A 45,737-nucleotide genomic window follows, 5' to 3' on the forward strand; every position below is an offset into this window, starting at 1 on the left:
ACTTCGATTTCTTTTACAAGCTGTCTTTCAGAACGAATACCGTATAGATAGCCAATAAAAATCATCTTAAAAAGAACAACAGGATCAATACCAGGTCGACCATTATTATGGCAGTACATATCTCTAGTAAGATCATAAATAAAGGAAAAATCAATGTATTGGTCAATCTTGCGTAACAGATGGTTTTGAGGTACCAGCTGATCTATATATACAAGTTCCATAGCCTGTTGAGTGTTATTGCGATAGTTAATCATAGGGGGGCTCCTTATCTCGTTAGATTTAGTCTCTCTTAGTATTTGCAGAAAAACAAAAATAAACCGCTGACAATAACTTTGTCAGCGGTCTGAAAAAGACGTAGCTATTCTACGTCTTTTATTTTAGAATTTTTATTATTATGATTTCTTCTTAAAATCTACTGTAGCTAATGTAACACCTACTACTGTTAAAAGAATACCAATACCATTTGTAAGTGTTGGATATGTACCATAAAGCACAACACCTAGTACTGCTGTAATAATTGGTCCTGCATTTAAGAATAAAGAACTTGTTGTTGCACCGATTCTTGGAAGTGCAAAGTTGTAAAGTACAAAGCATAATCCTGAACAAACAAGTGCGAGGTAAATTAAGTTAAACCATTGAACACCAGTCATCGCTGACCAGTTATTATTTTCTAAGAAAAATGATGGTGACATTACAAGTGTACCAATAGCAAATTGATATACATTCAGTGTAATAGGAGAGTATTTTTCATTCAGTGGCTGTTGTAACACTGTATATCCACACCACATACATGTGCTTATAAACATTAAGATATAACCTACAAAGCTACCGCCTTGGCCGTCTATTACACCTACTGTTAATAAAGCCCCTACAACACTAAGGATAACAGCTATTGCATTTTTCTTTGTAATCGCTACTTTAATAACAACTGCCTCTAATATAATAATAATAATAGGTTGAATTGCTGAAAGTACTGATCCTGCAGATGCTGGAATTAAGTTGATTGCATACATACTCAATGGATAGTAAATTGCAATTCCAATTAATGCATTAATAAAAACTTTTTTTCTATCTTCTTTTGCAATCTTTTTATCTTGTTTTGAAACAAAAAGAATAACTATAAAAGCTAATGTTGCAATCCCAAAACGAGCAGTTGCTAACGTAAAGGGACCAATTGTAGTTCCAATTTCTTGAATACTATAAAATGATAATCCCCAGAAAAGTGCAACTAATGCCATAGATATAATACCCAGTATTTTTTGATTTTTCATAGTGCCTCCTTAAAATTCATGTATCTACATTGTTATTTTTTTAACTTCATCATTATAACAATATACCTATTATCATTCAGTCATTTAGGATAAACACTTAAATATTAAATACTAAATCTAAAATTATTATACCTTTTATTATTTTAAATAATATGATCTCTTAACCTTATCCTGCACAAAAAGCTGATTCATACTAAATAAAAAGGATTTACTTGAATACCTTCATAGTAGGTAAAATAAGTAAACCCTTTTTTCTTATACTTTTCTTTTTATAACATTACATCTGCATCCCTACACTCCAAAAGCATATCGCTGCAACTAAAGATAATGGCGTCATTACATAGCGTTCCTTTTTGCTTTTTGAAGATAAATTCATAAGCGTATTCAAAGATAAATAGACTGCATAAAAAATACAAATCAACTGGGTTACTTTAGCTGATAACCATAAGTCCATATAACCACCTGCTTGTAACACAATGATAATGGCAAAAACTTGAATCACTAAAGAAACGACCGCCATTATTCTTAAAGCCTTTGGCAAAACTTTATATTGTCCTCCCATAGTAAACTCACCTAATGGTGCACCACATGCTACCAATACTGTCATGATCATAATTACTCCAAATAAAATAGCGCCTGTTATTGCCAACATCCATTCCCCTCCTTAGTTTTCTTTTTCTTTCTGAAGAATTCTTTCATAAAACACAATATCCTGTTCAAGACGTGCCAGCCCATATTCTAAACTATACATCTGATAATCATAAATATTTTGTACTGCCTGATGAAGGGAATCTTGCTTAGAAGTCATTAACAAATGATGTGTTAACTGCTCATCTTCTTTTATACGCTCTACGTTGACTTCAATCCCATGCGCTTTGTTCTCTTCTACATATGCTTGTATGGTACAAAGCTTCTCTTTTTCTTTTACCAAACTTTGAATATATCCCTCTAGAGATTGTATACGTACTTCTTTAGGTACCATCCCTAAGAAAAAAAATTTACCTTCCTCCATATTTTTAACTTTCTCAAGGTTCATAGGCACTTCTATCCATTCTCTAAACTGTTGTGTCCCCTTATCCGTTATAGAATACTCCTTTTTCAGTAAGTTATTTTCAATATACTCTCTAACCTCTACACACTCTTTACTTAATAGCTTCTTAATCGCAGTCTGTATACTTCCTAAACTATCACTACATACTGTGGTCAAATTTTGCCCAATAAACATTTTGATTTCATATACAGTCATACTTTTTATTAAGAGTAAACTCAAAATAATGTTCTCCATAAGTTTTCCTCACTTTCACAGTATATTTATACACCTAATAGTAATATTACTATTAGGTATATCTTTTGTCAATTTTACTACTAGTTACTTTTAGATGCTTGTTGGATAATAACCCATTAGAGCGAGTTTTCAATTCCTACTAGCAATAATAGGTCTGGTAAACTCTATTAAGGAGACGCACAGATAAAAATAGCCCCTTAATTAAAGGGGCTATTTCCAGTAATAGGATTATATTCTACTTATAACGTGAAGTCACTTACCTATTTTGTTCACATACTTTTTCAAATCTAAAGAAATAATCCCCTTCATCAGCCGGCATTCCTCCAACAGCTTCTGGTGAATTAGGATCTCTATGGAGTGGATTGTAGAATTCTACAATATGGAATTGACATTTATTAACGTAGAAATGAATATTCCTTTTTTCAAAATAAGGGGTACATGTTTCCCATATTTTTGTTTCAGGGTGCAGTTTTTCTATTGCATTCCAAATGGCTTGCCCAACACCTTTGCTTTGACATCCTATCTTAACAAAGAGGAGGTCTAAATGGTTATGGTATGTTGTGTTATCTATGACGATTACCGTACCGCCCACAACCTCACCGTTGACCAGTGCCTGATATGCCTCTGCTCCCTTTGCGTTAAGTGAACTGTCAATGTCTTTTTCCGGAAGAATTATTTCATCGCTTGCACCACATTCTATCTCATATCCATATTGAAATGCCTCTTGAATATCTGTTTTAAATGCTTTTATGTTTTCATTGGTAAGAGGAACTAAGCTTAGAATCATCATTATTACCTCACTATAAAATTTTAGTTTGTATATCCTTATAGGCTCTATAAATAATCTCAATCTAATAAATAACTACATCTAAGTTTATATTAAAATCAAAAATATTACAATGACGATTCACCAAGCTAAATATAGCCCCCTTTTTTGATTAGTTAATTTGAATAGTTGTACATCCTTTTGCTTGACAATAAGCAAGCCACTTTTGTTTTTCCACTTCAGTTGGCTCTCTAAAAGTTTCTTGGTTCATCCCTACTTGTAGCGCCTTAGATACCCCTAATTTATGATAAGGTAGAAGCTCTATATGCTCAATATTAGGATAGTGCTGTGCTATGTATAGAATCCCATCAAGGTGTTCTTCTGTATCGTTAATCTCTGGAATGATGGGGCATCTTAGGATCACCTTTTTACCTTTTTTCCTAAGGAAGTTCATATTTTCATGAATCAGTTTCGGTGAGACACCTGTGTAAGCTAAATGGGATGCTTCACCTGTTATTTTGTAGTCTAATAAGAACAGGTCTACTTGATCTACAATACGTGCAAGATTTTCCCTTTTTCCAAATCCACTTGTTTCTACACATCTATGGATCCCTGCTTGGCCACAAGCTTCTAGTATTTCAAGGACAAAATCTGGATGGGACAGGGGTTCTCCACCTGAAAGGGTCATACCGCCTTTAGATTTTTTGTAAAAAGGTAAGTCCTCCTTAACAATCTTCATGACTTCTTCTACAGTCATGACTTTTCCAACCTGCTCTAACGCTCCAGTCGGACAAGCCTTGATGCATGCACCACACTGGATACACTGCCCATGTTCCACTTTATGTTGAAGCTTTCCATCTTGGCTTATAAACTGATGAACCCCTTGTGTACAGACAAGAGCACACTGTCTACAGTCTATACATTTTGCCTCCATATAACGGAGCTCAGGTAAGAAGCTTTGAGATTCTGGATTATGACACCACTTACACTTTAAGGGGCATCCTTTCAAAAAGATGCTTGTTCTAAGACCTGGTCCATCATAAATGCTACAACGATTGATGTCGAGTATATAACTTGTCATAGTCCCTCCTAGTAAGCTGTTCGTGCTAAGATTTCTTGTTGTGTCTCTGGATCTAAGGTAATAAATCTCGCTGAGAATCCACCTACACGTACCATAAGATTTTGATACTTTTCTGGTTCTATAAGTGCCTGTTGCAAGTCTTGTTGGTTTACTACAGAAATATTACCTTGTTGCCCGCCCAGTTCAAGGTAGGTTTCTAATAGGCATTTAAACTTTTCCCTTTCACCGTTAAACAATGCATTAGAGAATTTAAGATTGGTATTGGCACCTGCATGAATAGAAGTATCTAGTTTTACTAAGGATTGCATTAACGCTGTAATCCCTTCTTTATCCATACCTGAGTACGCTGCATTTCCATTGGAAAGATAAACACCACGCTTACGCCCATCTGGTGTAGCACCCACCCGTTTACCCAGTAAGACATTCATATTATTATTAATCATGACCACAAGTAAAGAGTCTAGATTGGTCTTAAAGCGTTGATTGCGAATACTATGACAGACATGCTCATGGACTTCAACAGCTATCTCATCAGCTAAATCACTATTATTACCATACTTAGGTGCCGCTACAAGAAGCTGTCTTTCCTTTTCATATCCTTCAAAGTTTACTTGTATCATTTTTACAAGGTCTTTCATACTAAAGGCTTGATCTTCGTAGACCACCTTTTTGATTGCGGTTAAGGAGTCTGAAACCGTAATATTGCCATAAGTCTCTACAGTCCCTCCTAAGTGGTATAATCCTCCATTGAAAAGTCCTTTCCCACGTTTGATACAGTCATCATGTAAAATACTTAGGAGTAAGAAGTTACTTTGTTCACCACATTTGTTATAAACAAGCTCTTGGACCTTCCCACAGTAGTCTGTAAAGAAATCTATCTGTGCTTTATAGCGGTCCATAATTTCTTCAAAAGTAGTCGTCTCAGTAATCGGTGGCATCTTTAGCCCTATTTGCTTACCACTTACTGGGTCCACACCCTCATTCAATACAAGTTCAAGTGCTTTTGGCATATTTAAACAGGTATTCGGTGTACCAATACTCTTATTGGCAAGCATATATTCACCACATCCAAAGAAAGCATATTGCTCAGCTACTTTTCTTGGAACATCCATAGCACGCATCGTACTTGCAATATTCAAATCATCATTGTACAGAATAGGGAATGTATTGCCTTTACCCAGTACATCTAAAGCTTTATTATAGACCGCTTCATTCATCCCTTTATAATATCTTAAGCTCACTTGAGGATATAAAATTTGTCTACCATCAATAGCCTCTAAAATAGCCAGTGCTAGTTGGTCAGCTGCCTCTTCATCTTCTCTGCCATAGCCTCCAATAATACAACGGGTATCACGTTGGAAGCTTTCTTCATAAATTGCAAAATAGTTGATGATATAGGCTTTTGCTTCTTCTTTCGTTAAGATACCTTTTTTTAAATCGTTTACATAGAATGTCCCTAAATAGTCATCCATACGTGCAATTTCTGTTGTACCTGCACAAATACCATAAAGCAAACAAAGTTGCATGGCTTGATGGAAGGAATGAGGTTGTTTTTCACTAATATGTTCTAAGGAGTGAATAATCAGTGTTAAACGTTCTTTTTCTGTCTCATCACTTTGTAGAAGTTCTTGTTTGAGTAAATGAGCACGGGATTTAGCTAGTTGTTGCATGGCTTTTAAAACCTTTATCATACCTTCATATAACGCTAATGCCTCTTCATCTTTGGTACTCACTTTTGCCTTTTCAACTTCATCAATAAGTCCTTGCAAACCAAGTTGAGTAAGCTTTTTAAAATCTAAGTGTGCCCCTGCTATACGATACAGTGGATAAACAGCGCCAATTGCGGTCATATAAGTATCTTCTGTTAAATGTTGGTGCCAGTCCTTAGGAAAAGCTTCTTTAATATGATGATAGGTTTCTTCTTGCTCCCAAAAGCGAATGGCATCTAATGCTTCTTGTATCTCTATTTCACTATATTCATTGGACGCTTTCATTTGTTCAACAATGGCATAAGAACCTTTAACATCACAACAATAGCATAATTTATCAAAGCCATCTGCAACACCTTGCCCAATGACAAGGGGATAAAAGCCTATGCGATTCCCTTTAAATCTTCCTCCAAAATAGTCCCCTTCTTTACGTGCCCCTAAAGTATAAGGCATTTGTACTTCCATACAAGCAGCCTCTCTTAATGCTTTAGGTGCTGCCTGATACTTTTGATACGCTTTTGTAAAAGCTAATTCAGCTTCAAATAGTCTTTCTTTTTGCATAGCTCTACTCCTTTTATTATGTAATCACCTCTGAATGACTGTCTTTATTATAGCTATAAAAAAAAGACATATCTCCCTCTTGGTTGATATGCCTTATACTATATTGATATTTCTTTAATAAAATGTTTTTCTATAACGTTCCCTGTATTGGGTAGGGGTAGAACCATATTTTTCTTTAAATCGCTTATTAAAATAGGCCACACTATTAAAACCACATTGATAAGCAATCTGGACAATAGATTCCTTAGTGGTCGTCAAAAGTGTACAACTGTATTTAAGCCTATGGGCGTTGATCAGCTCTGTAGGCGTCATCTGGTAATACTGTTTAACCACACGGGTTACATGCTCTTGAGTTTTCCCACAACTTGTAAGAAAAGCTTGAAGGCCTTCTTCCATAAGCTGTCCTTCTTCTAACTTCTTACAGGCTGCTTGTAGCCAACTTGGACCTTTTCTCTCTTCATCGCCCTCATAAAGTTTTTCAAGTAAAAGGTCCATCAGTAGACTCTCAACAACATAAGTGGCAAACTCCGCTTCATAATGTTGAATCAACTTTTGGCTTTTATTTTCAAATTGTTCAAAAGCTCCTGTACCTAACTCATCTATCTCCCACATTTTCGTACCTATGAGTTTGGCAACAGGCTGAATAAGAGACTCAAAGTACTGCTTTTCTATAGCTATATTACGTAACCTATTGGGGGCCGTCTCAAGAGCATAAACACGGTGAAAACATTGTGGCTTTAATACTTGATACATTCCCTTACTCATTTGCTGCCTTTGCCCATCCCATTCATGGACAAATACACCTTCAAGAATGACAAAAAACTCATAAAAATCATGGTGATGTCCTAAAGTATAATCATGTGCTTCTAACACCAAATCGGCAATATGAATCTTACTACAATCTAGGCAAAAATCCTTGAAATATAATTGCATATTTACGTTCCTCAGTTTAAGATATTGTTTCATTTTTATATGAATACTTATTTATACACTTTAGCATGTTAAGTACTGGTTCATCAATAATAAACTCCAACTAAAAAAGATCTACTTAAATACCTACCAAACTAGGCAATATGAGTAGATCCCTTATAAATTATTGAAGCCTTATGCGTTAATGGGCTCAGCCTCCAATTAAGAAGTCTAAGATATTCCATCCATCGCTAGACTCGGCTTTGTAAAGCTCGGTATACCCACATCTGCTACAACTGATTGTGATGAATTTCTTATTTTGTACATCAAAAATCTTTGCAAAGTTACCACCTGTTGCTTGAAACTGATCAGATTCATAATGTTCATTCCCACACTTTGGACATATGTATTGCTTATTTTCCATATGTTTCCCTCCTTTCTTAATAGATACAGTACATCACATGAAATACTTACATCTTTTAATAGCACCATATTCTATTTTATTTAATCTTATTATACTCTATTTACACAATTTATTAAGTCCTTAATTTTTGCTTGATCACATACATCATAGGATTTTTCCATGGCTTCTAAGGCTTTTTGATCTGCTTCGGACTTATTCTTTTGCTTCTTAAGTATGGTCACAAAACATTTCATCATAAGCTTATCTTTAAAGCCCATTTTTTCATAGTTCAATCCACTTCTAAAATAGAAGAAAGGTATGTCTTGGTTTTGTGATAAGTTACTTGACTTTACACGTTCCACTTCTTCAGTCCGTTCTGGTCCTGCACCTGTTGCAAAAACAATGAACTTTTTATTAGACCATTTGGCAAGGTACTTTTGCATCTTCTTTAGTCCATTGATCCTCCCCGCATAAATCCCACCACCAAATACAATCACCTCTGCTTGATCTATAGCTGCTTGATCTACCTTATCTAGTGATATAGCCTGGCACTTTAGTCCCTTTGCAATCCACTCAGCATATTTTTTAGTAAAACCTGTTTTTGATGCATATAAAACAACTGTCCCCATTAGAATCATCTCCTTCTTGAGTAGTATATGCCCTATAATACCCTCTTTACCATTAAAATCTAGTTCTATAACTTATACTTCTTTTACTCTTCCTACAATGCCGCTCTCTAGCATTACCTTGATACCATGATGGTGTTCAGGAGAATTTGTAAGAATTCTCTTCACTATACCTTCTGTCAGTTTCCCTGTACGTTGATCTTGCTTTTGAACAACTTGAACTGTTGCACCTATTTTAATATGACTTCTTTTTGTACCATCCATGTTATTGACCTCTCTTCTTTTACTTCAATATATTATTAAGTTGTAGTTTACTCCTACTCACTATACAATACATCTAATACATGTAAAATAACAATCCCCATTACAATCCTTTCGTTTAGTAATTTGTATTCACCCTATATATAAATTACAGTTATAGCTTTCGTATAAGCCTACTAAAAAAGACCTACTTAGATGTCTATTACTTAACAAATAAGTTGGTCCTCATTAGCTATAAGTATTTACGAAGATCTTTGCCTAACTTTTCTTCTATAGAAGCTAGTTGTATGCAAATATCCTGAGCTTTCTGATCAGCTGCTTTATACTGATTGAGATATTTATATAAGGATTTCACCCCCATATTGCATCCATCTGTAATAAGGTCTGCAACAGTAGCATCACTATTATCCATACTCATTTTCATGTTAGTTTTAATCCATGACATTCCCTTTGCAATACTATTAGGCTCTTTTTCTTGTCCTTTCTGTTTTGCCAATAATAGATGAATTTCATAATCTATCTTTTCATGATGGGCTTTACTTTCACTTAATAAGTGTTTCATCTGAGTATCTGTAACTTTCTCTAATATCTCATCAATTGAAGCAACTGCCATTTTAGTACCTGCATCACATTCTTGAAGTAGTTTTATTGTATCTAAATTTTCCATAGTCATTCTCCTTAATATTTTATTTCCACTTATAGGCTCTATTCTACTCGAACTAAAACATACCCCTACCATCAAACCTATCTATTCTGAATAAGTCTAAGTCATCATCCTTTTCACCTTTATAGAGCTTAGAGAGCATGAGCCCACCTAATATAGCAAATAAGATACCATTTGCTCCATATCCTAAGCAGTACCAAAGATGCTGATGTTTTGTATCTGGACCTATAAAACCTAAGTTGTCTTGAGTAGATGCAAATGCACCACAATAGGTATACTCTTTTTCAATATCCGGTATATTAGGGAACATCTCCTTTATCTTCTGTTCTAATCGATCATAACGTTCATCTGCTGCTTGTTCATCAAATATACCAGGATTAAAAGGTATATCCTCACCACCTGCTAAGATTCTATGATCTTGTGTGGTGCGATAATAGTGATAAGGATCATTATTATCTCGAATGAGTACCTTATTCATCCATCCCTCTAAGGTACTTACTGGTTTTGTTGCTATATTGTACGTTACTGTCTTCGTACCAAAATTTCTATTACTAAACCTACCTGTATCATATCCTGTGGCTAAGATAACCTTCTTAGCTTTAACCTTGTGTCCATAAACTGTTTCTAGTTCCACCCCTTCTGCTAAATAGCTGATTTTAATAACCTCTGTGTTTTCATAAACCTTTAATCCTTTTTGAGTACTTACTTCTAGTAGTTGATGTGTATATTGATAGGGATCTAGCTGAGCCCCTCCTTCATGTGAATAAACACCTCCCTTTAATTCAAAACTAAAAGGATTATTTTCACTACCTATAAAATCTACTGGTAATCCAGCCTCCTTTCTCACCTTATACTCTTCTTCCATTTGTGCACTTTCTGCTTGTTTGTTGGTGTAAAGAAGTGTATCTCTTTTTGCATACTCACACTGATTCCCATAAACCTGAATAAAGTTATCAATCTCTTTTAGTGCTTTTAAGCCTAACTTATAAGAACGAACAACATTTTGTAGAGATGTATATTGTTCTAGCTCTCTTGCATTACTATCTAACTCGTATTGCAACAAAGAAGTTGTAATACTGGTGCTTCCATGAGCAATACGTGATTTTTCTAACAACGTACATCTAATACCTGCTTCACTCATATAGTAGCTTACAATCGCACCTGTTACCCCGCCACCTATAACTACAACTTCTGTTTCTATATCTTCTGTTAGATAAGGATATTGCCGAGGTACTTGATTTACTTTTGTAAAAATAGCCTCTCCTTGTGCATAATGTAAGTCCATTATTATACGCCCTCTCTTTATATGATTGGTTTTATTTCTAAATCTATTATTTGTAAATGTTATATCTGTATGCTGTATAATAAAGGTAAAACTTTATAGTTTTTAAATAAAAACACCTCCAAGTTATCCATATACTTGGAGGTATTTCTATTATTATTTGTTAGGTAAAATAACTGCATCAATGACATGAATAATACCATTACTTGCCATAATATCTGTTGTAATAATTTGCGCATTGTCTATAAAAACTTTGCCATCTTTCACTTGTATCTTGGCTGGCTTTCCATTTACCATTTTAATTTCTTGGCCATTGAGTTTAGCTACTTGTTTGCTATCTATCTTGCCTGGTGTTACATGATAAGTTAAGATATCTACTAACATTTGTTTATTTTCAGGTTTTAACAAGGTATCTAATGTCCCTGCTGGTAACTTACTAAAAGCGTCATTAGTTGGTGCAAATACTGTAAATGGTCCAGCCCCTTGAAGTGTATCTACTAATCCAGCTGCCTGCAATGCTGTGACTAATGTACTAAATTGTTTGTCTGAAGATGCTATTTGTACAATATTGCTCTGTGGCTTTGCCCATGTAGCCCCTTGAATGGTTGCAAATAACATAACGATAGTAAACAAAATACTTATTTTTCTTCTCATGTATATACTCCTTTTGAAAGATTTATTTAGTATAAGTATTTGTAACTATCGCATTATTATACATCTATTTGTAGTTGCCAATAGCTCCAAAATCGTAGGTTTTATCATACATTGGGTCATTAGAAATAAAATGAATCAATACCGGAGTACTATCAAGATTGGGGTCTATCTCAAATAAAAAGCGATCTGCCCGCCATAGAGCCTGTAATGCTGTGGGCATTTCATTATAGAAGATTTTATTTCTAATGGCAGCATTTCCTTTTACACCATCACCAGATACTAATACAGATCCTATTAAAGTAAATCCCTCCCTATTCTTATTCCAAGCAATTCTTACCTCGTCACGCATGGAGGTGATTTGATCTTCTGCATAGTTTTCAGCTACAAAGACAAAAAGTTCGGCGGTAGTATCTGAGTGGGTAATCGTATACTTTCTATTTATAATAGGTTCATAGGGGCGTATAGTATCTCTATATTGTACAAATACCTTCTGAGGATTCAGTTTATCCACTTTTCATCACTCCTCTAAAATAATTACTTCTATTCTATTCGAGGAACGAAAAGGGTTATGCTACTATATAATATATTTAATTTGACCCTCTTTAAAAATATGCCCAATCTCCTCATTGAAAAATTCCTGGATCATCTTCATTTCATCTTTAGGATAAATCCATTTTCCATATCCAAATTGCCCATATTTAAATTTTCTTTCTTCATCATTCATAGGAAGAGTCGTTTCAGGGAATATCTCCAAAATGCGATTTTTAGCTGTTGTTGTATAACGATGAGAAATAATTTCAAAGGTAATGGGATAGTCTAATGTATTAGGCAATTTTTCTTTTAAAGTGTGTAAGACTTCTCTATACTCTTCTTGCCAGTTAGGATAAATAAAAACAGGGGCTATTAAAAAACCTACAGGATACCCTGATGCCATCATTTTGATACTTGCCTCTATGCGCTTATCCCATGAGGCAGTAAAATGTTCATATCCCTTAATAATGGTATCCGTATTAATACTAAACCTTACTTCTGTATGTCCATGATGCTCTAAATTGCAAAGGCTATCTACATCTGTATACTTGGTTACAAATCGAAATCTGTTATGCTCTTGCTCACCAAAATACTTTATGCACTCTGCTAAGGCGCCTGTATAGGGTTCCACAGGAATAGGATCTGAGGTGGCGGACCCTTCAAAAATAGTTATCTCGGGTAAACGCTCTACCGTATACTTCTTAGCTTGCTCCAAAATTTCTTCTATATTGACATGAACTTTTATAAAGGGTTTATCTCCTAATTGTGTATTCAAATAACAATATTCACACTGCCCCATACATCCTGATACCAAGGGTAATTGATAGTGGGCAGAAGGTTTACAAGTTTGAAATTTAAGACTCTTCTTTACACCTACTACCAAAGTCTTTTTACCACTTCGATATTGTTCATGTAGCGTATCTCCAGGAATATAAGATTTAATTTTGTTATTGCTCATTTCTACAATCTCTATTTTAGGACTACTTTGAAAATAATCTTTAATCTTGTTCGCTCTTTCATACTCTAAAACACCTTTTTCAAAAATAATGCGTTCTGGCTTAAACATAATTTATAGAACTCCTCTAATCATACAGTTATTCGTGTTATAAATAGCTTTAGCCCAACATCTCTTTACTATTCTAAAAAACACAAAAAACTACTTATTTACCCATGATCAGGTAAATAAGTAGTTTTTTATCTAGCATTCATAAATTCTATAATGGCTTCTACTGCAATATCTTGTTGTTCTTCACTTGTTATGGTTGCTACAGGGTCGCCTTTTTGCTGTCCGTAATTTCCAAATTGTGCATGGTTTCCCCCTTCAATTTCTACGATGTTTTCTGTATAATCTATATATTTTTCTAAATCTGAGTTATATGTACCATAGATCGTAAGGGTTTGATCTGGTGGGTAATCCCCATAAATATAAGCACCCAGTAATACCAAGCCTTTAACTTTATCTCTATTTTTTGAAGCATAATCACTTGCCATTGCGCCACCCATAGAATGACCACCTATATACCAGTTTTTGATTTCTGGTAGCTTATCAAATACTTCTTCAGCAGCATCTGCATCAAATATTGCCATATTAAGAGGCATTTTAACTAAAACACAGGTGATTCCATTTTCAGTTAATTTCTCTAATAGTGGCAAATAGGCTATATTCTCTACTTTTGCACCTGGATAGAAAATAAATCCCACATCACTTTTTTCTGGTGGTGATACAATGGTTAGGTTCTCATAAATTTCAACTCGGTCTTGCTGCTGCATGATTTGAATAGCGATTTCATCAGCTGGATAATAATCTGATGCGTAGATTAAAAAGCCTCCTATTGATAGTAAAATACCCATTACTAAAATGATTAAAATCGTTATTATATATTTTGTTTCTCTAGATTTGGTTTTTATCATATATTCTCCTTATAATATTCATTTATTAGGTACTTCTTTTAAATAAGATATATGATCATTGCTAAACTAAACATGATCATAAATCCAGCTATCATCAAGCTGAGCTTCTTAGAATAACCATATGGTGTTATTTTCCCCTTTTTGTCCAATCCTCTAATAATGGGGTAGAGTTTCCAATAAAATGAACCAATAGATAGTATTAGAGCCACTACACTCAGTATCTTGGTGAGTGAACTTCCCGTAAATAATATGACAAGAAGTAACACAATAAAGATTAGCTTTGTCCCTGCTACCCAATAGACTAAATATTTAACAAACTCATGCATATCTTTATCCTTTTTAGATTCCTCCCATCCATTAAATACAGCAACTCCATTGCCGAGTTTTGAGTCTGGCTTGAAATATAAAATGATTATATTGGATGTTTCTAATAGAATAAATACAATCATTACCAGTGATAAAATATCCATTTAATTTCTTCCCTTCATACCTATTTTTCGTTACACTTGTTCCTAATTTGACTGTATTATATAATTTAAAATAGCTGCAATCAATACTTTAAAGACTTGTGGTACAGGAGGATATAATATGTATCAGAAAAAGAGAGATAAACGGTCTATCCAGTCTAGTGATTGGATTTATGAAGCCTTAAAACAGCTTATGACTGAAAAAGACTACTCACAAATTACGATTACTGAAATTGTTAATACAGCTAATATTGGTAGAACCACCTTTTATCGAAACTTTGATTCCATAGACGATGTTTTAAGGCTCCGATGTCTAGATGCTTTTAGCCATTTCCGCGCTTACTGTATTGATTACTATCTTTTAAACCCTTTGGAGAGTAGAACTTTTCTTAAGCCTTTTCTCCGATACTGGTATGAGCATTCAGAGATTATAGAGCTCCTTGTAAAAGCCCATCGTGAAAACATCATTAAGGAATGCTTAGCTGCAGAAGTTGATTTTTTCATTCAATCTTCTACGATTAAAGAAAATGAAATTATTTGTACCCATCTCAATTATTTTATTGAAATGCGTATAGCAAATTGTATGAGTATTTTAACCGAGTGGATTAAAAACGGGAAAGATATTCCTCCTGATACATTAGCTGAAATCATTGAGTTACAAGTAAAAGAATCTTATAAATTCACCTTGTTTATATAATCTTTCTGATTTTTAATATTAGGTCTGTGTTCTAAACTTTTCTTATTGTGTTAGACAATTTTCAACTTTATATCTCCTTATAAATTGTCTAACACAATAAGGACCTTCTACTGTATATATCCTGTAATATATCCAATAGAAGGTCCTTATTAAAGTTGTATTTAAATTGACACCTATAGGATACCTAAAGGAATCCCTCTATGATACTTTCGTTCTCACTATAGGTAAATAGATATTTCTTAATAGTTCCCCTTGATTAAATACATTAAAAAAGGCATGTTCTACAAAATAAACTTTATCTGCAAACTCATACTCTTTTTCATATTGTTCCCATATACTTTTAACGATCGTTGGTAACTTATCTAATGACTCTAAAGTAGTTATAAGAAGTGCTTGAGGTAATGTACATGTAGATACATCTTCCGTGGTATCGTTTTCGTCACACAAATGGCCTATAATCATATCTGATAGATCTTCTCTATTTGTTAGAATCCAATTCTTACCTACTATCTTTAATTTTGAAATATGGTAAGTTCCTATTGTAGCATTTTTAGAGGCTGCCATTTTTTCTATATCACCCTTTTCATAATCAAATTGCCCTTTATGAAATTTGAATTTAACATCTTTAACAAGTGTAACTGCATTAGGATCTTGTTTATAATCCTCTAAAGCTTTTTGGAAATAACTAAGGAGCGTTTTTATATATGTCCAATAATTAATTCTTTGTGTTACTTTCTCAATTTGTTCATCTAGAAGTTCCCCATAAGAATCCCTATCTTTGCATTGTAGAAATCTTGGAATTTCTTGAATAGGTACCTCTATTGCTCGTAAAAATAAAGTAACATTTAAAATTTCAAGATCAGCAATAGAATAATATTTATAACCATTATGTTCATTTCTTTTGGGCACTAGAATGCCACTACTTTCATAATATCTCAAAGCATCTTTAGTCGTACCTAAAGCCTTGCAAACCTCTCCTATTTTATATCTAGGTTTAAAAAAGTATTCCTCTCTATCTAAAACCATCTACTATCCTTCCCTTCAGCATCTACTTTTCTCGCTCTAGGTCTAAACCCTACTTCTTGTAATTTCAATGGATAGTTATTGATAAACCTCTGCTTGACTTTTACATATATAAAAGTGATAAATATCACTTATTAATGCTCTAGATTCATCTAATTTGACTTCTATTTGATTATCTTCTAAGATTTGATTATTCATCAGAAGTTTATCTTCAATCATTGAAGTGATAATGAGTAGATTTTTGATACTATATTTACTCGCTTGCCCTTCCATTAAGAATTGGGCTTCTTTTTTCATTTCGTCAATTGTCGCTTGATACATATGAATAAGGTAATTATTATTATCTTCTAGGTTATAATGTAAAATCAGCTTATTAATAAGTGTTGCCATGACTAATCCTACAATAACAAAGATGATTCTATTTATGGTAAGCACCTGTATTTCTCCTGCTAAAGACGCCGCCCCAATAGCTAACGTTGTATACAAAATGCTTGTATATCTATATCTTGTAAAGTACATATTAATATATCCCACAAGTAATAGTAGTATAACCTTAGTCAAAGTATCTGTAAAAATACTAAATAGAATAAGTGCCAAAATACCGCCTGTAATTGTTGCAATGACTCTATCTTTAGATTTTTGTTTAGACACTTCATAAATAGGAACAACTAATGCAAGGATGGTAAATACCATCCATTTACCTTGCGCTAAATTAAAATACTGACTCATAAAGGTTGTCAGCGTGATTCCAATAGCTAAACGTGTAGCAAATGAAAACTTGACTGTATCTATCTTGATATATTTTTTGTTAAATAAGCACTGGTATCTTGTAGAAACCTCTTCCACATTCTTGACCAAGTTATATTTATCTTTATCTAACATATGCAGTTCTTGTAACGAGTCATTTAAAAAGGCTATGTTATAGCCCATCTCTACTGCAACCTGATCAGATACTTTTTCTTTATCATATTTACTTACTAAGTTTTTACCCAAATGATTGATTTGTTCTATTTTAGTTTTATCTTTAAAGACATCTTTTGCTAAATCTAAAAACTGATAGACATCTTCTACACATTCTTTTTGTAAATCTATATAATCCATCTTTTCTAAACTAAGAGCTATTTTTTCTAAGGCAACAGATAAACTAAGCTTAATTCTTGCTTCTTCTGTCAGATGCAGTTCATCTTTCCTTCTATCAGATATCATTTTTCTAAGCTCTCGCAATAATCCTGCGATTTCATCTTCGCTATCTGATATCCCCTTTCTCATATCTTCAATTTTCTTCATAAGGCTTTGAATAACTTGTTCTATGAGTTTATCCCCTGCTTGAGTTAATTTATTTCTATTTACAAGGATCTGTACAAGCATAATAATTAATGCACCTACAACAAGAGCAAGTAATCTCTTTGGTAATTGATTAAGAGTGATAGGTGTAAATAAAATAAATAAATACTGTAATATAAAAGGCATATATATTGGTTTTTTCAAATCATAAAGTAATGAATGTCCCAGTATAAAAATGAGTACTAAATTAATCGGTATCGCTAACCACAAATTGCTTGTAGCAATAAATGCAGCAATTCCCATTACTAGATTAAGTCCTACTAACTGTAAAGTATGTTTAACAGGATGTACGGTCAAGTCCCTTTCTAAAAGCATCAACATTAACGCAACAGACATGACACCAATTAATAGATTTTCATCTCCAAAGATCCCATTAAAGAGCATAATAGGGATGACGATTCCAATAAATGTTATTGTTTTGGATATAATATATTTTATATTCAAATCTATGCACTCCTTTTCTATTATTTCTATATTTTTCACATTAAACACCATCATACACCAGGGTGTTCCCCCCTAGTCAATTCATATTTAAATTTTCTATTTATTTTAAAATAATACAGATTAACTCGGATTAGTCATTCTTTCATTTTCTCTATTGACAATTAATTTTTATAAGAGTAGTATGTCTCACTGATAAACGACGTTGCTTATACACTTACAAAATTTACTTGAATTATAGAAATTAGAAAGGGATTCTCATGAAAGATCGTGCAAAAAATTTAATTCATTCTGAAGTATTTCCTGGTGTGCTACTTATCTTGGCAACATTGGTATCATTAGTATTAGCTAATGGTCCTTTAGCTATTCCGTATGAGCATCTACTTAGCGAGATAAAATTATTCAATCACTTTGACCTACATATGTTCGTTAATGATTTTTTAATGGCCATATTCTTTTTGTTTGTAGGACTTGAAATAAAAGAAGAAATCTTATATGGACACTTATCTAGTCTGAAAAAAGCTTCTTTTCCTGTAATTGCAGCTCTTGGCGGTGTTATTGTGCCTGCTATTATATTTATGGTATTTAATATAGGAACACCTTTTGAACGTGGTATTGGCGTGCCTATATCAACAGATATCGCTTTTGCTATTGGTGTATTTATGTTGTTACAAAACAAATTAAATCCTTCACTCAAAATATTCTTATTATCATTAGCAGTCGTTGATGATTTAATCTCTATATTCGTAATAGGTATTGTCTATTCTTCAACCATTCATTATAGCTTTTTCTTTGCAGCACTTATTCTTGTAGGTCTATTATTTATAATGAATCATATCTTTAAAGTTAATAAAATTACACCTTATTTATTAATAGGATTAGTCATATGGTTCTTAATCTATGCCAGTGGCGTGCACGCTACAATAAGCGGGGTACTATTAGCTATGACTATTCCTACACATATATTAAAAAAAGAAAAAGAATCCATGTCCCATAAGTTAGAACATATTCTTAACCCTATGTGTAATCTATTGATACTACCCCTATTTGCATTAGTTAATACAGCTATACGATTAAGCAGCAATCTTGATTTTAATTCTGCTGGTACATTAGCACTCGGTACAATTGTAGCCTTATCAGTGGGTAAGCCTCTGGGTATTATGTTGTTTACTTTTGTTGCTTCTAAGCTAGGCCTAACAGAAAAACCACAAGGTTCTACTTGGACGTCTATATTCTCAGTTTCTTTACTTGCAGGTATAGGATTCACTATGGCCATATTCGTAGCTGAAATAGCATTTCGCTCTACACCACAATTTATTAATATAGCCAAGATATCTATCCTTATAGCTTCTATTCTCTCTATCTTCACCACTTATATAGTTGCTACGTTTACCAGCAAGAAGGAATATAGCAGCAAGAAAAACCTGCTTACTCAAACCTCTCTTTTGGAATCTAATGAAGCAGCATAATATCTTGAACCACAAAAAAACGTATAGCACTAGATCAACGCTCTAATGCTATACGTTTTTTGTCTCTCTCTATCAGCTCATCGTATCATGAGCTACCTTTTTATCTTTGTACATATTATCATCAGCCTTTTTTAATAGTTCTCGCAGTGTACATCCTGGATAATCTATATCTAAGGCATATCCACTTGCATAACTTATAGCTACTCTAGAATCTTTTTCATTATATTTTGCTACAGCTTGCGCAATATCATGTAAGGCTTGATCTATAGATTGCTTATTTTCCTCTTTGATAACAGCAATAAATTCATCTCCACCATACCGGCCTACAAAATTTCGACTGGCTATATTGCTTCTTACTATATGAGCAAATTCTGCAATTAATAGATCACCTGTTTCGTGTCCGAATAGATCATTGGCTTGCTTGAGTCCATTCAAGTCAAACATAATAATTCCAAGTGGCCCTTGTATCACTTCATTTTCTTCTAGTATCTCATTACAACGACTTTTATTAGATAGCCCTGTATGCATATCTATATTGGCTTTTTGATTGATTTCATTAATGGAGATATAACCCATAGTAATAATATAAATCAAAACTGCTATAAGTGCACATAAAATGCCAGAGGAATTTCCCTGAATATAATAAACTAACAGATCTAGAATTGCACCTACTGCACATAGTAAAAGACATGCATAGAGTATTTTTGCTTTTTTAGTTATACGTACTTTTTTCCCTTCATAGATAGCCGCTCCCACAATGGTTACCACAATCACCCCAACGACTATATGGGTAATCCATAGTGTTTCTCGCAAATCTGCAATATTTGTCATTTGCAGTATCATAATAATCAGTGCCGCTGTACATGCAAGTACACTAATCCATTCTAATAAACTATAAGATTTCTTTAAAAATTGCTTTTTGATACTTAGCATCCAGGGTGCCACACCCACGGCGAGCATGCTTATAGAAATATAAGATAACACCAGAGGATTTTGAGGAAACATGAGTGAGGCAAAACGTATATCTGTCAGCTTCCAAAGTCCTATAGCAAAAGAAAAGATACCCAAATAAGTCAAGTTTGCATTCTCTTTCCCTCTATGTTTATGAAACATGGAAATAATAATAAAAACACTTCCTATTCCTATTGCAAGCAGACTTAATACAATCTGTGGGAGATCATTTTTCAACTGATCAAAATATATCCTAAATTTAGAGCCTACATAAAAGTTTACCGATCTATTGCGAACAACCTCATAAGCCGGCGTAATTGTTACACATATTTCTTTTCCCTCATCCTCTGGATAAAGCGGTATCATAATCCAGTTACTTGCAGTTGTTTTCCCTATTTTATTATCATCTCTTAACTTCAGATGATACATCAACTCTCCATCAAAATAAACTTCTACATATTGATGTACGACATAAAATGCCAAGCAATTTTCACCTGGCGAAATGGCTCCTTGTACCCATCTATACTCCCTCTTCATCCCTAGAGGGGTATCTTCTGCTATCACCATACGACTTTCGGTCTCTTGCATAACTGCATAGTCAGCATTAGACCTTGCCATATATACCTCTATATTTTGAGAAATTGATATACCTATTAAAAAAAGCACTGTGATCCCTATCACCGTAGCATAAAGTACTCTGGCGATCTTATCTGGTCCCACTTTACCTATCTTTCCATTCAGCCCTTTTCTTTTCATGGTTTTAGTTATATGTATACCTTTCTATATTAGTACAATTTTTTCTCTTCTATTTTATCAGAAATTTTTTAAAAAGCAACTAAGCTCCAACAAGATATATCAACATAAAAGAACCTATTCTGAGCTACAGAAAATTTACTCAGGTAAATCAAAATAGATGTCATATTATTTTAAAAGATGCAAAAAAATACCCATACTCCAATATTTTAGAGTATAGGTATTCTCATTAGATTAATATTTCATTATTAGAGAGTCGTTCTCTAAGATCAATTACTTTTTCTTCTATAAGTTTGGCTGTCTTGATGAATTCTTCATCAGTTTTTCCTGATGGATCTTCAAGTCCCCAATCCTCTCTATATCTAGATGGCAATGATGGACACGCCACATTACACCCCATAGTAATAACTACATCTACTTCAGGAATATCATTTAGCAATTTACTTTTTTGTGTCTCATTCATATCGATATTGTGTAAATCCTTAATAATTCTTACAGCATCTTGATTAATTTGTGGGCGTAATTCTGTCCCTGCTGAATAACTTTCAAATGTATCTGAAGCAAGGTGTTTTCCTAGTGCCTCTGCCATTTGAGATCTACAAGAATTATGAACACATATAAATGCAACTTTTACTTTACTCATTAGTTTATATTCTCCTCTTTATCAAACCATCCTCTGGTATTGTTTGCAATTTTAACTAAAATTAACATAACAGGTACTTCTACAAGTACCCCTACAATAGTAGCTAGTGCTACTGGTGACTGAGCACCAAATACAGCTATAGCTACGGCTACGGCTAATTCAAAGAAATTACTTGCTCCTATCATTCCTGCTGGTGCCGCAACACTATGCTCTAACTTCCATACTTTGGCCCAACCATAGGCAATAAAGAATATAAGGAATGTCTGAATAATTAATGGGATTGCAATTAATACAATGTGAAGTGGATTGCCTAATATCACATCGCCTTGGAATGAGAAGATAATAGTAAGTGTCAATAATAAGCCTATTATCGTTACATTGCTAAATTTTTTAATAAAAACATTCTCTAAGTAATCTTCACCCTTATGCTTAATCACTAAGTGTCTTGTAATCATACCTCCTGCAAGTGGAATGACTACGAATAATACAACTGATAAGAAGAGCGTTGCCCATGGAATGCTGATTCCTCCTATCCCAAGTAAAAATCCTACAATAGGCACAAATGCTATTAAAATGATGAGGTCATTTGTAGCTACCTGTACAAGTGTATAAGCCGGGTTACCTTTCGTTAAATGACTCCATACAAAGACCATAGCTGTACATGGTGCTGCTCCTAGAAGAACCGCTCCTGCTAAGTAATCTCTTGCTAAATCTGGTGGTATAGCACCTTTAAAAATAACATAAAGGAATATAAAAGCAATACCATACATAGTGAAAGGTTTAATAAGCCAGTTAGTCACCCATGTCACTACAAGTCCCTTAGGATTCTTCCCTACATTTACAATACTCTTAAAATCAACCTTGAGCATCATCGGATAAATCATTAACCAAATTAAAATTGCAATTGGAATAGATACATTGGCATACTCCATCTTATTCAAAAATTCTGGTATAATTGGTAAAAACTTAGAAATAAGCACACCTACTACCATACATAGAATAACCCATATCGTAAGATACTTCTCAAAAAATCCAATTCCCTCCGTTTTATTCTTTTTATCAGTACTCATTTTTCCCCCTCCTAGTCTTAAAATCCTTGTTTATTTCATCTAATGCTTTCGAAGATTCATAGAGATACTCATTGATACTTCTAGGACTACCATGAACTACCACAATTTCTGATGCACCATGTTTAAAATTTAAAGATTGTGGCAGTTCTCTAAGGTATGACCTATTTTCTCTCTCTAATATCTTCTAAAACACTCCTTAGTGCATCAATATTGCTATAAATATCTCCTATTACTGTAAATCTCATATATTATTCCTCTGTGTCTTTATCCCTACTTTAATAAACTTAATAACTTTTCATTCTTAATATCATCCATTTTCCAATCTATAATAGCAAAGTTTCCATTTGAAATCTCATTGACTTTATTAATCCATGCAACCTCATGACTTGCCTTCGCTTTCAAGACTGTATTTGTTGTATGGGTAGCATACAAACTTGAGTTAATCACCCACCAATTGCTGTAAATATTAGCTCTTTTTAAATCAGTTTCTAAACGTAGTGCTTCATAAACAGGAGTTGCCTCCGCCAACGTCACAATAATAACCTCTGTATGCTCCTTATTACGAAGCTTAGGTAACAATTGTTTAACTGATTCTGGGATATCCCCCTGTGAACGTTTAATCTCTTTATGGTAGCTCTGAGTAGAATCAAGCAAGAGTAATGTATGACCTGTAGGGGCTGTATCAATAACAACTACTTCATTTTCAGATCGTTCAACAATCTGAGCAAAAGCCCTAAATATAGCAATTTCTTGAGTACAAGGAGACCTTAGATCCTCTTCAATATACTCTATATCTTCTTCACTCATTGTCTCACGAGCCTTACTGAGCACTTCTTTTTTGTACTTTGCCAGTTCTTCTTTTTCATCTATTCTACTAAGTGTAATGTCCTTATTATCTTGTAATACAAATTTCAAATGGGCAGCAGGGTCTGTTGTTGTTAGATGAACTTTTTTACCTTTTTGTGCTAATCCTAGTGCAATAGCAGCAGCAATCGTCGTCTTTCCAACTCCACCTTTTCCCATAGTAAAAATAACTTTTTTATTGGAAGTCGCTAAATCTTCTACGATATCTTTTAAGCCGAGCATATCCTTAACTTGTAATGCTTCTGTTCCAAACTTAATATGCTCATCTGTTAGAAGTGCTCTTACATTCTCAATACCAGTTACATTATACGGTCTTAGAGGAATTTCAAATCTATTAAGTTTTCTTAAATCTTTTGGCATATCATTTAAGGCTTTTTGTTGTTTTGATGCAATGTGTCTTGAAAGTGAATCATTTGCTTTCTGTAAGACCCCATTTATAATGAGTATCTGATTATTAACACCTATCTCTTTCAATTCCCTAGAAGCTCTTTCAGCTTCTTTTAAAGGGGTATCCTCAGGTCTTGCTACTAAAACAAGTGTAGTTCTTTGTGGATTTGCAAGTGTTTCTACTGCCCGCTTATACACTTCTTTTTTACTTTCTAGTCCTGCTAATTGACCAAGACAAGATGCTCCATGTGTATTCTCACTAATAAAGTTACTCCAAGCCGCTGGAAGTTGTAGCATCCTAAGAGTATGGCCTGTAGGAGCTGTATCAAATAAGATATGGTCAAATTCCTTCTCCACTTTTTCATCTGTAATGAAATTAGAAAACTCATTAAAAGCAGCTATTTCAACAGTACAAGACCCAGAAAGTTGTTCCTCCATATTGATAATAACAGATTCAGGAAGCTTCTCCTTATAAGGTGCTATAACACTGTCACGGTACTCTTTTGCAGCATCTTCAGGATTAAAATTAGCTACAATAAGATTTGGCACCTCTTTAATAGGCGTCCCTTTATTATCCAGATCCGTAGAAAAAACATCTTGTAAATTAGATGCTGGATCTGTGCTCACAAGCATAATCTTCTTTCCTTGATCTGCTAAACGAATAGCAGTAGCACAAGCTGTAGAAGTTTTACCAACTCCACCTTTTCCCGTAAAAAATAGGTACTTTGTAAGCTTAAGGCCATTAGGATCAAACATTTTAACAACCCCCACCTTTACAATTGCATCCTTTAGATGCTTTTTGTACAGTAGCTTTTTTGACAACTGGTGCTAGATAGCTTTCAGGGACTCCTAAGTAATGGCTAAACTCTTCATTAGATAAATATCCCCCCATTTTAATCACTTCATCTCCTATTAAAGTTGCTGGTAAAACGCTTACTCCATATTGGTTTAAAAGGTGATTAATGGTTTGGTTGTGTATAAAAGCTTCTGGATTATGGCTTAAATTGTAACGTTCTATATTAATGCCATTTTGTTTCAAATTACTTAATACCGTTGAAACTCTTAAAAGTTCAGGATCCACTCCTGGCCCACATAACCCAGTTGAACAACACATTGTAGGATCAAAAATAATCATTTTTTTCATTTTACTGCCTCCTATTATTTGCATTCAGTATTCTTTTCATGATTACAGCTTTTACATATACAATCTTCAGTAGGTGTTATAATTTGCATAAGAGCTAAAATACTTCTATTTGCTTGTGCAATATCTAGTGAATATTTAGTCCAAGTGCCTTCTTTTCTACTCGTAACAAGACCACACTCCATTAATATTTTCATATGATGCGAAAGTGTAGGCTGTGTAAAATCAAACTTCTCCAAAATCGTGCAAGCACACTCTTCCCCACAAGAAAGAATGTCTATAATCTTAAGTCTATTAGGATCTGCTAATGCTTTAAGTATCTTAGAACTTTCTTCGTAATTTTGATTCATACTTACCTCCTTTTAAAACATATATAGATAATCTTCTATATACAATTATAGATATACATCTATATAAATACAAGTTTTATTTTGATTTTATATAGTTCTATTAACAGTATATATCAATAATCATCTATATATACCTAGTTTATTCTATTTATTTCAAGCTGTGAATGTCCTCAAAAAAAATATGCCATCTAGAGATGGCATATACTCATTTTAATAACCTAATAATTCTATCACTTTACTTGCAATCTTTCGTTCTATCCCCTTAGATGGATAACTATGAATATGAATAGCCGGATTAAAGTTTAGTTCAATAATAGCATACTTATTATCTTCACACTTATAATCTTCTATCATCATGTCTACACCACATATTCTAGCTCCTATTGCCTTAGCTGATTCTACTGCTATTCTCTTATAATAGTCTGGAATCACATCTGTATAGTCAATACTGTCTCCTCCTGTACTGATATTAGAGTTTTCTCTCAAGTATATAACTTCCCCCTTACTTGGGATACTTTCAAAGTTCATCCCTCTTTGCTTCAGAAATAGCCCTGCACTCTCATCTAAATTTATTTTTTCTAGCGGTGTCTTGTATCCTTTACCTCTAAGAGGATTTTGATTTTTAATTTCTACTAGTTCCCCTATAGAATGCAAACCATCTCCTTTAACATTAGCCGGTACACGATGTAAAATTCCTACTACCTGATCATCTACTACCAAGAATCGATATTCTTTCCCTGCTATAAACTCCTCTATCAGAACTGTTTGATCATGAAGAAAAGCAATGCGGACTGCTTGCTCTAAATCATCTTTAACTCCTCCTTCTGGGAAAATGCTAATACCTATACCAAAGTTAGTAGATTTAGGCTTAATTACAATAGGTTTATTGACAAAACCTTGAATAGCTTGCAATGCTTGTTCTAAACTGTCAAAACATGTGCCTTTTGGTACCTTAATTCCTTGTCTATCTAGTACCTCTTTCGTTACTGTTTTATTTTCCATCATCAGAACTGTTACATAGTTATCTTTAGAAGTCTTGGTCGCCTGTTTAACGTATTGAATATTCGTACCTTTTTCTAATCGGATAAAGTTTTCCTGTCTATCTACTATCTCGGCCTTAATACCTCTTGTAATAGCTTCTTTCATAAGAATCTGAGTAGACAGTTCTAAATCCTCATACCCTCTTAGCTTATAGCGATTATTATATGCTTCTTGCTTATATTGTTTAGCTAAATCTAAATGAGCTTCTATATAGCCCTTTTTCTTAACAGCTCCTATAATCTGATAAGCATAAGTTTGTCTATAATCCTTTATCTTTATCATCATTTGGTCTATCAGTACTTCTTGCCCAAGATCTAGTACTTTATCGATTTCTTTAATTTGCTCAAGAATTTCAATACCCCAAGTTTCTTTTTGAATCGATTCTCCATCTTTTAAGAGTGTTATATTCTTTTGGCCAAATCGAGCTATACTTCTTTGATTTTGAAGAGCTTCTTCTTGCCAATTGACATATTCACTCTCTTCTTTAAACAATAAGAAAAGATTGAAAAGATGCATAAAGTAAAGGTCATCTTTCTTAATTCCTGCTTTATCAAATGGATTAATATCTATACTTCTATACTCCAGATAAGCAATACCTTCTTCTTGTAATGATTCTAGAAACACTTTATTATTATGAGCTTTAAGTCTAATTTGGCTATATAGCTCCTTTGGACTTTCAATTAAGCTTTCTTCTATAAATGCTTTTACACTGACTATATATTTCTCTACGCTGTCATAATTGGGAAAGAGTTCGACTTTATTAGTATAGCCGCATTCACTATTGCGATATGACAAGGCCCCTTTGTTGCTGTAACTCTCCTCATTCACCTCTTCTAGTTGTTTAACACATTCTTCTACATAGCTTTCATGAATGACACTCGTACTTCCTAGTAAATAAATAAGCAACCATCTATAACGCAAATAATTTCTAGCCACCTTTAAATAGAGTTCATCCCGAAACGCTCTATAACTTTTATCTGTTGTAGCTTTTTTATAGAGTTCTTTAATAAGTTCTTCATCAAATGAGAAGTTATAATGAATACCTGATAGTAATTGCTTTTTCCCACCATACTTAGCTAATAATTTTTTTCGATAATTATAAGCTTCTTGCCCAGGTTTACATTCACAAAAAGTAGCAAGTGGAATTTCATTATCTTCCGGAATAATACATGGCATAGACTGAGGCCATATATATTCATCTTTAATTTCCATAGCCACGATATCATAAAGCCCCTCTAAAAATGCATACGTCTCATCTATTGATTGAAAAACAGGTGTTATTAGTTCAACTTGACTCTCTGAGAAGTCCGTTGTGATATAAGGATTAAGAAGTTTCTCTCCAAATACCTCTGGATGAGGTGTATAAACCAAATGTCCCTTGTCATCACATCTTAGCCCCTCTCTCTCTACTCCAAAGTTTCCTCTAAAAAAGTTGCGTGTATTAAATACTTGTTGGATTTGTTTCATCATTTTGATACCTCGTTTGTACTTTTATTTTATAAAATAAGTAGGCTACTCCACCTTTTAATAAACTAGAAAACGTAATGCTCCACCATATACCATTGATCCCCCAAATTTGTATAAGCATAAGTGCCATAGGTATACGAAGTACCGTAAATGCAATACTAATATTAGCAGATACTTTAGGTATACCTATTCCAGTAAACAATCCATTTGTAATCATTTCTAGTGCACTAAATACCTGGGAAAGGGCAATAATACGTAAATAACTACTTGCAATCTCTATTGTACTTGGTTCATTAATAAAAAGTTTTACAATAGCATTAGGTATCAGGAGGAATACTATTGTTGTTATGAAGGCATAAATACCGCCTATTCCTAACGCTGTCCTGTATCCTTTATGAATCCTATCATATTGCTTCGCCCCAAAATTTTGCCCCGTAAAACTCGCTACAGCTCCATTTAACCCACCTATAATCATATAGGTTACTGCTTCAATTTGTACACCTATCTTCTGAGCTGCTATAGCCTCTGATCCAAAAACTGCTATAATTCTTGCAAGTACAATATTAACTAGGGTAAACAGTATTCTTTGAAAAGCCATTGGAAAACCAAGTTTTATAATCTCTTTAATTTTTTCATAGGCTATCCCTACTTTTTTATCAAAGAAAAGTAGATTTTTCCCTTTATATAAAAATAGGAAGAACATAACAGCATTAGCAATAAGTGTTGCAACAGCCGTTCCTAAAACGCCCATTTTTAATCCATATATTAATAAAGGATCTAAAATAATATTGATCATAATTCCAATTGCACTAATTTTAAAAGCTTCTTTATTGTTCCCAAAACTCCCTAGTAATCTAGTAAAAAGTATATTAAAGAAAGCAAAGAACAGCATAGGTGCACTATAAGCTAAATAAAGATATGCATTTTTTTCTACGTTCATATTTCCAAGCTGTAGAAAACTAATGAAGTTCTTTCCTAATACAATCAAAATAATGGCATAAATAAATCCTATAATGGCATTCAGTGCTAAACTAGCATTGATATAGGCCTTTGTCTCTTGCTCATCTTGCTTTCCTATTGCATGAGCTACCTTTATACCACCACCAATAACAACTAAGGCATTAATAGAGTATCCAAGTCCAATAAAGAAGCTAGATGACCCAATACTGGCAACAGCATCTGTTCCCAGTCTCCCTACCCATAACATATCTACTAGGTTATAGGCAAACTGAAGAAGAGAACCACCCATAATAGGCAGAGCAAGTGCAGTTAATACTTTTAATACATTTCCTTTTGTTAAATCTGTCTTTTTCATTTTGTCTCCAGATTGATTTAAATTTTATATTTTTAGTATGTCAGGATTATTTAAAACTATTAAAAGGTCAGTTGAGCCTCTTAAGCCAACTGACCTATGCATTACTGCACCTTTCAATATAATTGATAATTTGATCCGGTGTAAGTAATTTTCCATATGATAGCGCTTTACTTGTTATATCTACTCCTACTATCGATAGCATCCATCCTATGACACTATTTAGCCATTGCATCCCTAAAATCTGATCTTGAATGAATTCCCATACTGCTATAACCCCATTCATTCGCTATTCCTCCTTATTGCTTATTATTGATCAAATTTTCTCTAATATTTCCCAACATATAGATGATTATCTATATCAACCTTAACATTCATATAGATGATTGTCAATATGTTTTGTATTTTCATTTCATCCTCTATTTCTCCTCAAGTTATTTTTGTGTTATTTATAGATAATCATCTATAAATAACATTCTCAATTCACACTGTTTCAAGATCTATAATGTTGATATATTAAAAATATTCTATATATACGTTTTGTGTGCTATTTTATTCTGGATAAAATAAAAGATAGGCATAATTTTATGCCTATCTTTTCTCTATACATTTATAAACATCGTTAATCATCATCAATCGCTCATTATTTACAGTATACTTCATCCAAGAGCCATCTTTTACCCCTCTTACTAACCCACATTCAGTTAAAATCTTCATATGGTATGATAATGTAGGTTGTGTAATATTAAAGGCTTCTAAAATATCACATGCACAAAGTTCTCCATCTAAAAGCATTTGAATAATCTTTAGCCTTGTCTCATCTGCTAATGCTTTGAATATACTAACATACTCACTATAAGTATATCTCACACCATTCACCTCGTTCTTTATTTTATCAGAGTGTTTTTATATCATTCTAATATCCCTTATTCTATCAAAAATTCTAATTACTATCTACTCAGTCTTGGAATTTTTCAAGATGATTTTTTATATATGCGCAATAAAAATATATAATAGATATACCTTAATGTCCATGGACAAGCTAATGCTCCCACATACTCTTTCTATAAATCCATCTTATTCAACATTTCTTTAAGCTGTACAAGCTCTTCTTTACTAAATGTTACACCTTTTCCCATTTTCTCATGTGCCGGATCCCATTCACGAATATCATATTTCGGTTCTTTGTCATTCCAAGAGATTAGGTTAAGTTCCTTTTTCCATCCTTTTGAACCCTCTGCTAAAACACCTACTGTCGCTTTGATTTCATATTTTATTCCTGCCATAATTATACGCTCCCTTTTATTCCTTATTTGCCTAAAAAAGGCTTCATACCTCAGTATTTCATTTAATCCTATTATATCAAACTTTGCCTTCTTTATGTTATTTTATACTCCCTTGAATAAGATAAAACTGGACACAAGATACACGAAAGTTGTAGACAAGTCATACTATATAGTATAACTACATTCTAATCTTCTTTCACTACAGATAGTTAAATATAAACAAGGGGGTAACATTATGGAATATCTAAGAAAAGAATCTTATAAAGGACACAAGTACTATAGCTGGTCTAACAGTAACTCCAACAGCAACTCTAACAGTCATTCTAGAAGTAACTCCAATAGTAACTCTAACAGTCATTCAAATAGTCATTCCAACAGTCGCTCTTTCAGTAGGTAAATGTGACAATAGATAAATGGAAGAGATGAGTAAATGATGGATAAATACTATGAGATAGGAGAGCGTATTGGAAATTACCAGATTACCAAAAGACTAGGTGAAGGACGTTATGGTATCGTCTATTTAGTGCGCAATCATCAATCACATCCGTATATCCTTAAACAATTGAAACAGGATATGCAACACATGAACTTAAAAAAATTATTTTATGAACCTGAAACTTTAAGGCAAATTAATGATCCTAGAATCCCTAAATTTATAGAGGAAATTAAAACTGAAAATCTACAAGCCTATGTACTTGAGTATATGGAAGGTACTGTCTTTGAAGATTTGATTATGCAGCAACACCATAAATTTAGCAGATCAGAGATCTATAATATTGCAGGACAACTTCTAGATATCCTTGAAATGCTTCATCAACATCAAATTGTACACAGAGACATTCGTCTTCCCAATGTCATCTTAAATCAAAACCAAGAACTCACTTTGATTGATTTTGGATTAGCTCGATTTATGAATAAAGAACGCTACGTCAAGCAAGTAGATTATTGGTATATGGGGAATTTCTTAATTCATCTCTATTATACTACCTACAATGAGCCTTATGAATTAGAAGAAAAACCTTGGTATGAAGAATTAACTTTAAATACAGATGAAGCAAACTTCTTGAAGAGACTAATGGGTATCGAAAAAGAATATGAAGATGGAGAAAGCATTAAACAAGATTTATATCATCTTACAGCATTTAAATGACTCCATATAGAGGCTGATAGGCAACTATTAGCCTCTATTTTAAATACAATCCAGATTATAGGAGGGAGGATATGTATACTACATGTATCTATAACCTTTACCAACAAAGTTTCATTGCAAATGTCTACTCTACCACTCACTTTAGGATGATTGGACTGATTGATGTAAATATCCAATATACCTACGGCATAGAGCGGGTCACTTTAGCCTTCTATAGTTCATCCGGAACGAACAACGGTAAGATAAAAGGACTATGGTATCCTATCGTAGGGATTAAACAGCATACAGGACGGTTTGTAGAATTTACAGATCGTATCAATGCCATATTAACTGAAACCTCTTTTAATGGTGAAGCTAAAAGAGGATGGCTTGCAAAGTCACCCTTTTTTTATAACAATGCTAAGGAAATGGGACGACTAGAAGGTTTTTCTAATGGCAGACATTATGAGACTCTTCTAGAAATAGGAACCTATCTAAGAGATGCTTATGAAAAAGGGCATTATCATAAGATGAATGACTTAAATGCACGCCTCCTCAATGAAAAAGTAACATCTGAAGTGATTTATCTCGGCAATCAACATACCCAAAAAGAGAACTTTGAAAATTTTATAAGCGATATCTTTAATAATCTATAAAACCAACAAAAGACCTACTTAAATGTCTATTACTAGACAAATAAGTAGGTCTTTATCTGTTATAAAACCTTTACCGTCGCATACGACTTAAGTCCTATGCGACTTACGTGTTAATTGGCTCGCCCTCGGATAAATTTCCTTCGTAAGCCTCAGAACTTTGAATGCTTTGGTTACTCTGACTTGACATCTTTGTTCCCTCCTACATTCAGTTTGGTTTTACAAAAGTAGTATGTGATGAATGAGAAAGATTTATTATTCTTTGACTACTTCATAGGGCCAGTCAATAATGCCACCAAAGTCATACACCTTTGTGTAACCCATCTCCACAAGCACTTTTGCTGCTGCTTCACTTCTACGACCACTTCTGCAGTACACAAGAATGACTTCTTCCTTGTCATATAATGTGATTTCTGCCTTATCCTTAATCTCATTATCCGGTAATAGGGTTGCGCCTTCTATATGGCCTTCATTATACTCCTCTAGAGTACGTACATCTAGAATCACACCATACTCACCCTTGTCTATCATTTCCTTAGCTTGTTGAGCAGATATCTTTTCATAAGCGGCATCCATGACTTCTACTTCTATAGCTGTTGCTTGTACAGGATAAGTTTCTCTAATCTCTGGATGGATTGTGACCGTAACGTTCCCCCCTACTACTAAATCACCTTTTATTTTAGCCGTGCTCAGTCCAACACTTGCCTTATCAAAACCTATGTCTCCACTGGTGGTTACCATCATACTCTGGTCACTCACAGATTCTATTTGTGCCTCAAAAGTTACGTTTTTTTCTTTTGTACAGCCCGTTAATACAAAGAGTAATATGACCAGCATTAAAATAAGCTTTTTCATTTCTATCGTCCTCTCTCTTCATCACTTTCTTATGTATTCTTGGTTTTGACCTTATTGTACACTAAACTTATTCGAATTTGAATGGCTTGAGTTGGTCATTTGCTTCTTTATGTGATTTTATTCTACAAATCCCTTACTTTCTAATGCATGCCTATTCATCACCCGATACCCTTTTCCCTCTTTTTGTAGTATCTTTTCTTCACATAATACTTTTAGTATCCTTAATAGATGTCTGTAGCTCATACCTATTGCACTGGCTACATTGGTTAGGGTTTCATCTAGTCTATCATCAGGTGTCACTTGTAAAAGATATGTACACAATCGTTTTTCACCATCATGTAGTGCAGTTGCTACACCTTTATTAGAGCATCTGATAAGTTTTGCAGCAAGCTCACGCCCAATGTGATTGAGAAAGGTAACATTCGTTTTTAGTCGTTCTGACCAGCTCTTAAAGGGCAGGGCTATACAGACAAAATCGGTTAAGGCAATCATAGTTGTACTTGCAATATATTGATCACTCATCAACTCTACGTCTCCTACAATACCATCTGCTACATAATAGCTCAGTAACAAGTCACGTCCATTAGCAGCACTGGCATATACCTTTGCTTTTCCTCCTACTACAACCAATAGATACGCCATAGGGAACCCTTCTCTTAAAATCTCTTCACCCTTTTTATAGGTGAATAACCTTATCTCAGATTCATCCTCTATGGTTATGCCATAAGTTAATAATTTTTCTATATGTCTAAGCTGAACTTTTTCTTTTTTCATATCTATCACCTCTTATTTATCTCAGTGTGACATCTGTCATACTCGATTGTCAATTTATTTTGTTATACTCGGCGAGGAGGTGATTAAATGTATACTTTTTTATCCTTATTTGTGGGAATGATTATTGCTATTATGGTAGCCATTAATGGTGAATTGACTGCTTACTACGGTATGTTTATGGCAGCTATCATCATTCATATTGTAGGTTCACTCTTTGCTTATCTAACGATGAAACTTACAAAACAAAACTTACAGCTTAATCAAAGGATTCCACTTTGGTTTTATCTAGGAGGTGCTTTAGGCGTTGTGACCACTTTTTGTAACAACTTTGCCTTTGGAAAGATTAGTTTAACCAGTATTATCGCGATTGGCTTACTGGGTCAAACCCTTACCTCACTACTCATTGATTCCTTTGGATTGTTTGGCATGAAGAAGTACCCTTTTCAAAAATATACACTTATAGGACTAAGCTTAGCACTACTGGGTATGATTATGATGCTAGATTCCTCTACCACAAGTGGATTGCTTGCAGTGCTTCTTTCCTTTATTGCTGGTCTATCTATTGTTGCATCTCGTACCTGCAATGCTAGACTTGCTGATCGTATTGGGATCTTACCAAGTTCTTTAGTCAATCATTTAGTAGGGCTACCTCTATGCATTGTGCTCTTTCTAGCCTTAGATACCAGTAAGCTCTCTAGCCTTGTCCCTTTTACACATAGGCCTTGGATCTATCTTGGTGGCGTACTCGGCGTTGCTACAGTACTCTTATTTAACCTTTTGGTCCCTAAAGTTGCCGCGCTTCCTTTAACCATTCTCTCCTTTATCGGTCAAATTTTTACGAGCATGGTGCTGGATTTAGTCTTATTACATACCTATGACGCTACTACTTTTGTAGCTAGTTTAGTGATTGCTTTAGGAATCGCAATCAATATGTTTCTCACTTTATTTCTATCTACTAAACAAAAAAATTAGCGATTTTTAATATCAAGTATCTTCTATTATATTAGGCATGGCAAAAAAGTTTTGTATAAACAGATTGAACTTTAAAGATAAGTTCGATAAAATAAGTAAATAGTAGCTTATACTTGGATAAATAGTTTTAAAATAGGAGATCACTCATGAAACGTACTAAAAGCCAATCATGGAAGCGACTAGATAATGCAGCCAAAATTTTCCCACCTAATAGTAATCGACACGATACAAAAGTCTTTCGCTTTTCATGTGGTTTAAAAGAGACAATTAATGCGGATGCGCTACAAATAGCTTTAGATAAAACTATTGTGGACTTCCCGCTCTATACATCTATTATTAGGAAAGGTCTTTTTTGGTATTACTTTGAGACGACACATCTAAAACCAGAAGTCAAACCTGAAAGTAAACTGCCTTGCAGTGTTATCTATGATGAAAATATAAAGTCTCTTCTTTTCGAAGTCACTTATTACAAAAATCGTATTAATCTAGAAATCTATCACGCTCTAACAGATGGTGCTGGTGCCTTACAGTTTTTGCGTACTTTGGTACTACACTACCTAGTTATACAACACCAAGAAGATTTTGCAGGTCATTTACCTAGCATTGATTACGATGCTTCACAAACCCAAAGAGAAGCAGATAGCTTTAAAAAATATTTTGATACAGGAGAAATCCTAAAAAAGAAGCCCATCAAAAAAGCTTACAAAATACATGGGGAAAAGCATGAAGGCTATAAACTACAAGTGATTAATGGGTCAGCTTCTGTTAAAGATGTCTTAAGAGAAGCTCACAAGTATAACACCACTCTAACCATCTTCTTATGTAGTATCCTTATTTGTGCCATAGGAAAAGAAATGTCCATAAGAGATAGGAAATACCCTATTGTACTTTCAGTCCCTGTCAATCTCCGCACTTATTTCCAATCTGCTTCAGCTAGAAACTTCTTTAGTGTTATTAATATCTCACATTCTTTTAAAGATGACGAAATGAGTCTAGCCCAAGTCATCCAACATTTAAATGAGATGTTTAAACAGGAATTAACGACGGAACATCTTCAAGCAAGACTGAACAAACTCGTTTCCCTAGAACGTAATTATGCAACACGGGTTGTTCCATTATTTCTAAAAAAACCTACATTGCGTATTGCCCATCGTTTAACGAATAAAGAAATTACAAGTGTCCTTTCTAATATTGGCCAGGTGCGTATGCCCAAAGAGGTAGAAGACTATATTGATTCCTTCGATGTATGCGTCAGTACGAACAATATACAAGTTTGTGTATGCTCCTATAAGGATAAACTCTCTATGAGCTTTACTTCTCCTTTTATAAGTACAGAAGTACAAAAAAACTTCTTTAGAGAACTGATTGCTATGGGCATTGACGTTACAATAGCCACCAATATAGGAAATGAAGCAAAGGATCAAGAAGGGTGATAATCTATGAAGTATTGTGAAAAGTGCAAGGCAAATGTAGTCGGAACCGCTACCTACTGCCCTTTATGCCAAAACAAATTAGTGATAACAGAGATTAAAGATGATGAGATTTTTCCAGTTTTACCACCCACTAAGGATAGGTACTCTCTTCTTTTTAAAGTATTAACCTTTTTCTCTTTGGCAGTCTCTATTCTTTCTATAACAATAAATTTTCTTCAGCCACGAGAAGGTTGGTGGTCCATTCTAGTGGTTGGAACCCTAGGATGTGTCTGGTTAAGTGTGGTCGTTGCCATCATCAAGCATCGCAACATCTTGAAATACCTATTATATCAAATTCTCATTATCCTTCTCTTTACCATTTTTGTAGACTACCGTATAGGTTGGTATGGCTGGTCCATTACGTATGTCTTACCTATTATCTTTACAGGCGCTATGATTGTTATGTATAGCTTATCGAAGATTTTAAAGCTAGAAACAGGAGATTATATGATTTATCTCTTGTTAGATGCCCTGTTTGGGATTATTCCCATTATTTTTATTGGCTCAGACATTGTACAAACTGATATTCCTTCTATGATTTGCATCATTGCAAGTATTGTGTCTGTTACAGCTTTGATCGTCTTTGAAGGACGCAATATGTATCATGAATTAAAGAGAAGATTACATGTCTAAAGTATAACAAAAGACCTACTTAAATGCCTATTGCTAGACAAATAAGTAGGTCTTTATCTGTTATAAAACCTTTACCGTCCCATACGACCTAAGTCCTATGCGACATAGTAATATTATTTATATTTACTTACTGTATAAAATGAGTACAATTTTAATTCATCTCATAACTTACAAATAGGTCCTCTTCAGCCCCCATAGCATTAACATCTAAATCGCCGCTATCAATAAGACTTTGTAACTTTTCTTTCTGCCCTTGTTTTGTTGATGGAATTTTACCATCTAACTGTCCCTGAATACTCTGTGCACGTAATTTACAAAATCTTTTTAAGGTATCTACAGCTGTATCAAATTGTTCAACAGAATACCATGCAGAAGGATCCTTTTTAACATAATCCCTGATGAGATTGTATATACGATTAATCTGTTCTTCAAATCGACCTGAATCAAAATAGGAAGATAAGAATTCCTTGTATTCTTTGTGATACTTATTTCGTATTCCATCTTCATTCATTAACATTGTCCACATAGGTCTTTTTTCATCTTCTGTAGCAAGTGGTGTATCCATTGGGTAGTTAACTAACATCGTGGCATCGTTACCATTAAACATAGAAAATGCCAGATTATAATCCCATGGCAACATAGAAAGTTTACCCTTTTTTTCATAAAGCCCATAATTATGTGGTGCATATCCTGTGTAGCTATCACTATTTAAAACAAAATTATGTGCTACAAAATAGCGTACAACTGCATCGATATCTACATAAGAATCTAGTTCCTTGCCTTCTGATAATTTTTTCAGTGCTTCTACCATACGTTTTTTCGCATCATCATCAGTTTTTGTTTGGTTATTATTAAATATATCAATATAGCTATCAAATGAATCATCAATATATGAAAGGTCTGCCCCTTTATACGATTGCATATCTATACTTCCTAGCTCACCTAATCCCTCTCCATCTTCAAACATAAATCTGCCTTCATCCTCCGGCTTATATAATGCGCCATAATCCATGCCAAAATTGCGCTGTAAGAAGGATTCATCTAAATCTTCCACTGCAAGATATAACCCATGAATTTTGCCATTAATTGACAGTTCTACATAACTACTCAAAGGGGCTGCAACCCCTACTTCCTTCATCATAGCGTAGGAAATATAATCCTTCATATAAGTTGCATCTACATGAAGGTTTTGAAGATTTAATTTATCTAAACCTCCATAAGTTTGTTCTTTGTTAAATTTATCAAAGATGATTTTAAAACTATATCGATCAGAACCAGAAAAGCCTACTTGTTCAAGAGATAAATTACCTTTAGTCGCAAATGACACAGAATCCATTGTATTTCCGTCAATCGTAACCGATACCTCATACTTGGTTTTTTGACCGGGCGTTTCTAGTAATTCCGCCCAATCTTTATCTGAGATGGTCACATCCATTTTATGAACAAAACTGTCATCAAATAAACCATTATAAACTGACTTGTTCTGTTCTTCTTCCGTGTTTCTATTACTGGTGCAACCAACAACACTATAAATTAAACTCATACACACCATTGTGACAATACATATTTTTTTCATATTACAATTTCCTTTCTTTTTCTACTACTAGTCTATCAAAGGTAAGGTTACGAAAAGGTTAAGATGCCTTTACATCGTAACATCAAATAGGATGATTTCTGGTATATTAAAAAAACGAAATGGAACTTTTGTATTACCTATTCCAGAACTCACATAAAACAATGTATTTTTTTCATTGTTTAATCTATAACTTCCCTTTAGATAATCCTCACACATATTTGTTTTAATAATTGGTCCTATAAATGGAAGATAAACTTGTCCTCCATGGCTATGCCCTGCAAATGCTATATCAATAGGATATTTTTCAAATTTGTTCATTACATCTGGTTCATGCATAAGTAACAAATTGATATTATTAGAATCTATTCCATCTAGTAATTCTTTTTGCTCTAAACCAATATCCCAATTATTCACTCCATAGACCATAATGTTATGATCCTTATAGGAAAATTTAATTGATTCATTCCTAAGTACTTTAAAACCTGCCTGGTTCATACTTAGGACAAAATATTCCTCTCCTTTTTGAAAATCACGATTCCCCATGATTGCAATTTTTCCTATTTTAGCTTCTATCTTACTTAATGCCTTAATCACGGCGTCTGGATTTTCATATTCGCTCATAACATCAAATAAATCTCCCGTAAATACAACTAAATCTGGTGATTGTTCATTGATTTTTTCCACAACTTTTTTAAATTGTTCTAAGGAGAAATACTTGCCCAAATGAGTATCCGAAAACTGAACAATTCGAAGGACATCTTGCCCCGTTGCTTCTAAAGGCACTGAGATATTTTTATTTATTATTAAGTGTCTTTCAAAATATGTAGCATAAAGGGTTATAAATGTAACAATCGCTATTATTATGAAAGTGATTTGCTTTTTATATTTATTTGCTTTTATATTCATCATGCCTCTTTCCTAATCTTTATAATTCATCTACTCCAGTCAATGGTCTTCCACACATAACTGTTAAATTTCCGTTTCTACATCTTATGGCATCAATAAATTCCTTTTGTGATTGCTCTTCTTTAAGAGCAATACTATATTCTAATTCGTACATACTCCCCATATTGGTAGTCTTTACACGATTTAGAATATACGCCTTTGTATATTGTTCAAATATATCATCAAAAATTTGCGTATAGTCTATATTTTCTGGTATAGTAATCTTCAAACTACATGTTGTGTTTTTAGCCATTCCAAAATTTGATTTACTTAGAACTACCATTCCGACTGATATGAATAGTGTTATCATACAAGCATACGTAATAAATCCCATACCCGTTGCTAATCCTACTACCATAGCAAAAAATATTGTACTAATTTCTCTTGAGCTTCCCGGTAAAGAACGGAATCGCACCAAACTAAACGCTCCCATTACTGCTACACTTGTTCCTAGGTTGCCATTAACCAACATGATTACCGACTGTACTAGTGCTGGTAGTAATACAATTGTAACTACAAAGTTCTTATTATATTTTCCTTGCAACATATATGCACCTGCGATAACAAAACCTAATAGAGCAGATATCACCGTACAGAATAAGGCTGTCTGAATTGATACTGTTCCTACACCATCTAACAAATTTATTACACTACTAAACATCATTTTTTCTCCATCCTATTTTTATCTTCTATTTTTCTCTTATAAAAGTTTCCATACTTTGAAAATGATACTGGATATAGTTGAAATTCTGAAAGAATTTTAACTAACCACATAGGATATGCACCTGCCATCTTGATCTCCATCAACACCTCTTCATTTTCAAATAATAAATCACCATCATCTCCTTTGGCCAAATCCAAATTAAATGCTCTGCTACGAATATTTTGATCAAATGTAATCCGAATACTCTCATCATTTTTTCCAGCCATTGCAAATCGATCATATGCTATATACATCTTTTTTACAGGCTTATAATATTGAATCAAGTAATCAATTTCTCTTAATATCTGACTTTCAAATTGTGGCTTTATTCCATACTCTAAATAATTTCTTGCTTCTTGCATTGTTAAAGATACTCTTCTTTTATATACAATTCCATTGACCTTTTTCTTAATCTCAATGAAGATATAATCGTGCTCACTTGGTATCCCATAGCTTCTTAGACGAAGTTTTTCTTTATAAATTGGCTTATTCAGTGACCTTTGTATCAAATCATAATTTTTTGTATCATAATAAACGTTACATATTTTGATTAAGCCATATCCATCTACTTTCATATAATCTTTTATCCTATCTTGAAAAGATTCAAACGTATCTCTGCTTAGCACATATTTTTTCTCATATCTTTGAAATATTTGGTTAGCATTTTTTTGCATGCTTATCACCTTCCCCTCCCTCATATCCTCTTTCTTGTTTTAGATAGGCTCAGATTGAAAATACAGATTGATACCTTCTACGATTCCCTCCGCTATTTCTTCCTGATAACGATCTGAACTTAATAAAGACCGTTCGTAATCACTTGTTATAAATCCACATTCCACTAAAACAGAAGGGGCATGAGTATTTCTTGTCACATACAGAGAGGTATAATCTTTGATGCCTCTATTTTTTGCTCCCGTAGCTAAAGAGGTTTGTTCTTGTATAAATTGTGCAAATTGCTTACTCGCTGATTTTCCACTTTCAAACCATGTTTCAATTCCATGTGTTACATTATCTTCTATTGCATTTTGGTGAATGGATACAAATAACTGGGCATTGCTCTCATTACTCAACTTCACCCTTTGCTCCAAGCTTACTTCCTCATCCTGCTCTCTTGTCATAACAACATCGTATCCTTGTTGGCTGAGTTTATACTTCACTTTATGTGCAATTTGTAAATTAATATGTTTCTCTAAAGCTTCGTCTACTATTGCTCCTACATCTCTTCCACCGTGTCCAGGATCAATGACTATTAACTTCTTCATTGTTGGCTTCTGAGCATACACTTGATTAGGATTTTTCACTTCTATATTTAATAGACCCATTACCCCCATTAATATTAAACCTATGTAAATAAAACTACTTTTTTTCCTCATTATTTTTATATCTCCTTCATTTAAAACTTCTCACGTATGTATGAGTTGATAATCACTTCAATTACATTACTTATTATAGGGAATTAAAGGTTAACATAAGGTAAATGTACTGGAACTTTAACACCTATTTTGTCATAAAAAATAAAGATAGGCTTATTTATTTAGTCTTAATGAAACATAAAAAAGTTGTCGATTATAAGATGCAACCGACAACTTTTTTGTATTTTATATTGAATACTTTAGACATATCCTATACTTGGTACTTCTACAAGTTCATCTTGACTACATGAACCACTTTCTAGTGACTGTAACCACATTAATTTCATTGCATTCCTGCCGTCTATTGGCCTGTATACTCGTAATTTGCCAATACATCCAAAATACCCTGAATAATCTCTGGGTTTTTATACTTTCTACCATCCATACCATGGACCACCGCTGACGTAAAGTTATCAGCAATACCTTCCTCTGTAGTAATCACATAATTACTGTTTTCACCGAACACCTCCCAGAAGTTTGACACCTGATCGATAGTATAATACTTATCTGGATTGTCATATGGCACAATTCCTGTGGATAAATTGTCAAATAAGTTCTGTCCCTCCTTATATGGGTTCTTTAAAAGTGTAACAACTACCGCCTTCGTCGGTTTGCCCTCTATGTTAAACATGGCATAACTGTCGAATTTCTCTACGTCCGGGTTAGATCCAAGTATAGCGCGTAGTTCGGGTGTAAAATCTGGCTCATCAGCAATGGTAAAATCTAATACACTATAAATCGCTTGTCTAAAATCAGCATCGTTTCGACTTAACACATGGAACAACTCATGAACAATCAACCCATCAAGGAGCCCTGGTATATCTTTCATAAACTCTAAGTTGCTACCCTCTAAATAAATTTGATTTTTGTGGGTATAGGCGACTGCACCAAATTCATCTCCCATCTTACTTTTTACAAACACAATCTCTGCACTTAACGGATAATCAAAACCAATTTCTTTGAATCGTGTCTGTATTCTGGCTAGTGAGTCCTCTAGTACCTGCTTCTCCTCTTCAGTAAAGTCTTCCCCCTGGTTTTGAGCCAGTGCTTTAAATTCTTCCAACGTTGCACCGCTCTTTCCAGTACGATAATCTAAATCATTTTGTGTCAAGTTGTCAAAATAATCGGTATTTGCCATACGTAGTTCAATTCCCTCTGCTGCATCTGCATATCGGTGAGGAATGATGATTTCAACTGTATCCATTTCCTGATTTACATTCTCACTTGTCAAAGGATTAGCATTATTTTGTTCTTTATTCGTTACATTTCCTGTACATCCTATCATTGTTCCCATCAGTACAAGCCCAATACTCATAAGGGCAATCAATTTTTGTATAATTTTTTTCATTACTCTACTCCTTAATTCTTTTTATTACTTTTTGAAAGCCGACCTTTTGTCTTCTTCAATTTCATATTTTACCTTCCCATAGGTTAAGAAAAGGTAAACAAAAATATTATAGTAAAGTAAAGGTTAAAGAAAGGTTATAAAATGGGTATAGATATAATAAATGTTGAGCCTTTCGGATCATTGGGTTGATATGCAACATTCCCTCCATGTTGTTCAATAATGTTTTTCACAATGGATAATCCCAATCCTGCCCCTCCTATTTTTCTTGAACGGGACTTATCTTCCCGATAAAACGCTTCAAAAATATGTTCAGCCGCAGATGGTGCAATGCCAATTCCAGAATCAGATATGTTTATCACACAATAATTATTTTTATCTTCTACTATAATGTTAATTTTCCCATTTTCTACATTATATTTTATGGCATTTTGAAAGATATTAGAAAGTGCATGTTTGAACATAACAGAGTTACCTATAACCTTACATGGTTTATTTTGAATGTGTAGACTAATATTTTTTTCCAATATATTAATCTTTTGTTCATTTACTATTTCATGGATTAACTTATCTACATATATCTTATCAATCATTTCGTATCCATTTAATGCATACATTGCAAATAAATCATCAACTAACCTTATCATTCGATCTGTTTGTTTTTCAACAATTTTGATTGTATCATGTAAATCTTCTATTGTAGGTTCCTCATACATATCTAAAACATCTAAATTAGTTCTAATAACAGCTAATGGTGTTTTTAATTCATGTGAAGCACCTGCTGAAAAGCTCTTTTCTCGTTCTAAAACAGACTCTATTCGATCAAGTAACTGGTTAAATGACCGTGCAAGTGAATCGAGTTCTACGCCATTTGATGTACTGTCAATACGTTTTGACATATCCGCACCATCAATTTCAGCAATATCTTTTCTTAATTGCTCAACCGGTTTAAGTGCAAATCCCATAATAAAATAAACCAGAATAATACCAGGAATCAGAACTGCTATAATCATTAATAAGCAGGTTCTAAAAAATTTTGTTTTACTAAGAGCTAAATATTCTCTACTCGTAGAATGGGGTGGGATTTCATTTTGTATTCCTCTTTCCTCTGTTGTGGAAGCATCGTTCTTTTGATTTATATCGACTTCATTCTTCATTTGACTAGGGTCAGAGGTGACAATCCACAGATTTACATTACTCAGAATAAAATATGATAAAATTAAACAAATGCATGTCATTGTTACTGCCGTAATCAATGTTACCCTCATTCGTAATGATAGTTTATGATTCATTATTTTCTACTCCTATTAAATACCCTCTTCCTCTTACAGTTTGTATAAGCTCTTTTCCAATTGCTTCTTCTATCTTTTTACGTAGTTTGCTAATATGAACTTTTACAGATACAGAGAATAAATCTACATCACTATCCCAAACGTGTTCTATTAATTCTTCTGCACTTACTGTTCGTCCCATATTTAATGCAAGGTATTCAAGTATTGCATACTCTTTAGGTGCAATATCTAGACTGTTATCATAATAAAATACTTTTTTTTGTGCAGTATCAATCGTTATTTCCTGAATTTTGATTACGGTATCTTTTTGTACAATTTCCCTTCGAGCAAGAGAACGTACCCGTGCCTCTAACTCCATAAAATCAAATGGTTTTGCAAGATAATCATTAGCTCCCATATCTAGCCCTAGTATTTTTTCTGGTACAGAAGAACGTGCAGATAGAATAATTACTTTTTGAAGCTTACTTCTATTTCTAATTTCTTCAAGTATTTCAAGACCATCTTTCCCTGGTAAGTTTAAATCAAGCACAATAACATCGTAGTTATTAATTTGAGCAAGATAAGAACCTTCATCTCCGTCCTCGGCTGTATCAACAACAAAACCTTTTTTTATAAATCCTTTTTTTAAAGCTGATAACATATCTAATTCATCTTCAACAATAAGTAATTTCATTCTATTACCTCCAATCTATATGAGTATATAACATCTTAGGTTAAGAAATAGTAAATAAATTTATACCTTATTATTACCATAAGTCACCGCTAAATTCTATTTTCTCTTTACTCTCTTTGTAGGTTACCGTATAGGTTGGTATGGCTGGTCCATTACGTATGTCTAAAATATAACAAAAGACCTACTTAAATGCCTATTGCTAGACAAATAAGTAGGTCTTTATCTGTTATAAAACCTTTACCTTCGAATAAATTTTTACCCTCATTTTATAATTTATTTTCTGTAGTACGCTTAAAGAAATTGTGTGTAAATTGTCATGTACCTGGAATTGTCATGTACCTGGTATCATTACAAAACTGTTAACAATAGATTAAAAAAGTCTTCATAGTTTTTGAAATTCGTCTTAGTTTAACAATTCTGGTCATCTCCATACCAATAGTTAGACCAATAGTCGTAGTAACATCTTCTGCAACAATTACAACAACAACAACAACAACAACAACAGCAGCAACAACAATTTTGTTCTGGATATGCATTCAACCTTATATTAGTCACCGTGACCTCATATTCTCCTTTTGGGGTAATCCTTGTCTTGTAACCCTCTACAGCCTCTTCGGTTACTGTATAGGTAACTTTCTTTCCATCTTTATATACCGGTAGGTTCTTCCACGTTGTCGTCCAGT

Annotated in this window: 49 protein-coding genes and 1 pseudogene; 7 read left to right on the forward strand and 43 right to left on the reverse strand. The window is 33.7% G+C overall.

Features of this window, described 5'->3' with window-relative positions; all coding sequences use genetic code 11:
• The 18 genes from PBV87_RS05615 to PBV87_RS05700 form a co-directional block, all read right to left on the reverse strand.
• Window positions 1–254 (reverse strand): transposase (locus tag PBV87_RS05615; protein ID WP_271011448.1); only part of this gene is annotated, 254 nt, incomplete at its 3' end.
• A gap of 138 nt (window positions 255–392) precedes the next feature.
• Window positions 393–1,271, reverse strand: a complete 879-nt coding sequence (locus PBV87_RS05620; RefSeq protein WP_271011449.1) for a DMT family transporter — start codon at window positions 1,269–1,271, stop codon at window positions 393–395.
• Between the two features lie 277 nt (window positions 1,272–1,548).
• Window positions 1,549–1,923, reverse strand: coding sequence for a hypothetical protein (locus tag PBV87_RS05625; RefSeq protein WP_271011450.1), 375 nt, complete (start codon window positions 1,921–1,923; stop codon window positions 1,549–1,551).
• A gap of 12 nt (window positions 1,924–1,935) precedes the next feature.
• A complete protein-coding gene (locus PBV87_RS05630; protein ID WP_271011451.1) occupies window positions 1,936–2,556 on the reverse strand; it encodes a PadR family transcriptional regulator in 621 nt (206 codons plus the stop codon).
• A 256-nt stretch (window positions 2,557–2,812) separates the two neighbouring features.
• The gene (locus PBV87_RS05635; RefSeq protein WP_271011452.1) at window positions 2,813–3,343 is read right to left on the reverse strand and encodes a GNAT family N-acetyltransferase; all 531 of its coding nucleotides are present in this window, start codon (window positions 3,341–3,343) and stop codon (window positions 2,813–2,815) included.
• Window positions 3,344–3,494: 151 nt separating this feature from the next.
• Window positions 3,495–4,403 (reverse strand): glycyl-radical enzyme activating protein, encoded by a 909-nt coding sequence (locus PBV87_RS05640; protein ID WP_271011453.1) that lies wholly within the window; start codon window positions 4,401–4,403, stop codon window positions 3,495–3,497.
• An 8-nt stretch (window positions 4,404–4,411) separates the two neighbouring features.
• A complete protein-coding gene (locus PBV87_RS05645; protein ID WP_271011454.1) occupies window positions 4,412–6,673 on the reverse strand; it encodes a pyruvate formate lyase family protein in 2,262 nt (753 codons plus the stop codon).
• 114 nt (window positions 6,674–6,787) lie between these two features.
• Entirely contained in the window at window positions 6,788–7,606 is an 819-nt protein-coding gene (locus PBV87_RS05650; protein WP_271011455.1) for a helix-turn-helix domain-containing protein, read from the reverse strand.
• A gap of 187 nt (window positions 7,607–7,793) precedes the next feature.
• The gene (locus PBV87_RS05655; RefSeq protein ID WP_053983650.1) at window positions 7,794–8,006 is read right to left on the reverse strand and encodes a zinc ribbon domain-containing protein; all 213 of its coding nucleotides are present in this window, start codon (window positions 8,004–8,006) and stop codon (window positions 7,794–7,796) included.
• Window positions 8,007–8,095: 89 nt separating this feature from the next.
• Window positions 8,096–8,614 (reverse strand): flavodoxin domain-containing protein, encoded by a 519-nt coding sequence (locus PBV87_RS05660; RefSeq protein WP_271011456.1) that lies wholly within the window; start codon window positions 8,612–8,614, stop codon window positions 8,096–8,098.
• Window positions 8,615–8,686: 72 nt separating this feature from the next.
• Window positions 8,687–8,875 (reverse strand): YwbE family protein, encoded by a 189-nt coding sequence (locus PBV87_RS05665; protein ID WP_053983652.1) that lies wholly within the window; start codon window positions 8,873–8,875, stop codon window positions 8,687–8,689.
• Between the two features lie 229 nt (window positions 8,876–9,104).
• Complete coding sequence (locus PBV87_RS05670; protein ID WP_271011457.1) at window positions 9,105–9,539, reverse strand: hypothetical protein; 435 nt, start codon at window positions 9,537–9,539, stop codon at window positions 9,105–9,107.
• A gap of 52 nt (window positions 9,540–9,591) precedes the next feature.
• Entirely contained in the window at window positions 9,592–10,821 is a 1,230-nt protein-coding gene (locus tag PBV87_RS05675) for an NAD(P)/FAD-dependent oxidoreductase (protein WP_271011458.1), read from the reverse strand.
• Between the two features lie 153 nt (window positions 10,822–10,974).
• Complete coding sequence (locus PBV87_RS05680) at window positions 10,975–11,472, reverse strand: fasciclin domain-containing protein (RefSeq protein WP_271011459.1); 498 nt, start codon at window positions 11,470–11,472, stop codon at window positions 10,975–10,977.
• A 64-nt stretch (window positions 11,473–11,536) separates the two neighbouring features.
• A complete protein-coding gene (locus PBV87_RS05685) occupies window positions 11,537–11,983 on the reverse strand; it encodes a staygreen family protein (RefSeq protein WP_271011460.1) in 447 nt (148 codons plus the stop codon).
• 63 nt (window positions 11,984–12,046) lie between these two features.
• A complete protein-coding gene (gene splB / locus PBV87_RS05690) occupies window positions 12,047–13,069 on the reverse strand; it encodes a spore photoproduct lyase (protein ID WP_271011461.1) in 1,023 nt (340 codons plus the stop codon).
• A 128-nt stretch (window positions 13,070–13,197) separates the two neighbouring features.
• On the reverse strand, window positions 13,198–13,914 hold the full coding sequence (locus tag PBV87_RS05695; protein WP_271011462.1) for an alpha/beta fold hydrolase: 717 nt from the start codon (window positions 13,912–13,914) through the stop codon (window positions 13,198–13,200).
• Between the two features lie 38 nt (window positions 13,915–13,952).
• Window positions 13,953–14,363 carry a hypothetical protein gene (locus tag PBV87_RS05700; protein WP_271011463.1) on the reverse strand — a complete coding sequence of 137 codons (411 nt, stop codon included), beginning with the start codon at window positions 14,361–14,363 and terminating at the stop codon, window positions 13,953–13,955.
• A 139-nt stretch (window positions 14,364–14,502) separates the two neighbouring features.
• On the opposite strand from PBV87_RS05700, the gene PBV87_RS05705 reads away from it, so the two are divergent.
• Complete coding sequence (locus tag PBV87_RS05705) at window positions 14,503–15,078, forward strand: TetR/AcrR family transcriptional regulator (protein ID WP_271011464.1); 576 nt, start codon at window positions 14,503–14,505, stop codon at window positions 15,076–15,078.
• Window positions 15,079–15,276: 198 nt separating this feature from the next.
• On the opposite strand, the gene PBV87_RS05710 is transcribed toward PBV87_RS05705, so the two are convergent.
• Window positions 15,277–16,104, reverse strand: a complete 828-nt coding sequence (locus PBV87_RS05710; RefSeq protein WP_271011465.1) for a MerR family transcriptional regulator — start codon at window positions 16,102–16,104, stop codon at window positions 15,277–15,279.
• 75 nt (window positions 16,105–16,179) lie between these two features.
• Entirely contained in the window at window positions 16,180–17,889 is a 1,710-nt protein-coding gene (locus tag PBV87_RS05715; protein ID WP_271011466.1) for an FUSC family protein, read from the reverse strand.
• Window positions 17,890–18,146: 257 nt separating this feature from the next.
• Here PBV87_RS05715 and nhaA point away from each other — a divergent pair, with 257 nt between their 5' ends.
• On the forward strand, window positions 18,147–19,355 hold the full coding sequence (gene nhaA / locus PBV87_RS05720) for a Na+/H+ antiporter NhaA (protein WP_271011467.1): 1,209 nt from the start codon (window positions 18,147–18,149) through the stop codon (window positions 19,353–19,355).
• Between the two features lie 72 nt (window positions 19,356–19,427).
• On the opposite strand, the gene PBV87_RS05725 is transcribed toward nhaA, so the two are convergent.
• The 11 genes from PBV87_RS05725 to PBV87_RS05775 all read right to left on the reverse strand — a co-directional run bounded on the left by PBV87_RS05725 (window position 19,428) and on the right by PBV87_RS05775 (window position 30,620).
• Entirely contained in the window at window positions 19,428–21,062 is a 1,635-nt protein-coding gene (locus PBV87_RS05725) for a GGDEF domain-containing protein (protein WP_271011468.1), read from the reverse strand.
• Between the two features lie 226 nt (window positions 21,063–21,288).
• Window positions 21,289–21,702, reverse strand: coding sequence for an arsenate reductase ArsC (locus PBV87_RS05730; RefSeq protein ID WP_271011469.1), 414 nt, complete (start codon window positions 21,700–21,702; stop codon window positions 21,289–21,291).
• A complete protein-coding gene (gene arsB / locus PBV87_RS05735) occupies window positions 21,702–22,772 on the reverse strand; it encodes an ACR3 family arsenite efflux transporter (protein WP_271011470.1) in 1,071 nt (356 codons plus the stop codon). Before arsB ends, PBV87_RS05730 begins: the two co-directional genes overlap by 1 nt.
• Window positions 22,773–23,042: 270 nt before the next feature.
• Complete coding sequence (gene arsA / locus PBV87_RS05740) at window positions 23,043–24,779, reverse strand: arsenical pump-driving ATPase (RefSeq protein ID WP_271011471.1); 1,737 nt, start codon at window positions 24,777–24,779, stop codon at window positions 23,043–23,045.
• A 1-nt stretch (window position 24,780) separates the two neighbouring features.
• On the reverse strand, window positions 24,781–25,167 hold the full coding sequence (gene arsD / locus PBV87_RS05745; RefSeq protein ID WP_271011472.1) for an arsenite efflux transporter metallochaperone ArsD: 387 nt from the start codon (window positions 25,165–25,167) through the stop codon (window positions 24,781–24,783).
• Between the two features lie 14 nt (window positions 25,168–25,181).
• Complete coding sequence (locus PBV87_RS05750) at window positions 25,182–25,514, reverse strand: ArsR/SmtB family transcription factor (RefSeq protein WP_271011473.1); 333 nt, start codon at window positions 25,512–25,514, stop codon at window positions 25,182–25,184.
• A gap of 210 nt (window positions 25,515–25,724) precedes the next feature.
• Entirely contained in the window at window positions 25,725–28,025 is a 2,301-nt protein-coding gene (gene gshAB / locus PBV87_RS05755) for a bifunctional glutamate--cysteine ligase GshA/glutathione synthetase GshB (protein ID WP_271011474.1), read from the reverse strand.
• Window positions 27,997–29,337 (reverse strand): MATE family efflux transporter, encoded by a 1,341-nt coding sequence (locus PBV87_RS05760; protein WP_271011475.1) that lies wholly within the window; start codon window positions 29,335–29,337, stop codon window positions 27,997–27,999. The genes gshAB and PBV87_RS05760 overlap by 29 nt, the downstream gene beginning before the upstream one ends.
• A gap of 94 nt (window positions 29,338–29,431) precedes the next feature.
• Complete coding sequence (locus PBV87_RS05765) at window positions 29,432–29,620, reverse strand: hypothetical protein (RefSeq protein ID WP_271011476.1); 189 nt, start codon at window positions 29,618–29,620, stop codon at window positions 29,432–29,434.
• 305 nt (window positions 29,621–29,925) lie between these two features.
• Window positions 29,926–30,204 carry an ArsR/SmtB family transcription factor gene (locus PBV87_RS05770; protein ID WP_271011477.1) on the reverse strand — a complete coding sequence of 93 codons (279 nt, stop codon included), beginning with the start codon at window positions 30,202–30,204 and terminating at the stop codon, window positions 29,926–29,928.
• 194 nt (window positions 30,205–30,398) lie between these two features.
• Window positions 30,399–30,620, reverse strand: a complete 222-nt coding sequence (locus tag PBV87_RS05775; protein WP_271011478.1) for a YdbC family protein — start codon at window positions 30,618–30,620, stop codon at window positions 30,399–30,401.
• A 433-nt stretch (window positions 30,621–31,053) separates the two neighbouring features.
• On the opposite strand from PBV87_RS05775, the gene PBV87_RS05780 reads away from it, so the two are divergent.
• Complete coding sequence (locus tag PBV87_RS05780) at window positions 31,054–31,770, forward strand: serine/threonine protein kinase (protein ID WP_271011479.1); 717 nt, start codon at window positions 31,054–31,056, stop codon at window positions 31,768–31,770.
• Between the two features lie 71 nt (window positions 31,771–31,841).
• Window positions 31,842–32,405: a hypothetical protein gene (locus tag PBV87_RS05785; protein WP_271011480.1), complete on the forward strand. Its 564-nt coding sequence runs from the start codon at window positions 31,842–31,844 to the stop codon at window positions 32,403–32,405.
• 252 nt (window positions 32,406–32,657) lie between these two features.
• Here the strand turns inward: PBV87_RS05785 and PBV87_RS05790 are convergent, their stop codons facing one another.
• Window positions 32,658–33,257, reverse strand: a complete 600-nt coding sequence (locus PBV87_RS05790; RefSeq protein WP_271011481.1) for a rhodanese-like domain-containing protein — start codon at window positions 33,255–33,257, stop codon at window positions 32,658–32,660.
• Window positions 33,258–33,374: 117 nt separating this feature from the next.
• On the reverse strand, window positions 33,375–34,031 hold the full coding sequence (locus PBV87_RS05795; RefSeq protein ID WP_271011482.1) for a cyclic nucleotide-binding domain-containing protein: 657 nt from the start codon (window positions 34,029–34,031) through the stop codon (window positions 33,375–33,377).
• An 87-nt stretch (window positions 34,032–34,118) separates the two neighbouring features.
• Here PBV87_RS05795 and PBV87_RS05800 point away from each other — a divergent pair, with 87 nt between their 5' ends.
• The 3 genes from PBV87_RS05800 (at window position 34,119) to PBV87_RS05810 (ending at window position 37,108) form a co-directional block, all read left to right on the forward strand.
• Window positions 34,119–35,003 carry a DMT family transporter gene (locus PBV87_RS05800; RefSeq protein ID WP_271011483.1) on the forward strand — a complete coding sequence of 295 codons (885 nt, stop codon included), beginning with the start codon at window positions 34,119–34,121 and terminating at the stop codon, window positions 35,001–35,003.
• A 146-nt stretch (window positions 35,004–35,149) separates the two neighbouring features.
• Window positions 35,150–36,436: a hypothetical protein gene (locus PBV87_RS05805; protein WP_271011484.1), complete on the forward strand. Its 1,287-nt coding sequence runs from the start codon at window positions 35,150–35,152 to the stop codon at window positions 36,434–36,436.
• 6 nt (window positions 36,437–36,442) lie between these two features.
• A complete protein-coding gene (locus tag PBV87_RS05810; protein WP_271011485.1) occupies window positions 36,443–37,108 on the forward strand; it encodes a DUF6320 domain-containing protein in 666 nt (221 codons plus the stop codon).
• A gap of 151 nt (window positions 37,109–37,259) precedes the next feature.
• Here the strand turns inward: PBV87_RS05810 and PBV87_RS05815 are convergent, their stop codons facing one another.
• The 10 genes and pseudogenes from PBV87_RS05815 to PBV87_RS23030 all read right to left on the reverse strand — a co-directional run.
• Window positions 37,260–38,684 carry a CotH kinase family protein gene (locus tag PBV87_RS05815; protein WP_271011486.1) on the reverse strand — a complete coding sequence of 475 codons (1,425 nt, stop codon included), beginning with the start codon at window positions 38,682–38,684 and terminating at the stop codon, window positions 37,260–37,262.
• A 69-nt stretch (window positions 38,685–38,753) separates the two neighbouring features.
• The gene (locus PBV87_RS05820; protein WP_271011487.1) at window positions 38,754–39,590 is read right to left on the reverse strand and encodes a metallophosphoesterase; all 837 of its coding nucleotides are present in this window, start codon (window positions 39,588–39,590) and stop codon (window positions 38,754–38,756) included.
• A gap of 19 nt (window positions 39,591–39,609) precedes the next feature.
• Window positions 39,610–40,290, reverse strand: a complete 681-nt coding sequence (locus PBV87_RS05825; RefSeq protein WP_271011488.1) for a DUF4956 domain-containing protein — start codon at window positions 40,288–40,290, stop codon at window positions 39,610–39,612.
• Window positions 40,290–41,006 carry a polyphosphate polymerase domain-containing protein gene (locus PBV87_RS05830; RefSeq protein WP_271011494.1) on the reverse strand — a complete coding sequence of 239 codons (717 nt, stop codon included), beginning with the start codon at window positions 41,004–41,006 and terminating at the stop codon, window positions 40,290–40,292. Before PBV87_RS05830 ends, PBV87_RS05825 begins: the two co-directional genes overlap by 1 nt.
• Window positions 41,007–41,045: 39 nt before the next feature.
• Window positions 41,046–41,705, reverse strand: coding sequence for an N-acetylmuramoyl-L-alanine amidase family protein (locus PBV87_RS05835; RefSeq protein WP_271011489.1), 660 nt, complete (start codon window positions 41,703–41,705; stop codon window positions 41,046–41,048).
• A 340-nt stretch (window positions 41,706–42,045) separates the two neighbouring features.
• Window positions 42,046–43,092 (reverse strand): hypothetical protein, encoded by a 1,047-nt coding sequence (locus tag PBV87_RS05840; protein WP_271011490.1) that lies wholly within the window; start codon window positions 43,090–43,092, stop codon window positions 42,046–42,048.
• 134 nt (window positions 43,093–43,226) lie between these two features.
• Window positions 43,227–44,381: a sensor histidine kinase gene (locus tag PBV87_RS05845; RefSeq protein ID WP_271011491.1), complete on the reverse strand. Its 1,155-nt coding sequence runs from the start codon at window positions 44,379–44,381 to the stop codon at window positions 43,227–43,229.
• Complete coding sequence (locus tag PBV87_RS05850; protein WP_271011492.1) at window positions 44,371–45,054, reverse strand: response regulator transcription factor; 684 nt, start codon at window positions 45,052–45,054, stop codon at window positions 44,371–44,373. The genes PBV87_RS05845 and PBV87_RS05850 overlap by 11 nt, the downstream gene beginning before the upstream one ends.
• A 359-nt stretch (window positions 45,055–45,413) precedes the next feature.
• Complete coding sequence (locus PBV87_RS05855) at window positions 45,414–45,590, reverse strand: hypothetical protein (protein WP_271011493.1); 177 nt, start codon at window positions 45,588–45,590, stop codon at window positions 45,414–45,416.
• 22 nt (window positions 45,591–45,612) lie between these two features.
• A pseudogene (locus PBV87_RS23030) lies at window positions 45,613–45,737 on the reverse strand (Cna B-type domain-containing protein); the annotation flags it as partial.

Source organism: Holtiella tumoricola (genome assembly GCF_027857615.1).
GTDB lineage: Bacteria > Bacillota > Clostridia > Lachnospirales > Cellulosilyticaceae > Holtiella > Holtiella tumoricola.

What these genes read in the sequence shown, in the direction of transcription:
- PBV87_RS05660 (WP_271011456.1), bottom strand. Translation starts at nt 8,614, where the DNA reads ATGGGGACAGTTGTTTTATATGCATCAAAAACAGGTTTTACTAAAAAA.
- PBV87_RS05635 (WP_271011452.1), bottom strand. Translation starts at nt 3,343, where the DNA reads ATGATTCTAAGCTTAGTTCCTCTTACCAATGAAAACATAAAAGCATTT.
- PBV87_RS05825 (WP_271011488.1), bottom strand. Translation starts at nt 40,290, where the DNA reads ATGTTTAGTAGTGTAATAAATTTGTTAGATGGTGTAGGAACAGTATCA.
- PBV87_RS05815 (WP_271011486.1), bottom strand. Translation starts at nt 38,684, where the DNA reads ATGAAAAAAATATGTATTGTCACAATGGTGTGTATGAGTTTAATTTAT.
- PBV87_RS05680 (WP_271011459.1), bottom strand. Translation starts at nt 11,472, where the DNA reads ATGAGAAGAAAAATAAGTATTTTGTTTACTATCGTTATGTTATTTGCA.
- PBV87_RS05780 (WP_271011479.1), top strand. Translation starts at nt 31,054, where the DNA reads ATGGATAAATACTATGAGATAGGAGAGCGTATTGGAAATTACCAGATT.
- PBV87_RS05785 (WP_271011480.1), top strand. Translation starts at nt 31,842, where the DNA reads ATGTATACTACATGTATCTATAACCTTTACCAACAAAGTTTCATTGCA.
- PBV87_RS05645 (WP_271011454.1), bottom strand. Translation starts at nt 6,673, where the DNA reads ATGCAAAAAGAAAGACTATTTGAAGCTGAATTAGCTTTTACAAAAGCG.
- PBV87_RS05750 (WP_271011473.1), bottom strand. Translation starts at nt 25,514, where the DNA reads ATGAATCAAAATTACGAAGAAAGTTCTAAGATACTTAAAGCATTAGCA.
- PBV87_RS05800 (WP_271011483.1), top strand. Translation starts at nt 34,119, where the DNA reads ATGTATACTTTTTTATCCTTATTTGTGGGAATGATTATTGCTATTATG.
- PBV87_RS05830 (WP_271011494.1), bottom strand. Translation starts at nt 41,006, where the DNA reads ATGCAAAAAAATGCTAACCAAATATTTCAAAGATATGAGAAAAAATAT.
- PBV87_RS05775 (WP_271011478.1), bottom strand. Translation starts at nt 30,620, where the DNA reads ATGGCAGGAATAAAATATGAAATCAAAGCGACAGTAGGTGTTTTAGCA.
- PBV87_RS05630 (WP_271011451.1), bottom strand. Translation starts at nt 2,556, where the DNA reads ATGGAGAACATTATTTTGAGTTTACTCTTAATAAAAAGTATGACTGTA.
- PBV87_RS05795 (WP_271011482.1), bottom strand. Translation starts at nt 34,031, where the DNA reads ATGAAAAAAGAAAAAGTTCAGCTTAGACATATAGAAAAATTATTAACT.
- PBV87_RS05710 (WP_271011465.1), bottom strand. Translation starts at nt 16,104, where the DNA reads ATGGTTTTAGATAGAGAGGAATACTTTTTTAAACCTAGATATAAAATA.
- PBV87_RS05700 (WP_271011463.1), bottom strand. Translation starts at nt 14,363, where the DNA reads ATGATTGTATTTATTCTATTAGAAACATCCAATATAATCATTTTATAT.
- PBV87_RS05840 (WP_271011490.1), bottom strand. Translation starts at nt 43,092, where the DNA reads ATGAAAAAAATTATACAAAAATTGATTGCCCTTATGAGTATTGGGCTT.
- PBV87_RS05705 (WP_271011464.1), top strand. Translation starts at nt 14,503, where the DNA reads ATGTATCAGAAAAAGAGAGATAAACGGTCTATCCAGTCTAGTGATTGG.
- PBV87_RS05650 (WP_271011455.1), bottom strand. Translation starts at nt 7,606, where the DNA reads ATGCAATTATATTTCAAGGATTTTTGCCTAGATTGTAGTAAGATTCAT.
- splB (WP_271011461.1), bottom strand. Translation starts at nt 13,069, where the DNA reads ATGTTTAAGCCAGAACGCATTATTTTTGAAAAAGGTGTTTTAGAGTAT.
- nhaA (WP_271011467.1), top strand. Translation starts at nt 18,147, where the DNA reads ATGAAAGATCGTGCAAAAAATTTAATTCATTCTGAAGTATTTCCTGGT.
- PBV87_RS05695 (WP_271011462.1), bottom strand. Translation starts at nt 13,914, where the DNA reads ATGATAAAAACCAAATCTAGAGAAACAAAATATATAATAACGATTTTA.
- PBV87_RS05790 (WP_271011481.1), bottom strand. Translation starts at nt 33,257, where the DNA reads ATGAAAAAGCTTATTTTAATGCTGGTCATATTACTCTTTGTATTAACG.
- PBV87_RS05640 (WP_271011453.1), bottom strand. Translation starts at nt 4,403, where the DNA reads ATGACAAGTTATATACTCGACATCAATCGTTGTAGCATTTATGATGGA.
- PBV87_RS05810 (WP_271011485.1), top strand. Translation starts at nt 36,443, where the DNA reads ATGAAGTATTGTGAAAAGTGCAAGGCAAATGTAGTCGGAACCGCTACC.
- PBV87_RS05850 (WP_271011492.1), bottom strand. Translation starts at nt 45,054, where the DNA reads ATGAAATTACTTATTGTTGAAGATGAATTAGATATGTTATCAGCTTTA.
- PBV87_RS05855 (WP_271011493.1), bottom strand. Translation starts at nt 45,590, where the DNA reads ATGCATATCCAGAACAAAATTGTTGTTGCTGCTGTTGTTGTTGTTGTT.
- PBV87_RS05730 (WP_271011469.1), bottom strand. Translation starts at nt 21,702, where the DNA reads ATGAGTAAAGTAAAAGTTGCATTTATATGTGTTCATAATTCTTGTAGA.
- arsD (WP_271011472.1), bottom strand. Translation starts at nt 25,167, where the DNA reads ATGAAAAAAATGATTATTTTTGATCCTACAATGTGTTGTTCAACTGGG.
- PBV87_RS05845 (WP_271011491.1), bottom strand. Translation starts at nt 44,381, where the DNA reads ATGAATCATAAACTATCATTACGAATGAGGGTAACATTGATTACGGCA.
- PBV87_RS05760 (WP_271011475.1), bottom strand. Translation starts at nt 29,337, where the DNA reads ATGAAAAAGACAGATTTAACAAAAGGAAATGTATTAAAAGTATTAACT.
- arsA (WP_271011471.1), bottom strand. Translation starts at nt 24,779, where the DNA reads ATGTTTGATCCTAATGGCCTTAAGCTTACAAAGTACCTATTTTTTACG.
- gshAB (WP_271011474.1), bottom strand. Translation starts at nt 28,025, where the DNA reads ATGATGAAACAAATCCAACAAGTATTTAATACACGCAACTTTTTTAGA.
- PBV87_RS05805 (WP_271011484.1), top strand. Translation starts at nt 35,150, where the DNA reads ATGAAACGTACTAAAAGCCAATCATGGAAGCGACTAGATAATGCAGCC.
- PBV87_RS05665 (WP_053983652.1), bottom strand. Translation starts at nt 8,875, where the DNA reads ATGGATGGTACAAAAAGAAGTCATATTAAAATAGGTGCAACAGTTCAA.
- PBV87_RS05820 (WP_271011487.1), bottom strand. Translation starts at nt 39,590, where the DNA reads ATGAATATAAAAGCAAATAAATATAAAAAGCAAATCACTTTCATAATA.
- PBV87_RS05670 (WP_271011457.1), bottom strand. Translation starts at nt 9,539, where the DNA reads ATGGAAAATTTAGATACAATAAAACTACTTCAAGAATGTGATGCAGGT.
- arsB (WP_271011470.1), bottom strand. Translation starts at nt 22,772, where the DNA reads ATGAGTACTGATAAAAAGAATAAAACGGAGGGAATTGGATTTTTTGAG.
- PBV87_RS05625 (WP_271011450.1), bottom strand. Translation starts at nt 1,923, where the DNA reads ATGTTGGCAATAACAGGCGCTATTTTATTTGGAGTAATTATGATCATG.
- PBV87_RS05725 (WP_271011468.1), bottom strand. Translation starts at nt 21,062, where the DNA reads ATGAAAAGAAAAGGGCTGAATGGAAAGATAGGTAAAGTGGGACCAGAT.
- PBV87_RS05620 (WP_271011449.1), bottom strand. Translation starts at nt 1,271, where the DNA reads ATGAAAAATCAAAAAATACTGGGTATTATATCTATGGCATTAGTTGCA.
- PBV87_RS05655 (WP_053983650.1), bottom strand. Translation starts at nt 8,006, where the DNA reads ATGGAAAATAAGCAATACATATGTCCAAAGTGTGGGAATGAACATTAT.
- PBV87_RS05675 (WP_271011458.1), bottom strand. Translation starts at nt 10,821, where the DNA reads ATGGACTTACATTATGCACAAGGAGAGGCTATTTTTACAAAAGTAAAT.
- PBV87_RS05835 (WP_271011489.1), bottom strand. Translation starts at nt 41,705, where the DNA reads ATGAGGAAAAAAAGTAGTTTTATTTACATAGGTTTAATATTAATGGGG.
- PBV87_RS05765 (WP_271011476.1), bottom strand. Translation starts at nt 29,620, where the DNA reads ATGAATGGGGTTATAGCAGTATGGGAATTCATTCAAGATCAGATTTTA.